We start from the raw sequence: 54,244 nt of genomic DNA on the forward strand, positions 1-54,244 counted from the left end.
CGGGGGAGTCGCACCGGTCGGGCACCCCGCGCCGCTGAGGACGCTGGTGGATGTGGCACTCGCAGACCATCCGGTTGTCTGGGCGGCCGCCGGGCACGCCCACACAGTCTTTCCGACCACCTTCGAGGAGTTGCTGCGGGTCACCGGCGGCGAGGCGACGGCGGTGACCTCCCCTGACGGTCCCCGCTAAACCTTGCTGTCCAGTACGTGCGGCGGGTCGACGATGTCGTCGTAGTCGCGGTGCTTGATGACGAAGGCGGAGAACATCGGGCACAGGGCGACCGCCCGCAGGCCGCTTGCCCGAACGTCCTCGAGGGCGAATCGCACCATCTTGGTGGCGAGCCCCTCTCCGGTGTGGGCCTCATCGACCTTCGTGTGCAGGAAGACCCGTCGATCCCCGTCGTCCCGGTAGTTGACGTGCCCGATGAGTTCGCCGCCGCTCCGCAACTCGTAGTGGTGGATGTCCGGAACGTGTTCGATGACGGGTTCGCTCATGATTCCATTCTTACCGCTTCCGGCTGAGCGCCAACAGGTGGGCGTCACCTTGGTAGATGGTCACAAGGCCACTCGCCTAGGCTCGTTTCGATCTCCATAGAGTGCGAGGGGTATGCCTACCTAGGCTCAGGCGTGCTGCACCCATTCACGTACTTCAACGACGAACCAGTGATCGCTGGCGACGGCTGGAGTCCGACCGACAAACATTGACGAAGGATGACAAATGCGCGCTCGATACACGCTTCCGGCACTCGTTGCCGTGGCAGCCCTCATGCTGACCGGCTGCGTGGACAACTCGGATCCGGATGCCGCAGGGCCGAGGGACGACTCCACCGCCGGCGAACTTGCTGTGGACGAGGCTGCGGCAGCCCTGTTGCCTGCCGAGGTCGCGGAGTCCGGCATCCTGCGCATCGGCACCAGCCCGAACTATGCGCCGAACGAGTACAAGGACGACGCCGGGGAGCCGATCGGCTGGGGCATCGAAATGGTGGATGCGATCGCAGCCAAGCTCGGCCTCAACGCGGAGATCTCGATTGCGAAATTCGACAACATCATCCCCCGGATCGTCGGCGGCCAGCTCGACTTGGGCGAATCGTCATTCACTGACAACGCCGAGCGTGAGAAGCAGGTCGACTTCGTCAATTACTACACCGCGGGAATCCAATGGGCATCTGCCCTCGGCAACGATGTCGATCCGAACAACGCCTGCGGGCTGAAGGTTGCGGTGCAGGCAACTACGTACCAGCACACGGTCGAGCTGCCGGCGAAGAGCGCCGCGTGCGTCGCGGCAGGCAACGAGGCGATCATCCTGATGCCGTATGACACGCAGGACACCGCAGCCAACGCGGTGGCCGTCGGCCAGGCGGATGCGTTCAGCGCCGACTCACCCGTCACCCTCTATGCGATCTCCCGGCTGAAGGACAAGCTTCAGGTCGCCGGTGAGACCTTCGAGGTGTCCCCATACGGCTTCGCCGTTCAAAAGGACTCCGGAATGGCAGAAGCGGTTCAGGCAGCCTTGCAGTCGATGGTCGATGACGGCTCGTATCTCGAGCTGCTGAAAGCCTGGGGCGTCGAGTCTGGCGGACTGGAATCCATCACGATCAACGCGGCCACGAAGGGCTAGCGAGCAACCAATCGGGGCGGCGTGGCGCATGGATATCTCCTGAGCCACGCCGTTCTGCTGTTCGTGCGGGCTCCACCAGCCGCCGTCACACGTGACGAGCAGACAGCTGGAGCCACACCAATAGACGGGTCTCCGGGTCTTCCAATCGAACCCCGAACAGCGGCTCGACCCTGGAGAGTCGATACCGCACCGTGTTGGCATGCAGTCCCAGTCGTGCCGCGGTTTCGATGGCATTGGAGTTGCAGTCGAGGTAGGTGCGAACGGTGAGCTCGAACGCCGTCTTACGCCGGGAATCATGTGCAGCGATCCTGGTGGCGAAGTCGCCGGGGAGCTGGCCGGCTTCGGTTAATACTCCAACAAGCTGGCGGAGCTGCAGCCGGGGGCCCAGGGACTCACGATCTGCCACGATCTCATCGGAATCGCCGCGCACGCGTCCGTCCTCGACGTCGCGCAGGAGCATCGCGAGCACAGATTCTGACGCGAGGCGCGACTTCGCGGCCGAGACGACAGGAACCACATCGCCAAAGCCCGCCACAATCGGCCTGGAGGTGAGGCGCCTGGTGTGGTGTGCGATTCGGAGAACTGCTTCACGCTGGAACGCCGACGACGATGCCGCACTCTGGGGAAGCACGATGTAGACCACGTTGTCGGCGATGCCGCAGATGGCTGTCGGCAGCCACACCGCGCAGGCGGTGCGCACCGTGTCGAAGAGCATCATGCTGGAGCGCAGCATTTCCGGAGCGTTGGCCGCCTGTCCGCCAGCGGCCAGGGCGACGACCTGGAGGACATCCGCGGAGATCCCCAGCTGCACCCCCGCGAGCTCTGCGCGGTCGGGCTCGAAGAGCAGCGGCTTGACCAATTCGATCTGTCGCATTCGCCCGGCATCGTGATTGTTCCGCCGATGCAGCAGGTGGAGAGCAGCAACGTTGGCCGCCTCGATCAATATCCGATTGGTGTCGTCACCGCGCACGGCATCGGCGTCGATCAGCCAGAGGGACCCCAGCACGACACTTCCCGCGCGGATGGCAACGGCTGAGCGGGTGAGGGAGTCCTTGACCGGCGCGACGCTGACAACGCTGTGCGACGCGTGCACGCGCCGATAGTCCTGGTCATTCTGGTCGGTGTGCGGCACGTGCAGCTGCAGGATGGACCGTCGGCGCGTTTCATCGATCGGCTGATCCGCCAGCGTTGAATACGCCAGCACGGTCTGGTCAGGGTCGGCAATGGCGACAGCGCCACCGGCCAGTGAAGCAACAGCGTTGGCCAGTTCGAACAGATCGCCAGGTCGGATGTCCACGAGCGAGGGGGCATCGCCCTGGGGCAGGACGCCAGCCTGGAAGACCTCCATGAGCTGATCCCAGGGCACGGCGTCGGAGGCCCTGAACAGGGCGAGACCGGCCGTGCGAGCTCCGCTGCGAAGCTGATCGTCCGGCTCGCCATGGGGCTTGTACACGAGTGCGGCATATCCGGCCGACTTGAGCGCTGCCAGCTGAGCTTCCACCTGACCGCCGCTGGTGGCCAGGCCGATGCCGAGGGCAATTGCTCCGGGAAACGGCGATGGTGGTGCAGAGGGGTCGTAGATCGCAGATCCGGAGACGACGTGTTCGTCACCGGATGGCGTTTCCACCAGGCTGGCGATTTCAGCTCCGATCGAGCGTGCTACCTCGGCAAGAGTCGGCAACCGACCGCTTCCGCCGGCCGCTTCGACATCCGCCGGGTCAATGTCGCCGGAAACAGCTTGGTAGCTCATAACAGTCGTTCCGCCGCCATTTCGTCAGGTTCTCCATAGTGTGTGCCTGATGGTGATTCTAGGCTGACGAGCAGCGCGCCACGTCAAGCGCATCAGAACCGCGAAGGGGCCCACGTGAAGCTGAGCGATGTCAGGCAACTTGTCCAGGTGAGGATGCCTGTGGTGTCGAGACGGCGTCGGGTGCTGCGAGATTCGTACAACGTGGCCGAATTTCGTCATGCAGCCTCGCGAGTTCTTCCGCGGGGTATCTTCGACTACCTGGAAGGCGGCTCGGAAGACGAAGCGACCCTGCGCCACAACCGCACGGTGTTCGACCGGTGGGGGCTCATGCCCTCCTGGGGGCCGGTGGACGGTCCGGACACCACGGCGAGCCTGCTCGGTCGACACGCAGCCCTGCCCATCACGCTTACGCCGACCGGAGCCACTCGTCTGTTCCACCCGGACGGCGAGTTGGCGGTAGCGCAGGCTGCCGACGCCGCTGGACTGCCGTACGCATTGGCCGGGCTCAGCACGGTGTCGATGGAGCGGATTGCCGAAGGCTTCCCGCGGCTCGACCGATGGTTCAACGTCAGCCTGTCGCCGGACAAGGGGGCGCTGCGCGCCAAGCTGGAGCGGTGCAGTGCGGCCGGCTATCGCGCGATCATTGTCACGGTCGACACGCGTGCGCTGGGATCCAGGGAGCGCGACCGGCGCAACGGCTTCACCGCACCTCCCGCTTTGACGCTCTCCTCGTTGATGGGCATTGCCGTGCGCCCAGGCTGGTGGCTGAACTTCCTGCGGGCCGAAGGCATCCGCTTTCCCAACCTCGAGCCGGCCGATGCCACCGGGGTGATGGTGACGCCGTCCATGTGGGAGCAGATTCTCGGCCACTCCGAGTCCACTCAGGGCTGGGACGACATTGAGCAACTGCGCGCGGACTGGCCAGGCAAGATCATCCTGAAGGGCACTGTCAACCCCGACGACGTTGCCAGGGCAGCCAGTCTCGGCATCGACGCCGTGCAGCTGAGCAATCATGGTGGCCGTCAGCTTGACCACATGCTGAGCCCCATGGATGTCATTCAGGAGTCGCGGCAGCTGGTCGGTGACCAGCTCGAGCTCTACGCAGACTCCGGATTCCGGCGGGGGAGTGACATTCTCAAGGCAATCGCGCTCGGAGCCGATGCGGTTTCGATTGGGCGGCCGTACCTCTACGGGCTGGCAGCGGCAGGGACGGCCGGCGTCAGTCAGGTGATCGACATCCTCGCCGACGAGTTGAGGCGTGCGATGACGCTGGTCGGGGTGTCATCCGTTGCCGAATTGAAGGCGCGCGGGCCCGCTCTCGTCCGCGAATTGACTGAGGCGAATGGTTTGAGATAGAGACGCTTGCGCAGAATTCGAAACTATGTTCGAATAGAGCATGCGATGGAGTGCCCAGCAACTGGACGGCGAACAGGCGGATGCCCTGCCAGGGTTGGCGAGGCTGAACAACCTGGTGCGCACGGTGCGAACACCTGAGTTCGACGGGGTCACCTTCTACGAGGTGCTGGCCAAGAGCGCGCTCAACAAGGTGCCGACCGCCAGCCATATGCCGTTCGGCTGGACGATCAACCCGATGCGCGGCTGCCTGCACCAGTGCACGTATTGCTTCGCCCGTCCGACGCACAATTATCTGGACCTCGACGCGGGTCGCGACTTCGATACCCAGATCATCGTCAAGGTGAACGTGGGTGACGTGCTGGCCAAAGAACTCAGCAAGCCGAGCTGGGGGCATGACCCGGTCGCGCTCGGAACCAATACCGACCCGTACCAGCGTGCCGAGGGCCGTTACCGGTTGATGCCCGGCATCATCGCGGCGCTGGCCGGCTCAGGAACCCCGCTGTCCATCCTTACCAAGGGCACCCTGCTTCGCCGCGACATCCCGCTCCTGGCCGAGGCGAGTGAGCACGTTCCGGTCGACCTCGCGATGTCGATCGCCATCTACGACGACGACCTGCAGCAGTCAGTCGAGCCGGGAACGCCGACCGCGAAGGCGCGGCTGGCCACCGTGACGGCTGTGCGCGAAGCCGGCCTCGACTGCTCGGTGTTCCTCATGCCGATCCTGCCGTTCCTCACCGACTCGCGAGACCACCTCGACCGGGCGATGAAGCAGGTGAAGGATGCCGGCGGCACCTCAGTCGTGTACTCCGCGCTCCACCTGCGGCCGGGAACCAAGGAGTGGTTCATGGAGTGGCTGGGGCGCGAGCATCCGGAACTGGTCCAGAAGTACCGGCAACTGTACTCGCGAGGTGCCTACGCGCCGAAGGAATACCGCAGCTGGCTGGCCGCGAAGGTGAAGCCGCTCATCCGGCGCTACGGGTTGGAGCGAGGGCGCGAAGACCCGGCAACGGGCGGCGTCCGCTCCAGTGCCCTCGGTCGCACTGGGGCATGGGACGGGATGCGCGGCCCGAACGGTGAGCGCTCCATCATTGCCGAAGAGCTGCCTCCGGCGCTTGCCGCCCGGGCCATGCCCCAGCCCACGCTGTTCTAGCCGCGGTGTTCCAAGCCTGCACGTAGCCGCTCAGCGATTATTCGCGGGGGACCTCACCGCGCCAGGCGCCCGTTTCTCCACCGGAACTTTCGATGAATTCCTTGAAGTTCTTCAGGTCGGCCTTGATCGCCCTGTCGTCAACGCCGAGCGCGGCGCCGACCTTCTCGGGCAGCCCCTCCGGTTCCCAGTCGAGCTGAACGGTCACGCGCGTCGTCGAGTCGTTCAGCTTGTGAAAGGTGACCACCCCGGCATGGTTCTCCTCGCCGGCGATACTGTTCCAGGCGACACGCTCATCCGGCAACTGCTCGGTGATCTCGGCATCGAACTCCCGCTCGACGCCGCCGATCTTCACCTTCCAGTGGGTGAGGGTGTCACCGATCTGGTCGATCTTCTCCACGTAGCTGAGGAAGTGCGGGAAGGACTCGAACTGCGTCCACTGGTTGTACGCGGTGGTGACTGGTACGTCCACGTCGATAGATTCCATCACCTGGGCCATAGTCATTCTCCTTCGGTCGGATGCACCCGTCCGTTGCACACAGTCGAGTGCGCTCACGGGTCGTGCACTGGGCCTGCCACGGTAACCGCGTTGCCGGAAAAGTCCATCCGAATCTGCTGGGTATTGCCGAACTTGCCGGCCCAGCGTGTTTGCGCGGGTCGCGCTCATCGAAGCGGTTAGCCTTCACGGGTGATGGAAGACCGCTACGGAACGGATGTGCTCGCCGGCTTCTCCAGGCAGCGTGGTCCCAGCGAACTGCCTCGCGCGGAGGCGGTGAAGGGTCTCGTGATCGAGGAGTCGGAGTCAGGCTTCTGCGGGGCTGTCGTGCGGCTGGAGGGGCGGCTCGTCGAGCTGGAGGACTATTTCGGGAAGGTGCGCACGTTTCCCCTCGGTCGGGGGTTCCTGCTGGAGGGTAAGCCGGTCGAGCTGGTTGTGCCGGAGTCGACGCCGACCGGCGCGGGGCGTTCCGCATCCGGTTCCTTTGCCGTGACGAATCACCAGGCACGTGTCGCACGCGCGAGCCGCATCTTCGTCGAGGGGCGGCACGACGCTGAGCTGGTCGAGAAGGTGTGGGGTCACGATCTCAGGGTCGAGGGCGTCGTGGTCGAGTACCTGGAGGGTGTCGACGACCTGGCGGCCATCATCGCCGAGTTCGCCCCACGACCTGGGCGACGCGTTGGGGTGCTGGTCGACCACCTGGTCGCCGGTTCGAAGGAGAGCCGTATTGCCGACGCTGTGGCGAAAAGCCCGTTCGGACGCCAGGTGCTGGTGGTCGGGCATCCGTTCATCGACGTGTGGCAGGCGGTCAAGCCGTCGCGGCTCGGGCTCGATGTCTGGCCGACCATTCCTCGTGGGATCGACTGGAAGCACGGTATTTGCGAGGCGCTCGGCTGGCCGCACAGTGATCAGGCGGATGTCGCCAGGGCCTGGCAGCGCATCCTCGGCACGGTACGCACCTACGCCGACCTCGAGCCGGTGTTGCTCGGTCGGGTGGAGGAGCTCATCGATTTCGTGACACAGGAAGAGCTGACCGAATTCGGTGAGGAAACCGGCTAAAGTCGAAGCATGCAGATCGTCGTGTGGTTCTTCTCGTTCGTCATCTTCGTCGTCGGACTGCTGATGATGGGCTACTCGTTCGAGATGCAGGGGCTCGAGCTGGTCATGTTCCTCGGTGGCATCCTGGTGATCTCGCTCGCGGTGGCCATCCCCGCTCACGTTCTGAAGTGGATCGAGCGCTAGCGCACGTCCTCATCGACCCAGTCGAGGGTCTTCGTCACGGCCTTGTCCCAGCTCCGGTTGAGTCGACCTCGTTCGGCTTCCTCCATCTGCGGCTCCCAGCGGTGGTCTTCCTTCCAGTTCGCGCGCAACTCGTCGAGGCTCTTCCAGAAGCCGACGGCCAGCCCGGCTGCGTAGGCCGCGCCGAGCGCCGTCGTCTCGCCAACCACCGGCCGCACCACTGGCAGACCTAAGATGTCGGCCTGGAACTGCAGCATGGTGTCGTTCGCGGTGGCGCCGCCGTCCACCCGCAGCTCGGTCAGCGGAACCTCGGCATCCGCGTTGACGGCGTCGAGCACCTCACGGGTTTGGAACGCGATCGCCTCCAGGGCGGCACGGGCGATGTGCCCCTTGTTCACGAAACGGGTCAGGCCGACCAGCGCACCGCGAGCATCCGGTCGCCAATGCGGGGCGTAGAGGCCGGAGAATGCCGGCACCAGGTAGGCGCCGCCATTGTCGTCGACGGTGTTCGCCAATGCCTCGATCTCGTCGGCTGAACCGATGAGTCCGAGGTTGTCGCGGAGCCACTGCACGAGCGACCCGGTGACCGCAATCGATCCTTCGAGCGCGTAATGCGTCTCGCCGTCACCCAGTTTGTAGGCGACCGTGCTGAGCAGGCCATTCCTGCTGGAGACGATCTCGGTGCCCGTGTTGACGATCAGGAAGTTGCCGGTTCCGTAGGTGTTCTTCGCGTCGCCCTTGTCGAAGGCCGCCTGACCGAAAGTGGCAGCCTGCTGGTCGCCGAGGATGCCGGCCACCGGAACCTCCCGCAGCAGGCTGGATCCGTGGGCCGTGCCGTACACCTCGGAGGATGACCGCACCTCCGGCAGCATCGAAACCGGCACCCCGAACGTGCCGAGAATCTGCTCGTCCCATTCGAGGGTGCGCAGGTCGAGGAAGAGCGTGCGGCTGGCATTCGTGACGTCGGTGGCGTGCACGCCGCCATCCGTCCCCCCGGTCAGGTTCCAGAGCACCCAGGTGTCGGTCGTTCCGAAGAGCAGCTCTCCGGCTTCCGCCCGTTCGCGGGCACCGTCGACGTTCTCCAGGATCCAGACGATCTTGGTGCCGGCGAAGTAGGTGCTGAGCGGCAGCCCGGTCGTCTCCTTGAACCGCTCGGTGCCCCCATCCGCCGCCAGCCGGTCGACAATCGGCTGCGTGCGGGTGTCCTGCCAGACGATGGCGTTGTAGACCGGCTTGCCGGTGTTCTTGTCCCAGACGACGGTCGTCTCGCGCTGGTTGGTGATGCCGATCGCCGCTATGTCATGCCTTGTCAGGCTCGCCTTGGACAGCGCCTGCCCGATCACCTCGCGAACGTTGCCCCAGATCTCCATCGGGTCGTGCTCGACCCAACCGGCGCGGGGAAGCAGCTGCGCGTGTTCCTTCTGCCCGACGCTGACCACCGTGCCCGCCGCGTCGAAGATGATGGCCCGAGAGCTGGTGGTGCCCTGGTCGATCGCGATGATGTAGCGCATGGCGCCTATTGTGTCAGCAGGTTGTCGCGCACCACCCGGCGCAGGGTCTTCCCGATCAGTGACTTGGGCAGTTCGTCGACAGCGACGACGCGCCGCGGCACCTTGTAGGCGGTGAGCGATTCGCGAAGGTACGAGCGGATGCCTTCAGCGTCCAGCTCCGCTCCCGGCCGCAGCACCACGGCGGCCACGACGTCCTCACCGCTGTGCTCGCTGGGCAGTCCAACGACGGCGGCATCGTCGACGTCCGGATGGGTGCGCAGGGCTTCCTCCACCTCACTCGGCGACACGTTGAAGCCGCCGGTGATGATCAGTTCCTTGATGCGGTCGACGATGCGCACGAAACCGTCCGGGTCGATCGTGACAATGTCGCCGGTGCGGAACCACGGTGCACCCCCGGCGGGGTCGGCGACGAAGACTGCCGCCGTCTCATCCGGTTTCATCCAGTACCCGCTCATCACCTGCGGGCCGCGGACTATCAACTCACCCTCGTCGCCATCCGGGCGGTCAACCATCGGGTTCTCCGGGTCGACGACACGCGCCTCGGTGTTCGGCAACGGCAGTCCGACGGTGCCGGCGCGCCGGGTGGTCGCCACCGGGTTCGCCATCAGCACCGGAGCGGTTTCAGACAGGCCGTAGCCCTCCACCAGGTAGCCACCGGTCTCGGCTTCCCACGGCTCGACGAGCGCGGCGGTGAGCGGCATCGCACCGGAGATGGCGATCTGGATACCGGCCAGCGACACGCCCTTCGCCTTGGCGGCGGCCATCAGCTTCTCGTAGATCGGCGGAACGGCTGGCAGGAAGGTGGGCGGATGCTTGCGCACGGCTTTCAGCACCAGGTCCGGGTCGAACTTGGGGAACAGCACCAGGCGCGCCCCCATGCTCATCGCGAACGTGAGGCAGAGGGTCAGGCCGTAGGCGTGGAACATCGGCAGCACGGCGTAGACGACGGCCGTGCCGCGCTCGATGGCAGGCACCCACGCCCTGGCCTGCGCCGCGTTGACGCCCAGGTTCAGGTGGCTGAGCATGGCACCCTTCGGGTGGCCGGTGGTGCCGCTGGTGTACTGGATGACCGCAACATCCTCGGCCGACGGTCTCGGAGCATCCGCCGCAATCGCTTCGGCCTTCGTGAGGGTGTTCCACTTCACCGTGCCGCTCACCCGCGTGGTCAGGTTGCCGCGCGCCTCGCGCGCCTTCGCGACCGGCAGGCGCAGCATCGCCCGGGTCACGGCCGGCATGGCGTGGGTGACGTCGACCGACACAATGGTGCGCACCGCGACATCCGCTGGAAAGTCCTGGAGCGTTGCGACGACCTTGTTCCAGGCGATGGCAACCTTCGCGCCATGGTCTTCGAACTGGTGACGCAACTCGCGCGGGGTATAGAGCGGGTTGTGCTCGACGACGATCGCGCCGAGACGCAGCACCGCGTAGAACGCGACGATGTGCTGCGGGCAGTTCGGCAGGATGATGGCGACCGGGTCGCCCTTCTTCACCCCGAGCGCCCTCAGGCCCTCAGCAGCCCGGGCAACCTGGTCGCCGAGTTCCGCGTACGTCATTGTCTTGCCGAAGAACTCGAGGGCAACGTTCTTCGGGTAGTCCGCAACCGACCCCTCGACGATGTCCAGGAGCGAGCCGCTGGGCAATTCGATGTCGTGCGGAACTGACGGCGCGTAGCTCTTCAGCCAGGGGCGGGGGGTCTCGATGCTCACCGAACAACCCTAGCCGCCGAGAATTCTCAGGCGCTGCGCTTGCGCGGCTTCTGCTTCTCCGCACCCACCATCCAGGAGTACTGCTCGATCTTCTCGATGACGACGTGCAGGATGTCGGCCGTCGTCGGGTCGGCCTCGTCGACCGGGTCGTGCACTCGGCGGCAGGTTTCCGCCACGGCGTCTAGACGTTCGACAATCAGGTCGGTGACGTGGCTGGTGTCCACCTGGTCGGCGGGGAACTTCGGCAGCGAACTCGTCTTTGTCACCGTCTCCGACCGTCCATCGGGCAGTACCTCGAGCGCGCGCATCCGCTCGGCCACCTGGTCGGAGAGGGTTCGTGCGACCTCGATGATCTCATCGAGTTGCAGGTGCATGTCGCGGAAGTTCGTTCCGACCACGTTCCAGTGCGCCTGCTTGCCCTGGATGCCCAGCTCTATCAGGTCGACCAGCACGGCCTGCATGTTGTTTGCGAGTTCCTTGTTCGCCTTCATGGGTGATACTCCTTTTCGGTCACCGCGGAGTGTAGGCACGCGTGCTCAGGGTTGCGTGTGAATCGCTTCCGAGCCTTGCAGCATGGCAAGGCGGCTGGCGGTGCGGTCGCTGTCGAGCGGCAGCCGGGTACCACCGAAAACGGCGTCTAGTGAGTGCTCGCTCAGCACGTGGAGTATTGCACCCTGATCGCACAACACGTCGATGAGGTTCCCGAACCGCTTCGCCGCCTGCGGGCTGGCGTCGGCCAGGCGCGGCACGCCTTCGAGCACCCAGGTGTCGTAGTCGGCTGCCCATCCCAGGTAGTCGGCGACGGCCGAGTCACGCTCACAGAGTTCGGCGAAGGTGAACCACAGTTGTCGGCCGCTCGCCCGGCGAGCGGCGAACCGGTGACCGCCGCCGGTCAACCGCTGACGTTCGGATGCCACAGGCAGGGTCAGGCCCACGGCGCCCAGCTGGTCGACGCTGCCGGGATGAAGCCAGCTTCCTGCGGCGAACCCGGTCTTCGCCGCGCCCGCACCGTGGCGGCGGTAGTCGTGGGAGCCACCGAATTGCACCACCTGGAGGTTCTCCTCGATGAGGCGGATCCCCCGCTCGAACACGTGATGGAACGGGCCGGGCAGCAAGGCATGTGGGCGGTAGTTGGAGGTTGCGAGCAGCGTCACATTGCTCGCCAGCACGTCGTCCAGCACTCGCAGCACGAGGGCCGCGTCGCCGGAGTCGTGCACGTGGAACTCGTCGAAGTAGAGCAGGTCGATGCCTTCCAGCAGCGCGGCGACAGCGCGATCGACTGCGTTCCCGGCCGCCGAAGGATCCTGCAGGCGCTGGTTCCACACGTCTCGTTGGAGGCGATGCATGAAGCCGTGGAAGTGAACCCGACGCTTCCCGCTCACCGGGAGCTGCTCGAAGAACTGGTCGCAGAGCCAGGTCTTGCCGCGCCCCACTGCGCCATGCAGGTAGACCCCGGGAGGAGCGTCGCCGCCGAGGATCGCTTCACCGAGCCGATCCAGGTGGTCGACGACGCGCTGCTGGTCAGCATCGAGCGGGCAGGACGGGTGGAGCGGCACCCCGCCCAGTCTAGGGAACCACCACGGGGCCTCCAACCGTTGGTGGAGCGCCCCCTTCGCGTACTCTCGCCGTCGCCTCGTAGTGGAACTCCCCGGTCGAAAGCAGCGAGTATGACTCGGTGAGGATCGTCATGAAGGCGTCGACCTCATAGCGGCCGCCGCTCACCTGAATGCCATCCTCGATGAAGTTGGACTCCGGCATGCACCCGGTCATCCCCAGGTCGTCCGGCTGCACGACGACGAGGCACACGGATTCAGGATCTTCGCTCCGGGTGAGGTAGAGCTTTACCTGCGCGACCAGGTCAGGAAGTGCCCGAAAGTTCTCCAGCGGCATGCTGGTCGGGAAGGTGGCGGGCGGGCGGTCGGCTTCGCCCTGGGGCCGTTCCAGGATCGCCAGCGGATCCGTTATGTTCCCCGTCGTACCCAAGGTCACGATCTCCGTCTTGATCCTGGGCGCCGAGGTCTGCGCGGGCGATGCTTCGCCATCCGCCCCCGCATTCAATTCAGAAAGCGTCGGCAGGAGCAGGATGATGCTGAGGATGCCCATGCCGGCCAGGGCGGGAAGCAGGATCCTCTGACGCGGAACTGTCCCGGCCGGGGTAGGAGCTTCGGGCGGAACCAGGTCCACCCGCTCGCCAACGCTGTGGTCGATCGTCGTCCTGACTGCGGTGGTTCGCGCCGGTACTGCTGCGGACGGCGGCTCGCGCGTCGCGATGGCGACCGGGGCGGCAGCCATCCCGACGGTGCGCAACGCATCTCTGAGGTGCTGGGCATCTTCGGAAAGCAGCCGCTGCTCCTGGCGCAGCCGGTGCTCGCTTTCCCGAAGTCTTGCGTTCTCCCCGGTTTCCGGGTCGACGACTTCGATCAGCGGGGAGTCGGTCGCAGCGCGGGAGAACACCGCCCGCTGCAGTTCCGGAAGGCCGGTCGCCGGGTCGGCTACCCCTCGCGGAGAGCTGGTGAGCGGATGCGCCGCCCACCACAACGCGTCCAGCAGGTCGTGACGGCCGATGTAAGCAGCCTGCAGGGCAGCCTCGAACTCCGGGTCGCTCTCCGCGCGTTCGAGCGCGCGCGCGGCCTCGGTATCGGGTGGCCTGGTCATCAGCAGGCCCGCCCAGTAGTAACAAGGAATGGAGTAGCGGAGTACTCGGCGTGGCCCACCTGTCGAGCGTGCCGTGCCCCCATGCGACTGTCAAGCGGGGCGCACCGCCAGTTCCGGTGGCTGCTCTCAGCTGTTGCGCAGTGCCTTGATGAGCTCATGCTTCCGCTTCCTGGAGTAGCCGGTGAGGCCGATCTCCTTCGCCTTGCCCTTGAGCTCCGGGACGGTCCAGTCATCGTAGTCACCGGCCTTGCCGCCCTTCCTCCCGACAGCCGACCGGCCTCTCGCCGCGGCCGCGTTGGAGATGCGCGCTGCCTTCTGCTTGCTCGCGCCGTCATCCCGCAACTCCTCATACAGTTCCGGGTCCTTCAGCGGCGAGTTCTTGCCCTTCGGCGACATGATCAGAGTCCCTTCCCTCCAGTGACCGGAAGTGCGATGTGCCGTTGTGGGGTCTTCACTACGGTCGTTCATGCCGCAGAGGCTACGCCGGAGGGGCGAAAAATACTCTCAGTTACCTCCCACTTGTAAGCCCCCCTGTTTGGGGGTAGCTTTCGGGTAACGTCCGGATCGGGCCGGGCGAGCAATAACCTTCGGTCCAGGCCAGGGTGGTGGAGGAGGCAGGCATGACCGACATCGCGAATGCGATTCCGGCAACGGAAACTCGCAGGTCAGATTTGGTCTGGACCGAGGTTGGGCCCGGCTTGTGGGTCGCCAAGTGCGGCTCCGATTTCGCCGGGCTGATCGAGAAGCTGTGGGGCGCGGGCTATCGGGCAACTGACTGCGCGGGTCGGGTGGTCGGCGAGTTCGCCAGCCTGTCCAGCGCGCAGCGTCACGTGCTTGCGTAGGTACAGCCTCGCGTAGCTTCAGCCTTGCGTAGCTTCAGCCTCGCGTAGCTGCGGCCTCGCCTGGCTTCGATCGCCTCTAGCCGGCGACCGGCGCTTCGAGCACGATGTCTTCCGGTGCCTTGTCCGGCCGCAGGCCGCGCCAGCTCGGTTGGCGCAGGCGGTCGGTGTGAGTCCACTCGGCGAACTCCACTTCGCCGACCAGGCTGGGCGTGACCCAGTTCACCCCGCGCGCATCCGCTGCCGGGACGTTGTGGAGCGGCGTGGTCTTCCGCTCGAGCCGAGTGAGCTTGGCCAGCAGGTCGTCGAGCTCCTTGTCGCCGAACCCGGTGCCGACTCTGCCGACGTAGCGCAATCCGGCGTCATCCGGGATGCCGAGCACCAGCGAGCCGATGGTGCCCGACCGCCGACCGTTCCCCGGCTTCCATCCGGCGATGACCACCTCCTGGGTGCTGTGGTGCTTGATCTTCACCCAGCCTTGCGAGCGGACGCCTGGACGGTACCGTCCATCCCGTTTCTTGGCCATGACGCCTTCGAGCCCGAGCCCCAGGCTGCTGGCCATGGCGGCGCCGCTGTCGCCATCGAATGCCGGTGGCACGCGAATGCGGTCCGTTTCGTTGACGGCATCCTCCAGCGCCGCACGCCGGTCGTCGTAACTGCGTGACAGCAGCGGTTCTCCATCCAGCTCCAGCAGGTCGAACACCATGAAGTGCACCGGTGTGGCCTGCCTGGCCCTGTCGACGTCCGGCTTCCTGGTCAGCTTCATCCGGCTTTGCAGGAGTCCGAAGCTGGGCCGGCCGCCTTTGTCCAGTGCGACGATCTCACCATCGACCACGGCATCCGACTGGATCGCGTCCGCCAGCTCCGCCAACTCGGGGTAACTCACCGTCAGGTCGATGCCGTTGCGGCTGATGTAGCGCACTTGGCCGTCTTCGACGACGGCGATGGCACGGATGCCGTCCCATTTCATCTCGAAGGCCCAGCCGTCTTCGTCGCCCAGGCTCGCCTCCGTGCCGAGCGTTGCCAGCATGGGAGAGATCGCCTTGGGGCCGCGCCGTGCCGCGCCGATCACCTTCCGGCGCGGCTTGCTCGCCGGGGCGTCGTCCTTCATGAGATGCAGCAGCCAATTGTTGTCGTCGCCGTCGCGGCCGCCGGTGTGGATGAGGGCGTAGCGATGGCTGCCGTGCTTCTCGCCGTGCAGCGTGACGATCACCTCCTTGCCCTCGCGCCACTTCTCCAATTCGTAGGTTCCGGCGTCCCAGATGGTCACCTCGCCGCCACCATATTCTCCGGCGGGAATACTTCCTTCGAAGGTGCCGTACGCCAGCGGGTGGTCCTCTGTCTGCACGGCCAGGTGATTCTTTGCGGGGTCGGTGGGCATCCCCTTCGGCACCGCCCAGCTCACCAGCACGCCGTCGTGTTCCAGCCTGAAGTCGTAGTGCAGCCGCCGCGCATGGTGCTCCTGGATCACGAAGGTGGGTGCCGACTCTGCTCCCGCCGGCAATGCTTGTCCAGAGAATGAAGGAGAATCGTCCCCTGAACGCTGTTTCTGCACAGAACCGGGCTTCGCGCCCATCGGTTCCTTCGTTTTGGTCGGGTCGCGTTTGGCGCGGTAGACGGCCAAGCGGTCGCGGCTGGCTTCCGTCGCCTCGAAGCTAGCCAGGTGCTCCTCGGTGGGCTCCAGCGACTGGAGGTGGCCGCTGGTCAGCCCGGCCAGCGGGTCGCCACGCCGCTTCACCCTGGCCAGAACCTCGGTGTAGTCGAGTTGTTTCAGGTTGGCGGATGCGAGTTCGCGCCAGGTGCGCGGTGCGGCAACCATGGGATGCAGTTTTCCGCGTAGGGAGTACGGCGCAACCGTAGTCTTGGCTGCGTTGTTCTGGCTCCAGTCGACGAGGACTTTGCCGCCCCGCAGCGCCTTCTTCATGTCGCTGACGATGAGCTCCGGGTGGTCGGCCTCCAGCGCGCGTGCCAATTCGTGGGCAATCGCCGAGACGGTCTCAGAGTTCTGCTTGCCGTCGAGGGCGGCGTACAGGTGGATTCCCTTGCTTCCGCTGGTCACCGGGAGCGGGTCGAGCCCCATGTCGGTGAGGATGGCGCGGGCGAGCTGCGCCACTTCGGCGCACTCGGCGAGTCCAGCCCCTTCCCCCGGGTCGAGGTCGAGCACGAGCCGGTCCGGATTCTTCTGAACACCCGTGCGGCCGAACTGCCATTGCGGAACGTGGACCTCCAGGGCGGCGATCTGCCCCAGCCAGGCCAGCGTGGCCCTGTCGTTGGCCAGCGGGTACTCGTTGACATGGTCCTTGTGCTGGATCGTTCGCGTGGCCACCCAGTCCGGTGCCCCATCGCCCAGGTTCTTCTGAAAGAACACCTGCCCGGGCTTCTGGGCCGTGCCGACACCGTTCACCCAGCGCTTGCGGGTGACCGGACGGTTGGCAATGTGCGGGATCATCACGTCGGCTATCCGCGCGTAGTAGTCGAGCACATCGGCCTTGGTGGTGCCGGTTTCCGGGTAGAGCACCTTGTCGAGGCTGGTCAGCTTGAGCCGGTTCCCGTCAATGTCGACGAACTGCTGGTTCGATGGCATGGCTCCATGTTGCCCCCGAACCCGGGACAAACGGCCGTTTTGGGGGAATGATTGACGGATGAGATCCATCTGGAAGGGCGCCATCACCTTCGGACTGGTCAACGTGCCGGTGAAGGTCTACAGCGCGACGGAAGACCACGACATCTCGCTGCACCAGGTGCACGACAAGGACGGTGGGCGCATCCGCTACCAGCGTCGCTGTGAGGTGTGCGGAAAGATCGTCGACTACGAGAACATCGACAAGGCCTACGACGATGGTGACCGCACGGTCATCCTCACCGACGAGGAGTTGAAGTCGCTTCCGGAGGAGCGCAGTCGCGAGATCAATGTTCTCGAGTTCGTGCCCACCGAGCAGGTCGACCCGATCATGTTCAACCGCAGCTATTACCTGGAGCCGGATTCGAAGTCGTCGAAGGCGTATGTCCTCCTCCGGAGGACGCTGGAGGAGACCGACCGCACGGCGATCGTCCATTTCGCCCTGCGCCAGAAGACCCGGCTTGCCGCGCTGCGGGTCCGCGGTGACGTGCTCATGATCCAGACCCTGCTCTGGGACGACGAGGTGCGGGAGGCGGCATTCCCCTCGCTCGATGAGAAGGTGCGCATCCAACCGCAGGAGCTGAAGATGTCGGCATCCCTGGTGGAGTCCTTCGAGGCCGACTTCGAGCCGGACAAGTACACCGACGATTACCAGGTGCAGCTTCGCGAACTGATCGACGCGAAGCTGAAGGAAGGCGACGCCCTCGACACCGACGCGACCTTCGGCAATGCGGATGAAGACGAGGGCGGCGGTGAGGTGCTCGACCTCATGGAGGCGTTGCGCCGGAGCGTCGAGAAGAGCCGCAAGGGTTCAGCCTCCGCCGGCACGGCGGAGAAGTCGTCCACCAAGACGCCGGCAAAGAAGACCGCGGTGAAGAAAGACGCGGCGAAGGATGCGACGAAGCCCGCAGCCAAGAAGGCACCGGCTAAGAAAGCGTCGACGAAAAAGGAACCGGCAAAGTCCAGGAAGTCGGCCTAAAAACCACCCACCGCGGCCGGTCATCCCGCCGTTTCCAGCCTTTATAACGTTCTCACTACATTCGGAGGATCAGAAAAAGCCCTGATCAGAGACGGGTAAGGGAGCGTCTTCACAGGGAGTGCGGAGCTTTCCCCCGTTCACTGGTAGCAGAGCGACGCGCGTTGGACTACCTGCCGGTGGAACCTGTCACCGACACCACAGCGTCGCTCACGTCATGCGCTGACCATGTGTGTCGCTAGAGCGCCTCCCCGAACCAGTCCATAGACCCGGTCCACACTCCTGCCGTGTGGCGCCGCGTCTCAGACCAGGAAGCTTCAATTTGACTCCCAAACACTCCGGCGGCATCGCCATGCCGTCGAACGCCGCGGCGACATCCGCCCCCCTTCTCCCGCCAGCCCTCCAGCGCCGGGTCCACCACGCCGCAATGGTGAAGCGCTTCGGTCGGCGGATCACGGCCGGGGCAGCCTCGCTGCTCGTGATCGCAGGGGCAGGTGTCGGCCTGCCCTCCTACGCGTCCACGATTGAAGCCGAACAGTTAGCCGAACCACAGCCGCGGGCGCAATCGCTCACCGTGGTGAGCGCCAGCCCGGTCACGGAGATCGTGCGGGACAGCTACACCGTGGTGATCCCCCCGAAGCTCCAGTACCCGCTGCTCACCGGCACCGGGATCACCAGCGCATTCGGACCGCGTGGCGGCCGCATGCACGAGGGTGACGACCTCTTCCCGGGCTATGGAACCCCTATCTACTCCATCGCCGCGGGAACCGTGGTCACGGCTACCGGCGCTGGCGCCTACGGCAACCACGTCGTCGTGGAGCATGTGATCGATGGTCAAATGGTCACCAGCCTCTACGCGCATATGGCGCCTGGAACGATGGCCGTGTCGGCCGGGCAGCACGTGGGCATCGGGCAGCAGCTCGGTGCGGTCGGCGAAACCGGTCGCGCATACGGCGCCCACCTGCATTTCGAGATTCGCCCGGGCGGAGGCGCCGCTGTTCCCCCGTACGCCTGGCTCGCCGCCCGCATCTAACCGCCTCCGCGCACTGCCGCTTTAGTCAGCGGCGCAGGTTAACCTGAACGGGTGAGCAAACAGGACGGCAGCACTCGCCAGGTGAGTGCCAGCTCCGTCGACAGTTCGACGGCGCCGATCCTGCACGTCGACCTGGACGCCTTCTTCGCTTCGGTCGAGCTCCTGGACCATCCTGAGCTGGTCGACCTGCCGGTCGTGGTTGCCGGAAAGTCGCTGCGTTCGGTGGTCACCGCCGCCAATTATCCGGCGCGGAAGTACGGGGTGCGCTCGGCCATGCCCCTGGGCCAGGCCATGCGGTTGTGCCCCAAGGCGATCGTGCTGGAGCCCCACTTCGAGAAGTACCGCCATTACTCCCAGCGAGTGATGACCATCTTCGACGAGATGACGCCGCTGGTGGAGCGACTGGGCATCGACGAAGCGTTCCTGGATGTCTCTGGCGCCCGCTCCCTGATCGGGTCGCCTGCCGAGGTAGCCACGATCATCCGCCGCCGCGTGGAGGAGGAGACGCGCCTGACCTGCTCGATCGGGGCAGCGGCAACCAAATTCGTCGCCAAGCTGGCATCCGGCCGGGCAAAGCCTGACGGGCTCCTGGTCATCCCCGAGCGCGAAACGCTGGCCTTCCTGCATCCGCTGCCGGTCGGTGCCCTGTGGGGTGTCGGAGGGGTGACGGAGGAGGCGCTGACCAAGCGCGGACTTCGCACCATCGGCGACATCGCGGCCACCCCGCTGGTGACCCTTCAGCGCGCCGTGGGGGAGGCGGCCGGCCGCAAACTTCACGACCTTGCAAACGGAGTTGACCCACGCAGCGTGACCACGCGGGCAGAAGAGAAAAGCGTCGGCCACGAAATGACCTTCGAGACGGATGTGACGGATTCCGACCTCCTGCGCCGGGAGCTGCTGAGGCTGTCGACCCAGGTCGCCGCCAGACTGCGCGACGCCGGAGTCACCGGGCACACGGTGGTTCTGAAACTGCGTTACGGCGACTTCACCACCATCACCCGATCGCGCAAGCTCGCTGAGCCGACCGACCTCGCCCGCCGCATCTACGAAGAGGTCCGTGGCAGCTACGAGGCGCTGGGTGCCCACCGCGGTGTGCGGCTGATCGGCGTCCGGGTCGAGCAGCTCGCTGACGGAACGCCCGGCCAGGTCGGGCTGTGGGACACCGACGAAGGCTGGCGTGAAGCCGAACGCGCCATCGATGGGGTAAGCGAGAAGTTCGGCAGGGGTGCCGTGGGACCGGCCGCACTCCTGCGCAAGCGTGAGTAGAATGGATGTCGAACACGGGAGTCCGGTGAGCCGGGCTGAGAGGAAGCTGATCCAAGCTTCGACCGTCGAACCTGATCTGGATAATGCCAGCGCAGGGAGGCAGACAATTCTCTAACCCGTGCCTATTTCACTGACTGAAAGGGCACGACAAGTGACCAATACTAAAAAGCTCGATTCACGCGGCACAGGGTCTGCGCCGGCCTCCTATCGGTGGCGCGTCGTCGACATCGTGGTGGCCAGCGTCATCGGCGTCGCATCCGGTGTCATCTTCATCGTCTGGAACGTCGCATCCGAGCCGATCACCGGCCCGCTCAAGGCCTTGCTCCCCGGACTGCAGGCACTCGGCGGCGGGTTCTGGCTCTTCGCCGGCCCGCTCACTGCGCTGATCATCCGAAAGCCGGGAGCTGCCCTCTTCGGCGAACTGGTCGCGGCCTGCGTTTCGGTGCTGTTCGGCGGCGGCTCGTGGGGCGTGACCGTCCTGGTGAGCGGACTCATCCAGGGGTTGGGTGCTGAGGTCGTGTTCCTGGCTTTCCGGTACCGCGTCTGGAAGGTCGGCGTTGCCGTGCTTGCCGGCATCGGTGCAGGTGTCGCCATGGCCGTCAACGACCTGATCGCCTGGTACGCCGGCGCGGACACCCTCTTCACCGTGGTCTACATCGTCGCGGCGATGATCAGCGGTGCCATCATCGCGGGGTTGCTGTCGTGGATCGCCGTTCGCGGGCTTGCCGAGACCGGGGTGCTCAGCCGCTTCGCAGCGGGACGAGAGCGCGCCGGGAGAGTCTGACCTGAACGTCTCAGAGCCGGCTCCAGCCGTGTGCATCACCGCGCGCGGCTGGGGCTGGCGTCACGCCGGTCGACACGCCTGGGCGGTCTCCAACCTCGACCTGGTGATCGAGCCGGGAGAACGGGTGCTCCTCCTGGGTGCCTCCGGTGCCGGCAAGTCGACGCTGCTGCACGCGCTGGCCGGCGTGCTCGGCGGGGATGACGAGGGCGACCAGCGCGGTGAGTTGCTGCTTGATGGAAAGGCCCCGGCCGGCGAACGTGGCCGGGCCGGACTGTTGCTGCAAGACCCGGACAGCCAGGTCATCCTGCCCCGGGTCGGCGACGATGTCGCGTTCGGGTGCGAGAATCTGGGCATTCCGCGGGAGGAGATCTGGCGTCGGGTGCCCCGGGCGCTGGAAGCCGTCGGGCTCCACCTGCCGCTGGATCACTCGACCTCTGCGCTGTCCGGTGGGCAGAAGCAACGCCTGGCGCTGGCCGGGGTGCTCGCCATGCGGCCGGGGCTGCTGTTGCTGGACGAGCCGACCGCGAACCTCGACGCAGCCGGCGTCACGGAGGTGCGGGACGCGGTCGCCGGGCTGCTTCAGCATTCGTCCGCAACGTTCGTGGTGGTCGAGCACCGGGTTGAGGTTTGGCGGTCCCTGGTGAACCGGGTGATCGTGCTGTCGGCCTCCGGGGGAGTGCTGGCCGACGGGCATCCGGATGCTGTCCTCACGGAACAGGGCGCAACTCTTGCCGAGAGCGGCGTGTGGGTTCCCGAGCATCCGCCGCAGCATCCGGAGCGGCTGTGGACGCCGGGTGAAACCCTGCTGACGGCCCACGGGCTCGCGGTCGGCCGCACAAAGACGACGCCGGTGCGCTCGGAGCTTCACCTCGAACTGCCGGAAGGCAGCGCAACCGCCATCACCGGGCCCAACGGCGCCGGCAAGTCGACCCTCGGGCTCACCCTGGCCGGACTGCTCCCGCCCCTGGCCGGGGAGGTCAGGGCCAGCGAGCTCCTGCGCCGGGGAGCGGCACCGCATCCGATCCGGTGGAAGTCGCGTGAGCTGCTAACCCGCATCGGCACGGTCTTCCAGCACCCAGAGCACCAGTTCCTGACGGCGAGCGTCAGCGCGGAGCTCGCGATCGGCCCGCAGGCGCTGAAGCTCCCGGAACAGGACGTTGCCAAACGCGTTGACGAGTTGCTGCACCGCCTGGGCCTCCACCACCTGGCGGCGGCGAATCCGTTCACCCTCTCCGGCGGCGAGAAACGACGCCTGAGCGTCGCGACCGTGCTGGCAACCAGGCCGCGGATGCTGGTGCTCGATGAACCGACATTCGGCCAGGACTCCCGAACCTGGCAGGAGCTGGTGGCGCTGCTCGCCGACCTCATGGCTGACGGAACCTCGGTGGTGGCGATCACGCACGACCGCCAGCTGGTGCAGGCCATTGCCGATCGCGAGGTGCAACTGTGACCGCGACGTTCGAGGGCATCAACCCGGTGGCGAAACTGGCGGCGGTGATGTTGCTCAGCGTGTGCCTCATCCTGTCGCTCGATTGGGTTTCCGGCACGGTGGCGCTGGCCTTCGAGGCCGTGTTGCTGCCGTTCGCGGGTGTCCCGCCACGGAAATTCTGGCTGCGCACGCTCCCGGTGTGGATCGCTGCCCCGCTCACCGGCTTGACCATCGCCCTCTACGGTGAGCCATCCGGCGCCGTCTACTTCGAGTTCTGGGCGATGCGGGTCAGCGACGGTTCGCTCGAACTGGCTGTCGCGACGGTGCTGAGGGTGCTCGCCATCGGCCTGCCCGCGGTGGTCCTCTTCCTCACGGTTGACCCGACGGCCCTGGCCGACGGACTGGCCCAGGTCTGGAAGCTTCCCAGCCGGTTCGTGCTCGGGGCCCTGGCCGCGCTGCGACTGGTCGGCCTGTTCCTCGACGACTGGCGGTCACTGGAGGTGGCGCGCCGTGCCCGCGGGGTGGGGGACCGAGGCAGGATCAGACGGCTCCCCGGGCAGGCCTTCGCGCTGCTTGTGCTGTCGATCAGGCGCGGAAGCAAGCTCGCCACAGCAATGGAAGCCCGCGGTTTCGGCTCCAGCATCGAACGCACCTGGGCGAGGCCCTCCCGATTCGGTGCCCGGGAATGGGCACTCTCCGCGATCGGACTGGTCGCCGGCCTCTCAGCTCTGGCGATAGCCATCGCCACCGGGGAATGGAACTTCGTCCTTGGCTGACCTCAGTGCGGGTCGCATCCTGATCGACGGCCGGAGCGGGTCAGGCAAGACCGAGCTGGCCAAGCGGATGGCGCTCGAAATCCCGGGCGCCCAGCTGGTGCGCCTGGACGACATCTATCCGGGCTGGGACGGGCTGGAAGCCGGAAGCCGCCACGTGCACGACCACGTGCTGGCGGCATCCGCTCCCCGGTGGCAACGCTGGGACTGGACCGAGAACTCATGGGCGGAATGGCATCCGCTCGACCCTTCCCGGCCGATCATCATCGAAGGCTGCGGAGCGCTCAGCCGCGCCAACCGCGCGCTCGCCGACTACGGCATCTGGGTCGAACTGGACGAGCCGACCCGCAAGGCGCGCGCGCTGGCACGCGACGGCGACGCCTACGTTCCCCACTGGGAGCGCTGGGCAGCCCAGGAGCAGGCGTTCATCGATCGCGAGCGGCCGCAGCAGTTGGCTGACGAGCTCATCGAAGGCTAAGCCCGCTCAGCCTTCAGTCCAGAACTGGGTGAACGGGTTGCCTTCCGCATTCGTGGTGAGGGTTTCGCCGACGCAGGTCACCGTCATGTCCGAACCGCCGGCAGCGGATGTCGGCAACTCGATCGGCGACTCGATGGTCACGCCGGCGCTCGTCATCGTCATCTGGATGTCGTACTCACCCACCCAGTCCTCGAACACCACGAGGTTGTCGACACCGGCATCCCAGAACCAGGAACCGTAGCCGCTGCCCTTCTGCGTCTGGGTGACGGTCAAGGTCGGGGCATCTTCCACCGGCACCACGACGACGAAGGTCAGGTCGACCGCCGTGGTGACGAGCGACTCCTCCGCGAACATGATCGTCATCGTGCCCGTTCCGGTCACCGACGAGACGGGGGAGCCCAGCGACTCCATCTGGTGCTTCAGCTGTCCGGCGAGGTCGTCGACGTCGACCATCCAATTGCGGTCGATCAGGCAATCGGTCGGAGAGCCGGAACCGTCCTCAGTCTCGGCTGCCGGAACGCCTTCGGCCGGACTGGGCGGTTCGTCGGGGGTGCCGCCCGAGCATCCGCTCAGCAGCAGAATGGTCACGGCACAACCGGCCAGAGCCGTCGTCAACTTGCCCATGGGAGCCTCCTCGCGCGAGTTGGCCGCAGTCAGCGGTCACGCCATCTCGACGCGCAGCCAGTGGGGCCCGGTTGACGTCAGGCCCAGCCCAGCTCGTGCAACTGGCGATCGTCGATGCCATAGAAGTGGGCGATTTCGTGCACAAGGGTCACGTGGATCTGGTCTTTCAGCTCGTCGAGGTCCGCGCACATCGCGACCAGTGGTTCGCGATACAGGATGATGCGATCGGGCAGCTCGCCGAAACCGTACTGTCCGCGGTCCGTGATGGCGACACCGTCGTAGAGGCCGAGCAGGTCGAGGCTGCCGTCCTCGGGTCGGGCTTCCGTCACGAAGACGACGTTGTCGAGGCCGTCGACCATGTCGTCGGGGAGCAGGTCGAGTTCGTCGATGACGAGCCGCTCGAACTCCTCCTCGGACAGGTCATCCATGCGATACCCGGTCGTCGAGCGCCTCGATGAGCGAGTTCTGCACGAACCCGAGCCAGTCGTAGATCTCGCGCATCAGCGGGTCGATGGTGCGACCGGCGTCGTCGTCTTCGGACTCGATGCCCAGCCTGCTCGCTATGGTCAGGCGGATGTCGGTCAGGCACCTCAGCCAGCTGAGCGCCTCCGACTCGTCGAGGATGACGCGCCCGGTGACCCCCGTTCCGTCCAGTGAACGTATGAGAGTTTCGGCGTTCCCGACCTTCCGTTCGGCCAGGCCGCCGGCGGTGAAGCGGCGGAATTCAGCGGATGCTTCCGGGTCGTCTGGGTAGGCATCCGGCAGCAATCGCGCCAATGCGACGTCTGATTCGGCGCCCTCCGCCACCAACTCCGCGACCTGCCCAGCCAGCGACTGCAGCAGCACGGCTTCCTCCGCGTCGAGCAGCGCCTCCAGGGTTCCATCCGGTTTACGTTCGAAGCGTCTCATGCGTCGGCCTTGCTCAGTGTTGCCCAGAGCCCGTAGTCGTGCATGGCCTCGACGTGCCGCTCCATCTCCTCGCGAGAGCCTGTCGCGACGACCGACTTGCCCTCCAGGTGCACCTGGAGCATCAGCCGTTCCGCCTCGACTGCCGAGTATCCGAAGTAGGTGCGGAAGACGTAGGACACGTACGACATCAGGTTGACGGGGTCATTCCAGACCAGCGTGACCCAGGCGGAGTCGAGCGCAGCGGTAGTGCGCGCATACGTTCGATCCATGGTCTGGGGCATGCTTCCAGCCTAGGAGGTCTGGGGAGGGCACCGTTCCGGGTGCTGGCGGGTTAAACGAAGATCGGCCCGAGAGTCTCGGGCCGATCCTGTGTTCCCACGAACGCGGGTTACCGCGATCTACGTGTTTTCGATCACTATTGGGGTGAACGACGGGGCTCGAACCCGCGACATCCGGCTCCACAAGCCAGCGCTCTACCAACTGAGCTACGCCCACCATGTTGTCGACTTCGCAACCGGGGCTGCGAAATCACATCGCATAGATCCTATTACAGGTGCGGAGCAAATTCTTCCACCACGGCTGCGGAGATGACCTGCACCTCTTCAGTGGTGGGGCCGGGGTCGGAAACGAAGGCCGCTTTCCGGTAGTAATCGAGTTCGCGGATCGATTCGAGGATGTCGGGGAGCGCGCGATGGCCGCCGCCCTTGATCGGGGCGTTGAAGTAGATGCGCGGGAACCAGCGGCGGGAGAGTTCCTTCACCGAGGACACGTCGACGTTGCGGTAGTGCAGGTGGCCGTCGACGCGCGGCATGTAGCGGGCCAGGAACGCGCGGTCCATGCCGATAGTGTTGCCGGCCAGGGGGGCCTGCCCCGCGGTGGGGACGAACTTCAGGATGTACTCGTTGACGGCGAATTCTGCATCCGCCAGGCTCACGCCGTTCGGGATCTCCGTGATCAGGCCCGACTCGACGTGCATCGCGCGCACGAAGTCACTCATGCCGTCGAGCGCCGCCTGGTCCGGCTTGATGACGATCGACAGGCCAGGATCGAGGATGTTCAGGTCGAAGTCGGTGATGACGACCGCAACCTCGACGAGTTCGTCGACCTCGACGTCGAGTCCGGTCATTTCACAGTCGATCCAGACGAGACGATCTGAGGTGCTAGACATGGGGCAATTCTACGGGCGTGCACCGACCGTCCGATTACGGCCTCCACCCGATCTTCGATGAGGAGCTTCCATCGCATCCGCAGGTGTTGCGTGGTAGTAAGAGAACATGACTGATGCGAAGCCGACCCTGGAACACGGATCCGAGTACATTGTGCTGTTCTCGGGTGGCCCATTCGACGGGCAGACCGACAAGCGCATCAGCACTGATGGCGGCTGGGATGAGTCGATCACGGTGCTGGCCGAAGCCCACGGTCACGAGACGATGATGAACTACGACGCAACGAGTTGGCGATCGGTCGGTGATGCTGTGCACGTCACTTACGCTTTCGATGCCGGTGACAGCGAAGAGGTCGAAGATCCTGCCGACCGGGAAGACTAGTCCGCGCGAACCACCACCGGCAGGAGAATCGTGAAGTTGCTCTTCTTCGCTTCGGCGTTCTGTGACCCGTGCATCCACACCCGTTTCGTGCTGGACAAGGTCTCGAAGTTGGTGCCCGCGGCGACCATCGTGGAACTCGATATCGCCCGGGATGAGGACGTCGCGAAGCAGGCCGGCGTGATGTCGACGCCGACGATCGTCGTGGTGGGGGAGGACAACGTCGAAGTGTTCCGCGCGGAGGGTGTGCCCACCGTCAACCAGGTGCTGACCGCGCTCGCCCAAGCCGTCTGAGCCCACGCTTCGCGCCGAGGCAGCTGCGGTATCGTTGACACGCTGTCCCGCCCTCGTAGCTCAGGGGATAGAGCAGGAGCCTTCTAATCTCTTGGTCGCAGGTTCGAATCCTGCCGAGGGCACTTGTCACTTGTCACGCTAGATCGGAAAACTGCCACCTAGTTCGGAACAAACAGCCTTCATCGGCTGAGTAGTTCTTGTCGGCCGGGGCACCTGTCGGTGTGATGCATTTGACCTCCGCTCAGCGGGCATTTCAACGGGCGGGTTCTACGGGCGCAGCTCCGCTCGCAACTTCCCCGAGCGTCGTCACTGAACGCGAGATCGCGGTGGAGGTCCCTCTAGCGACACTCCTTTCAGGCAAGAGCACAAGGAAGTTAGCATTGCGCTCTCCGAGTGGCCGTCTGCGTCGACTGACGTGTGCGGGATGGCGTAGGCACAGTTTGAAGCAGATGCGTGCGCGATAGTCGTGCGCTACGAGAGCCACTCAGTCGAGACCCAGGGCGTCCAGCAGTGCGATCAGGTTTGCGACCAAGGCGTCGACGTCGTAGCCCTTTTGCACCCGCAGGGAATCGGCAGGTGTCGTACTTTTCTGGGCTGGTTACAGGTGGCGTATGTCTGGAAGGATTGTGAATGCGCTCTTGTAGATGAAGCCAGAGCCTATCGATACCCGCGATGGTTTTGAGAGGCGGTCGGTGGGCGGTGTCAGTCGCCCGGCTGAAGGGTCGACTGGTTCGCCGGTTGAGCGAGCTGCTCGAGCAGTTCGGCTGCTCGAGCAGCTCCGCCGAGCGACCGCAGTTGTGCGCCGACGCGGGATGCGGCATCCCGGTATGACGTGTCTGTCGCGACTCTGTCGAGTCCGGCTGCGACCTGAGCCGCCGTTGGCGTGCCCGTCTTGAGATTGACGGCCCCTCCGGTCCATGCGACGCGGGAGGCGATCTCCGGCTTGTCGAGGTCCCCTCCAGCGATCACGAGGGGGATGTCGTGGGCGAGCATGGCGAGCGTCCCGCCCCATCCTCCGTTCGTCACGGCGACATCCACCCGCGGAAGGAGCTCGGCGTAAGGCAGAAATCCTGCGACCCGCGTGTTTGAGGGGACGGGGAAGGGCAGCTCATCGTCTCCGGTGACGCCCGTCGCCACGACCACGAGCAGGTCGGCGCGGTCGGCCAGGGCCTCGAGCGTGGGCACGATAAGGTCGGCGGGATCGATGTTCTGGGTCCCCTGCGTGACATGTATGACTCGTCGGCCTTCGAGTTCGCTCCACCACGCCGGCAGCGTATGCGACGCCTGCGGAGGCATCCGGAGCTCGCCGACGAAGTGCAGGAAGTCGGGCCGGTCGGTGCGCTTAAAGTCCAGCAACGAGGATCCGCTCGCAACGATGAGCTGTCGTGAGAAGGTGACCTCCTCCATGGTCAACCCTCGTGGGCGGAGTCCGATCGTTTCCTCAGATCTCGCGATGGCCTTCACGAGCGATCGGGCGATGAGCGGCGCCGCCCCGCGAAGGGCGGCATCCCGCGCCTTGGTGAACGCGTTCGTACCGGGCCACAGACCCAGTCCGGCAGGAGGGCCCTGCGTTCCGGCGAGATTGAGCGGGGTGATCGAGATCGTCGCCCATGGGCCGCCGTTCTGCTCGGCGTACAGGGCCGCGCCGATCGAGACGTCGTCGCCGGCGATCGCATCCCACGGTTCCCTGACCCACTCGTCCCGCAGATCCTGCACCTGCGCGGCAGAGGTGTTGATGAAGACATCTTCGACGTTGATGAGGAGCTGGCTCAGGCCCTTCCTGCCGCGGAGCCGCGGGAACGTCGTGGCGAGGTCACTCTCATCGAAGTCAGGAGCGTGATGCCAGGGCACGAGCCGGGCGCCCGTCGACTCGACGGCCGTGCGGAACGCCTCGCCCGAGTAGACGCGCACGTCGTGCCCGCGAGCGACGAGCGCACTCGCCAGGGCGCGAATGGGGTTGATGTGCCCCGTGAAGGGCATTGCCGAGAGCAGAAAGCGGGCCATGGAACCCATGATGCCGTGCGGAACCAGACCCCCGCGACCGGGAGGTCGACGCAGCGCCGGCGTTCACTCCGGAGACGTCAAACCCTATGGAGTCCGAGGAATCAGTCGAACCCGCACCCGCACCCGAACCTGAACAGCCCGTTATCCCAGAATCGGCCTGGGCACCGCGGCCGCGGAGAAAGGGTTCCGGGTCCGCTACACGCTCGCGACGCGGCTCGTGAACGAACTCGTCGAAGCCGCCGACGAGAAGACCCTCGCTCGCACCATCGCCCGCTACGGCCGCGTCGATCTGCTCATGATCGACGAGCTCGGCTACATGGAACTTGACCGCCGCGGCGCCGAGCTTCTTTTCCAAGTCCTCACCGAACGCGAGGAGAAGAACTCCGTCGCCATCGCCTCGAACGAATCCTTCTCCGGCTGGACCCACACCTTCACCGACCCCAGGCTCTGCGCCGCGATCGTCGACCGGCTCACCTTCAACGGCACCATCATCGAAACCGGCACCGACTCCTACCGCCTCGCGCACACCAAGCAGCAGCACGCCGCCAGCACCCTTTGATCCTCCTTTGAGGAACGCGCAACAGTTGCAACCGCCCCAAAGGATCGCCCTCGAGCCCGCCAGGTGGTCCCGGAACAAGCCGTCACGGTGGTCCTAGATCAAGTTGACATTCTCAACTATAGGAAGAGCAAACACGACTTAGGTATCCTCCGATTCGACGGAGGGGCTGTTGGTCCCGCTGAGGGTCCCGCTTGCGTGCACCCATAGTGGTCATCGTTCAGCTGGCTGATCCAGTCGTTTGCGCCCGCACGGCGGCCGGCTTGCAGGACGCGTTCGTACGTGGCGCGTGACTCCGCGATCGCCCAGATTCATTGCGAAAGACTTAGGTCGGATAGCGTGCAGAGATGGACTTTGGTGCGATTTTGGCGTGGGCAGATGAATCGCCGACGCTGGCAGGAATTGTAGCCACCGTGGTGGGAGGCGCGATTCTCGCGGTGATAACGACTGGTGTCCTGACGGTGAAGGGCCGCAAGCCATCCTTCAGATGGATCGGACACGTTGCTGGGCAGATATGGGCACGCCGTCCGACGAGGGTAACTCGACAGAAGACTATCGTGGGGGCCGCTAAGCAAAAAGGCTGGAGAGATGTGAGCGGAGGGGCCAAACAGCCTCTCGACCGACTTGCCACGCCGCCGAACGGTTCACGCGAAAGACCGATGGCCACGGACGCGCGCGGTGCGACGGCCAGAGAGCCGTTCGCGCCCGGCCATGGACTGGAAGACCTCGAAGTCCAGGTACGGGCGTCGGATCAACGACTCGTCGTGAAGTACAAAAACGGCCTGCAGATTGGGGTTATCACTCCGACCCGTGGACGATTCGTAGCAATGCACATTCGTAATGGCGAGGCAGGACCATTCGATTCCATCCAAGATGCGATGAAGGCGCTTTGGGACTTGGACTGAGATTCAGTGCAGGCAGGTATTGAACTGAGTAAGTTCCGTTGGTCGTTGGTCCTACGGGGACGACCGGATCTGACGACCGGGCTCGGAACACTTCAGGGAAGGATCGGGCCGAGGTCCCACGTGCGCGCTTCTTGCAGCGGCAACGTGAGGATGACACCGGCGCCACGCGCGGCTGTGAACTGCTTGCCCCCTTCTTCCCCGAGGTAGCGGGATGCGATGGCCAGGCGGGCATGCTCGACGCCGTCGCGTCGCAGCGTCGGATCGCCTTCGACGCGGATACCGCGAAACGGCGGAACCGCTTCGAACACGAGCAGAGAGCAACGAGGATGTCGTCCCAGATGGCGCAGCTTGACGTCGTCCTCGGCGATGACCACCTCGAGGTTGCCGCCTGCTGCCCGAAACCACACCGGTGACGACACGGCGGTTCCGTCCTTGCGGTAGGTCGTCAGCACGGCGGGCGAGGGCCGTTCCAAGAGTGTGACATGGGAGGCGGGGACTTCGGTGCTCACGGCGACAGCCTAGGCTGTCGCCGCTGGGCACTCGGGCGCAGGAAGTCAGCAGGGCCTGACCATGGGGAGAGGCTGCCTCATCGCGGCGCCCCGGGCTCTCCGGACGCGGTGATCCACCGCGGGCGCGTACCTGACCACTCAGGGATCCCTATCCGGGCATCGAGCCAAGGATTACCGCCAATCGTCGGCCGAGTGCCTTGAGCGTGTCGGAGGTCGGCGCGAACACTTATCTGAGAGATTAACTACGACTGGGGGGAAGGACCGTCCGTGACTGTTGTTTCGATGCCGCCCTCTGACGCGCGCCGACGTGGCGGATCGACGAGCCAGACCGCGACTCGGGTGCTGGTGCTGCTCGACGTTCTCGGGACGCCTGTCCCAGCATCCTGCGATGTAGATGGTGCGGCTGCCGTCGTCTCGTCGCTCATCCGCCTGCAGAAGCTCGATTTCTGGCTGCGGAATCCTGACTACCTCGCGGACGAGCTGCTGAGTGAGTACGAGACCGGACTCGTGACGTTCGGCGAGATTCAGCCGCACGTCATCCGGATGCTTGATGGTGATGCGCCGCAATTGCACACGTATCCCATGGAGCGCTATATATATGGGGCGTATGAGTTCATCGACGACGCTCTCGCTGTGCTCAAGCTCTACGAGCAGATCGAGCATCGGCGCGCCGCTGACTCGGGCGCCCTCTCACGTCGGGACTACTTCCTGTTGCAGAAGGGACGGGACACCGTCGCTGCGATGCGCGCGGAGATTCCGGAACTCGAGTGGTACGTGCAGCAGGCGAGCGCCATCGGTCTCATCGCCGATGCGGCGGTGGGAGCAACAGCGAAGCGCCGGCAATATCTCCAGGCCGAGTACGCGGATACGGCGCACGGGGATGTTATCCCCTCGATTCTCGAGCGTGTACGTGAGCGCGCTGTGGCGCTGAAAATGATGGAGGGCTGATGGAGGCGACCGTCGTGGACTGGGTGGACAACGTCGCGGAGCGCGCAAAGGCAGATCGCGATGCCGTGGTGGAGGTGTTCACCCGGTACGGGATCGTCGGACCCAAGGCAGTTCCGACTAGGCGTCAGCTGCGAGTGGACGCGATTCAGTTCGCCGGCGTCAAGAATCTCGCCGACGACGAGAGCGCAGGGGTTCGCCGCTTCGTGCCGTTCTCCTTCCACCGCGCTTTCACCACCCCCGTGACCGCGTTCGTCAGCGACGGGAAGAACGATGCCGGGAAAAGCTCGACCCTCGACATCATCAAGTGGGGCCTGCGCGGCTCGTCGAAGGTCGCCGGCGACGTGCAGAAATGGCTCCGACAGGTCTGCCTGCTGTTGACTCTCGGCGGCGAGCGGATTCTCATCGCATGGCGGGTGGACGACGGCGTTCCCAAGGGACAGATCGTCGTCCTCCCCGCGGGAGTCGAACTTGGCCTCGATGACTTCAATTACGCAACCACCGACGTGATGATCAAGCACAGCCACCAGGCTGCCACGGCAGGTGAGCCTGCGTTCGGGATGCCCGTCCCGGTCGACGGTCTTGTCGAGCGTCTCCTCACAGACGGCGCACTCGCCATCGAGAGTTTCGACGGGGACGACGAGATGGAAGCGGCGGTCAGTGAGTTCATGCTGCAGCGCCTTGGACTCGACGCCCTCACACAATGGACCCGCATCGCGGGCGCAACCGACGCTGATGACGGCAACTTGGTCGATCACGGTTGGCACCTATGGTCTCAGGCGCTTGCCATCACCAAACCAAGTGTGTCCTCGGTCATCGGAGAGACACCGTTTCACGCGAGGAATGTGCTCAATACCTTCCTCGCAACGGAGTGGGGCGCGACGACGCTGAGCGCTCGTGCGCAGAAAAAGGCCGTGGACGGGCGGCTCGCCGGCATCCATCGGCGTCGCAACCGTGACTCCGAGTCGCGAGAGGCCAGCGCGCAGGTGCTCCGCTCGGAGAAGGCTGAAGCTGAGGCGGAATTGAACACCATCCCTGTGTCCGGCATGACGGCCGAGGAGGTCGAGGCGGCGATGGCGGCAGTCACCGCAGCGACGGCCGACATCACCCGCACGCAGCGCGCTGTGTCGGATGCCGCTCTCGGCTACGGGTCGGCGGAGCGAGAGCTGCATGCGGCCGAGCAGGATCTCGCGGCATTCAAAGAGGCGGCTGTCACCAAACGCTTCTGGCACGCGCTCAAGCCGTCATGCTGCCCGCGATGCGACGCGAAGGTTCGGCCTGATCAGTGGCAGAGGGAGCAGGAAGGCTCCTGTTCGCTATGCAACAACCCCATGGATGAAACTGACACGGCGCCCGACACGAACCACGACGATGACGAAGCCGCCGATGACGAGATCGATCCCGTGACGATGGCAGAGCAGCGGGTCGCGCAGCACACCGCGGACGCAGAACGCCTTTCGACGCTCCACGACGACGCGATTAGGCAGGCGAACGCTGCCGAGACCGAGTTCGAGCGCGCGTCAGAGGGTATCAGTAACGTCCATGGAGACCCCATCGAGCGCCGCGCACTCGAACGCCGGATCGCAGTGCTCGACGGCCGCATTCAGGAGCGTTCCGAATCATTCGATGAAGACCCGGAGGAGGAAGCGTTGACCACCGACGCACGCATCCTTGACGCCGCAGAGGTCTTCGCCGGGGGCTCCGCGAAGAGCGTCTTCTCGGAGGCGTTGTCCTCGGTGAGTGCACAGATCACTTCGCTCGGAAAGACCCTGGGCATCAGCAACCTCGAGAACGCGACCCTCCAGGCGAACGCGCAGCTCCCAGTCGTCAAGGGTGGGGAGAAGACACCGTTCGGGAAGCTCACCGATGGTGAGAAGCTCCGCCTGAAGATCGCGCTCGTCGTGTCACTCCTAGACGTCGGAACGACATCAGGACTTGGCCGACACCCCGGTCTGCTCATAGTCGACTCTCTGGCCGCCGAGGAACTCAACCGCGAAAACGGCGAACTGCTGCTACGAGAGCTGAATCGGGTGGCGCAGACTCACGGTCTTCAGGTCATCACAAGCACGGCACACAGTGAGTTAGTTGCTGCCGTCCTCCCGGACGAGGCGATGCAGAGGCCGACCGCGGAAGACCTGATGTGGTGAGAAGGAGTTCCCTGTGACACAGACCGTGTTCGACTTCCTCGACACCCTCGAGGGAACCCCATCCGTCACCCGTCTCGGCGGCGAGCACACGATTTACGCCTCGTCTTCTGAACTGGTTCGCGATACCCGAGTAGTCGAGGTCGCCGTCGCGCTGTGCGCCGAGTGGACGAACCTCCAAGACCAGACTTCTGCGGGCGCGCTCCTCATCGACGCCGCCGACACCATTCCTGCGCTCGGGGCACGCGCCCTCTACGACGTGTTATTGGCTGCGGAAGCTGCTCTCCCCCAGATCGCACCTGGCCTCGAAGGCGCGTTCAAAGCGCGCGCCGGTGGGCGTGGATTCGAGAGGGACATCGCGCTGGAGGGGTGGACTCGCCTGGCGCTTGGACACTGGACGAACAACACGCTCCAGCTCCGCGGGCTGCTACATGAGGGGAGCGAAGCCGAGGACGCGACCCCTCCGCTGGTTCGGGCGCTCGGCGCCGCTTGCTCGATGTGGGACGATGCCGAGCTCCGAAACGCGCTAACCGTGCTCTCCACACACGACTCGCTTGACGCGGACGCGGCAATGGAACTCGGCTTCCACAAGATCGCAGCCGCGGCTGCGTCCGTCCATCTCGATGCCGTACGCGCGGATCTCGACGACGCGGTGCACTGGTTCGACGCCGCATGCCTCGATGATGCTCGTCCTGACGCTACCGCGTTTCGGGCCGTCATCACCGGAGTCGCCGAGCAGGTATCCGGCCACCCCATCCCCGATGAACGGTTCGACGCCATCGCCGACGCAGTGTACGAGTACCTCGATGGTTATCGAGGAGTGGAGCGGAGCTGGCGGGGAGCCCGCGCCGGCACGACCAGTGCCTGGCTGGACCTCCTGACGCAACTCCGAATAGCTGAGGCCGACCGCTGGTTCGACACCGGGACCACGTTGCGCGCGCTCGCGCATGCGTTTGCTGCCGAGCAGACCATGGTGCTCGTCGTCAACCCGGGCATGACCGAGTCGGCGCCTCAGGTCGGCGTGCGCGAGCTGGTATGGCCGCGCATCGAAGAGATCACACACGGAAACGCCTCGGTCATCATGCACCTGCAACGATGGTTGACGGCGAATGCTGACCCCGTCGACTCAGCGACCCGCGCCGCGGTGGAAGGACTCCTTGACCGGCTGGAAGAGGTGCCGCCAAAAAAAGCAGGTAGCGAGTCGCTCCGTCTTCCGGATGCGATTCGCGAGAACCTCCATCTGACGGACGCCGCCTTCTCCGAGCTCAAACGCGCGGCGGCATCCGAACCGTCCCTAGTCCCGGTCTTCGAGGAGATCGCGATCCAGACTCGGTCGTTGAATATCGCCGAGGACGACCTCCTGTCCAGCCTCCTGGCTCAGTGCGAGGAACACGCCGAAGGAGGAATCGGCGCCTACCGGACTGAGCTGAAGGTGCTCCTCACCGACGTCATCCGGTACACCACTTACCACCTCAACATCAGCCAGTCACCGAGCAGGTTGCCGCCGTGGATGGTGCCGGGCCAGCCATGGCCCGCGGAGCACGTGCTCGCGGATCACCTGAACGACTTCCTGAGGGGGGCGGGCCGAGAGGCATTCGTCGAGTTGCCCAACATCGCGGGCGGACGGGTGGACATCGCAGTGACGTTCCACAGCCGCTGCTCCATCTACATCGAAGTGAAGACGGTCGACAAGGACCGCTCCGACGACGAGCTCGTCGACGACTTCGGCACGCAGGCGGTCCAGTACGCCGTGACCGACATCCCCGTCGCCATTCTGGTAGTGGCCGACTACGTTCCGCGGATGATCCGGCGCGACCTCACTGGGGCATTCCACGTCACCCCAATGAAGCTCGATGCAGCATCGCGACAGCATGCCCTCATCGCAGTCCGCCTCCAGGCGAACGTCGATCCGCCGTCCGCCACCTCGGCGAAGCGGATCACTCGCAAGAAGAAGGTGCCGCCCACTTCGGACTGAGGCTGTTCGTTTGCATCGGCTCACCAGGACAGGGCAAGGTCGAGTTCCGAGCATCAAAAGCGGTCGTCTCACGGGCGGGCTGAGTGTTGATCTGGCGAACTCGCGCGACGTTCTAAGTCGCGGTATGCGCGTACCCGCAAGCCGGTCGATGACTGCGACGCTTCAGACCGCGGCCTCGCTCACTGCCCATTCGTGCAGATCGTCCCGTAGCAGGATCCGCGAACGCGGCAGCCCGGTGGCAACGAACGGGCCGGGTTAGCCTGATAGCTATGACGCGCGTGTGGCTGACGGAATGGGAGTGGGCGTGCTGCGGTGATCCGTTCGGCCTCGGAGACGAGGTCGACTTCGGTATCGAGTCGCGGACGGCGCATCCAGCCCTCGCCGAGGTCCTCGGTCCGGAGCTCGTCAGAACGGTGGACGCAATGGAGTCGCACCACGTGGAGGAGTTTGCCGATCGGGTGAGCGGTCGGGTCGTCGCGGTTTACACGGTTACGCGCGAGGTCATAGAGCGTCGGTCACTGCGCCGACCTGGCCACGGCGCACCACCTGACGCGATCATGCCGACCGACGGCGACGATTGGCCGATGGTCGGCCGCGAGCTCGGAAACGGCGCGTTCGTTGGGACGCGACCGTCGCGGTACCTGATCGAGATTGTGCCGGTACCCGAGACTGCCATGCTGACGCCGGCTCAAGGCGTCCGACAACCCATCGTCGATCAAACCGAGCGGCTTCCGTCCGCCGCGGCGCTCGCTGCTGATCCACCACCCGAGCGGCGTCGACGCACACTAGCCGGCTGGCTGGTCGACGTTTCAGAGCACGCGGAAGAAGTCCGCTGACGGAACTCTATGTGACGCCTGATGCCCGCTGGTCGTTCGGTCTGCGGGCGAAGCGCGGACAAGTTTCAGGCGCCCGGACTGCCCGGATGGGGTAACCGTGGCAGGCCTACAGTTTGGCGTTGCCCGGGCGTCCAGCCGGCACCGAAGGCGAGCAATGCCAACCCGATAACGAGTAACACGATCCCGACCTGATTCTGTGGCGTCAGCGGTACGCCTGTCGGAATGGCGGCAGGTGCGCCGACCATCGCGTCTCCGTGTGAACCATCCGATATCGAGACAGCCTCGAGTGCGCAGTCTTCGATCGGCTGCAAACTGCAGCGCACGCTTGGTCGCGATTAACGTCAACGGGGGTTAACCGCGGGTTTATGGCCGTTTTCCGGACTAGGGTGTCAAAACGTCTACCGAACACAACAGCGACTTCCCCGTAGTTCCGGCTTTCCGCGTGTGTCAATTTTTCCGAACTGGCGTGACAAGTGACAGCACTTGTCACTTGCCAGTCTTGTTCGGAAAATTGCCAGCTAACTGAGCAAGACCGGATGGTGCACCACGTCCGTCGGTGCGAAAGCGGCCTTGCACTTGCGATGCCCTTCTTACCCAGCAGAGGCGTTGGTTACATTTCTGGGTGAAGCAAGCCCAGCGAGGCGGATCATCCGGCGGGGCGTCAAAGGGCCAGTTTGAGCACGTCGTGCAGTCGCTCATCGTGGGTAGACAGAAGAGGGGGAAGCAGGAGCGTTCGGATCCCGTGCGTCACTGCTCCTCCGTCGGGTCCGGCACGATCGCCGACCATCAAGGCGAGATCCGGCCCGGTTCCCAGCGCCTCGAGCGCGTGTGCGTAGATCGCTTTCGAGGGCTTCTGCACTCCCACTTCGTACGACAGGGAGTAGGAATCGATCGCGTCGGCTAGCCCAACTGCCGCGAAGGCCGGACGAAGGTCGAAGTGGATGTCGCTAACGATTCCTACCTGCAGTCCGGCGCTCTTCAGAGCGAAAATAGTGTGCGCAGCGTCGATCGCAAACGGATTGACCGCGTGGTCAAGCTCCGACTCGTAGAGGGCCTCCGCGAGTTCGTCGTCAACACCGGCGTCCGCGAAAACCCCCATGAACGCGACCCGATGAAGATCTCTATCGGAATCGAGACCCGGCGCGTCCATCCGGTCGTGTGGCCCGTTACTCTCGCTGATCCGCGCCACGAGGTCATCGACAGGATGCCGACTTGCGTCTCGATGGGCACGTTCAAGGGCATCGGCGGCCCACAGCTCGAGGGTCGGCGCGACAACTAGCGTCCCGCGCCAATCGAATAGCACCGCGTTAACGTGCACGCCATCAGGTTACCGAGCCATCGAGGACGATCGAGCATCGAACTTACCCGTCGGGGGTAAACAACGTCCTGCCGGGATGTCCTCCGCTCCGGCAGGGTATGGGTCGCGCGCACCCGCTTCAGCGACGGCTGGAAGGGCTCGGGCGCTGCCGCGATGTGGGCGTCGTGGTCGGCTATCGCCGTCTTGGTTGGATCGCCCTTTCTGATTGTCCCAAGGTTTTTGTACCATCCTGCCTAGAGTCGGAGTTGAGGCGAACGCCCCCGATCAGTTGTCGGCGGCGGCAGCAGCGGCTGTGTCGAGGAAGGACGGCTCGGCAACTTCCCCGGCCGCTGCATGGTGGTCAACGTCTGGAAGTTCGAACAGCTCGCCGGGTCGGAGGATCCTGAGGTGGACTCCTTCGACGGCGGCGACGCCCGAGCCCGTGGTCGCGTTCGTTGTCCGAAGGTAGCGGTCTGCAGTCCCCTTCGCGGTGACTTTTGTGCATAAAAATTGCTGTGGTGATGGCAAACGTGCGTTAAAAACGTCTCAGTGCACCGACTTCCGCTCGTAGATCGTCATCGACCAGGCGTAGCCGATGGTGATGATCACCACACCCCACGCGACGGCGAGTACGGGGTTCCAGCCGAGCGGTGTGCCGAGCAGCAGCCCGCGCACGGTCTCGATAAACGTAGTGAACGGCTGGTATTCCGCGAACCACTGCAGGCCCGCCGGCATCGACTCGGTGGGCACGAAGCCACTGCCGAGCATCGGGAGGATGGTCAGCAGGAGAGGCCAGTTGCTTGCCGTCTCCACCGACTTCGCCTGCATCCCCATGGCAACACCGAGCCAGTTGATCGCGAACGCGACGAGCACGAACAGGCCGGCAGCCGCGAGCCATTCCATCGGTCCGGCGGTCGGGCGGAATCCGACCAGCAGGCCGACACCGAGCACGAGCGCTACGGCGATCAGTGCCTGGATGGTGTTTCCGAGCACGTGGCCGGCCAGCACCGAGGCCCGGGAGATCGCCATCGTGCGGAACCGCGCGGTGATCCCTTCGGTCATGTCCATGGAGACGGTGGTCGCGGTACCCCCGGCTGTGCCGGCGATGGTGATCAACAGGATGCCCGGCACGACGTAAGCCAGGTACGCTTCCCGTCCGCCGGCCGGGTCCACACCGGGAAGGCCGGCCCCCAGCGTGCCTCCGAAGACAAAAACGAACAGCAGCAGGATCACCACCGGGCCGAGGATGGTGAACACCGACAGGCCGGGGTAGCGGATCATGTGCAACAGGTTGCGACGCAGCATGGTGATCGCGTCGGCGACGACGTGCGATTGAATTGCGCTGCTCGTGGTGGGGCGGTGGGCAGTGACGGCGGTCATGATGCGATTCCTTTCGTGTCGACCGGGTCCGCCTGATCCGCCTTGCCGGTGAGGGCGAAGAACACGTCGTCGAGATCCGGGGTGTGGATGCTGAGGTCGTCGACCTCGAGGCCTGCCGCATCGAGGCGGTCCAGGACGGTGCGCAGGGCAGTGACACCGCCGTCGCTCGGAACGGTAAGCGCAAGCCCGGCGTCGTCTCGAGTCGCCTCGTCAAGCAGGTGAGAGGCACCGTCGAGTGACGCAGCATCGGCGAACTTCAGCCTGATATGCCCGCCGGGAACCAGCCGTTTGAGCTCGTCCGGCGTTCCGTCGGCGACGATCCGGCCACCGTCGAGCACCGCGATCCGATCGGCCAGCTCATCCGCCTCGTCCAGGTACTGGGTGGTGAGCAGCACGGTGGTGCCCTCCGAGACCAGACCGCGCACCACGTCCCACATGGTGTGGCGGCTGCGCGGGTCGAGGCCGGTGGTCGGCTCGTCCAGGAAGATCACGCTGGGCGTCGAAACCAGGGTCATCGCCAGGTCGAGCCGCCTGCGCATGCCACCGGAGTAAGTGGACAGCGGCTTGCGAGCGGACTCGACCAGGTCGAATTGCTCGAGCAACTCAGCCACCCGCGTCTTCGAACGCTTCGGCCCCAGGTGACGCAAGCGAGCCATCAGCAGCAGGTTCTCCTCGCCGCTCAGCAACCCGTCGACGGCGGAGAACTGACCGGTGAGGCCGATCGCGGCACGAACGCCGTCCGGATCGCGCGCCACGTCGTATCCGTTCACGAACGCTGTGCCACCGTCGGGTCGCACCAACGTGGAGAGAATGTGCACGGTCGTCGTCTTGCCGGCTCCGTTCGGGCCGAGCAGGGCAGTGACGGTGCCCGCCCTCACGGTGAGGTCGACGTCGTCGAGAACCACTTTGGTGCCGTAGGACTTCCGCAGTCCGCGGATCTCAATCGCTGTGGTCGACATGGTGCTTTCCTTATCTCTGGTCGGTTGAATTCACTGGGCGCGCTGGATGCTGATGTCGCCATATTGGGTGCGGGCACGCACCGAGACGGTCTGCTCAGACGGGTCGGGGGCGTGGTCGCCGTCCAGCTGGTTGCGCACATGCCCCTGCTTCGACGACAGGTCGAGCCAGGCGGGTACGCCCGGCAGCACGCCGACGGTGACCGCGCCGAAACCGCTCTCAATCTGGATCGAGCCGCTGGAAACCTCGCGCAACTGGATGCTGCCGTACGCGGTCTTCGCCGTCACGGATGCGAGCGCCCGGGCGACCTCGAGGTCGCCATAGGAGAGCTTCGCCTCGAGGTCGCCCCCGGACTCCCCAACCAGGACACTGCCGTGCGAAGCATTGAGGATCGCGTCGCCGGTGACCGTGCCGACCCGAAGCTGGCCGTGGTCTGCAGTCATCTCAACGCCACCGTCCGCGCTGCCCAGGGTGGCGTTGCCGTGCGAGGCCCGCAGCCACAGGTTGCCCGTGCTGTCGAGTTCCACCGGGCCCATCGAGCTCTTGATGCGGGTCGCACCGAGCCGGCCGACGCCGCGCAGGCCGCCGACCGCGATCTCGGCGGTCAACCTCGACCCGGTCGGCAACTCGACCTTCAGGTCAACCGACTCTGTGGGCCCGATCCAGCTGATGCGGGGCCGCGGGCCGGTGATGGTGAGCCGCTGGCCGTCGAAGTCGACCTTGGTCTCCTCCGCACCCCGGCGGTCGACGGCCTTCGCCGGATTGGTCGGCGACACGGTCACGACCGTGTCTGTCCGGTCGCTGGCGAAAACCTCGACCGCGCCGACCTGCAGGTTGATCGCGAGGTCGATGGGGTCAGGGGTGTCGTATGTGGGCATGCTGAAGCTGCCTTTCTCTGGGGCGTGGTTGTTCGGCCTCGCGGGTCTGCGCGGCTGGTGAGTGTGTTGGGCTGGGAGGCGGGTTAGCGCGCCCACCCCGCGAAATTGTCGCCGGTGCGCAGCGTGCGCTGTGCAGTTCGTCGTTGTTTGGGTTGGAGAGCGGATGCGACGGCGCGCACCAGCCAGGAATTGACGGACAGGCCATCAGCCGCCGCGGCTTCGTCCACCCGCACTTTGAGTGCGTCCGGTAGGCGCAACGTCGTGCGCGAGGTGCTCGCATCGTCGAGGTCGGCGGATGCCGCTGGCCGGTCGTCGGTGTCCGGCTCGTTGTTCGGCTGGATGACCACGAACTCGACCTCACGTCCACGCAACCGCAGGTCCACCGAGCCGGGGGCGAGGTCACGGGTGATCTCGCCCACCGCAGCTGACAGGGCGTCGAGCAGGACGAGCCGCGTCGCCGCATCCAATCCGGTGGCAAGTCGTTCGGCGATAAGGCGAGTGTCTTCCGCGCCGTTCGCCGCGGTGTCCACCAATTGGCGCTGCAGGTCGGTGACGTACACTCCAAGTTCCATGTCACCATACTGACACCACGATGGTGTCACGTCAAGTGCCGGTGGTGTCAAATCGATCGCTGGACAACGTGAGCCCGAGGTGGCAGGATCGCGCAGGTGGTGACCACAACCCTTCCCGAGCAACGGCTGAGCGACCTTGCCCTGTTGCGTCGGGTGCGTGATCGAATCGACCGTGAATACGCCCAGCCGCTCGACGTCGAGGCACTCGCCTGCGGCGTGAACCTGTCTGCCGGTCACCTCAGCCGTCAATTCCGCCTCGCCTACGGTGAGTCGCCGTACAGCTACCTGATGACGCGTCGGATCGAGCGTGCCATGGCGATGCTGCGCCGCGGAGACCTGAGCGTCACCGAGGTCTGTTTCGCCGTCGGCTGTTCATCGCTCGGCACCTTCAGCACCCGCTTTTCCGAACTGGTCGGCGTGGCGCCCAGCGTCTACCAGCGCCAGAACGCACATCCGGTCGAGCATCCGACCGCCGGAATGCCGTCGTGCGTGACGAAACAGGTGACCAGACCGGTCAGGAATCGAGAAGCAAAGGCGCCCACACCACAGCTAGCGTGAATGCCATGGACATCACAATTCACTCAAGCTTCCTTCCGCACACCGATCCGGATTCCTCCCTTGCGTTCTACCGGGACGTCCTCGGATTCGAGGTGCGGGGCGACGTGGGATACCAGGGGATGCGCTGGATCACCGTTGGGCCAGTAGGTCAGCCGGACACATCCGTTGTGTTGCACCCGCCGGCGGCTACTCCCGGAATCACCGACGATGAGCGACGCACCATCCTCGAGCTGATTGCCAAGGGCAGCTATTTCGGGTTCAACCTCGCCACACCCGACCTCGACGACACGTTCGCGAAACTGGAGGCGAGCGGAGCCGAAGTCGTCCAGGAGCCGACCGACCAGCCCTACGGCGTCCGCGACTGCGCCTTCCGCGATCCTGCAGGAAACATGGTGCGAATCCAGGAGTTGCGCTGACCCCTCGACCCGCGATGGGTAAAACTAGTCGAGCGACAACCGCGCCAGGCGGCCCGCCACACGACGGAGAACGATGAGCACAGTAACGACGACGGATGCCCAGCCGACCGCGCTTCACCAGGCAGACACCCACGACGTGATCAGCGTCCAGGGCGCGCGCGAGAACAACCTCAAAGACGTGAGCGTCGAGATTCCGAAGCGCCGGCTCACGGTGTTCACCGGGATCTCCGGCTCCGGCAAGAGCTCGCTGGTCTTCGCCACCATCGCCGCAGAATCGCGGCGGATGATCAACGAGACCTACAGCGCGTTTCTGCAGGGCTTCATGCCGAGCCAGGCTCGACCGGACGTTGACGTGCTCGAGGGACTGACGACGTCGATCATCGTGGACCAGGAGCGGATGGGTGCGAACCCCCGGTCCACGGTTGGCACCGCAACAGACGCGAACGCTCTGCTGCGCATCCTGTTCAGCAAGCTCGGCCAGCCGCACATCGGCTCGCCGAACGCGTTCTCGTTCAACGTCGCCTCGATCAGCGGAGCGGGCGCGGTCACCTTCGAGCAGGGCGGCAAGACAGTCAAGGAGCGCCGCGACTTCAGCATCACCGGAGGCATGTGTCCACGCTGCGAGGGGCGCGGAACCACCAGCGACATCGACCTCCAGCAGCTCTTCGACGACTCCAAGTCGCTGAATGATGGCGCCATCACGGTGCCCGGCTACAAGTCCGGAGGCTGGGCGGTCAAGCAGTACGCCGACTCCGGGCTATTCGATCCGGACAAGCCGATCAGCCAGTTCACCAAGACCGAACTCGACGATTTCCTGTACAAGGAGCCGACCAAGATCAAGTGGCAGGGATTCAACGCCACCTACGAGGGCCTGATTCCGCGCATCCAGAAGTCGTTCCTGTCCAAGGATCGCGCGGCCCTCCAGCCGCACATCCGGGAATTCGTGGACCGCATTGCCACGTTCACGAACTGTCCGGAGTGCGACGGAACCCGGTTGAATGCGGGTGCCCGGTCGTCGAAGATCGCCGACTTGAGCATCGCCGATGCCTGCGCCATGCAGATCACCGATCTGGCCGAGTGGCTGGGCAACCTCGACGAACCATCCGCCGAGCCACTGCTCAAGGGCATCCGGCACATCCTCGACGCCTTCGTGAAGATCGGGCTCGGCTACCTTTCGTTGGATCGGCCGACCGGAACGCTGTCCGGCGGAGAGTCCCAGCGAACCAAGATGATCCGGCACCTGGGGTCGTCGCTCACCGATGTCACCTACGTCTTTGACGAGCCCACCATTGGCCTGCACCCGCACGACATCCAGCGGATGAACGACCTGCTGCTGCAACTTCGTGACAAGGGCAACACGGTTCTGGTCGTCGAACACAAGCCGGAGGCGATTGCGATCGCCGATCACGTCGTCGACCTCGGTCCAGGCGCAGGCACCGCCGGCGGAACGATCTGCTTCGAGGGAAGCGTCGACGAACTCCGCCGGAGCGACACTCTCACCGGCCGGCACTTCGACGACCGGGTCACGCTGAAACCGCAGATGAGGAAGTCCACCGGGGCGCTGGAGGTGCGCGGCGCCGACCTTCACAACCTGAAGAACGTGGATGTCGATATCCCGCTCGGCCAGTTGGTCGTGTTCACCGGGGTGGCCGGATCCGGGAAGAGCTCCCTGATCACCGGCTCCGTGGCCGGCCGAGAGGGTGTCGTATCGATCGACCAGGGTGCCATCCGCGGTTCACGGCGCAGCAACCCGGCAACCTACACCGGCATGCTCGAGCCGATCCGCAAGGCGTTCGCGAAGGCGAACGGAGTGAAACCTGCGCTGTTCAGCGCCAACTCCGAGGGCGCTTGCCCGGTGTGCAACGGCGCTGGCGTCATCTACACCGAGCTGGGCTTCATGGACACCGTCTCCAGCCCCTGCGAGGAGTGCGAGGGCAAGGGTTTCGCCGCTTCGGTGCTGGAGTACCGTCTCGCCGGAAAGGATATCAGCGAGGTCATGGCCCTGCCGGTGGCCGAGGCGTTGGAGTTCTTCGCGACCGGCGAGGCCCGCATCCCGGCCGCCCACAAGATCCTGGAGCGAATGGCGGATGTCGGCCTCGGCTACCTGAGTCTCGGCCAGCCACTGACCACGCTGTCAGGCGGGGAACGGCAGCGGCTGAAGCTGGCGTCGCAGATGGGGGAGGACGGCGACACCTACGTTCTTGACGAGCCGACCACCGGCCTTCATCTGGCTGACGTCGAGCAGTTGCTCGCCCTTCTCGACCGGCTCGTCGATTCCGGCAAGACTGTCATCGTGATCGAGCATCACCAGGCCGTCATGGCTCACGCCGACTGGATCATCGACCTGGGACCGGGTGCCGGCCACGACGGCGGACGCATTGTTTTCGAGGGCACGCCGGCCGAATTGATCGCGGCCCGGTCGACAATCACCGGAGAGCACCTGGCCGCGTACGTCGGAACCTGAGCCGGCCAGGCCGGCCGAGGAGGCCGGTCGAAAAGCTCAAAGCTAGCGCGGGTCGTCTTCCTGGTAGTTCTCCGGCAGGACGCGTTGGCGCACCGTCTGGGCGGAGACCGGGCTGGGGATCTCCACCTGCCCCTGTTCACCCGTATTCGTGGGTGAACCGGGCTGAGTTGCAGGGGGCACGCTGGCCGCAGCCGGCAAACCGTAGGTGGGGCGTTCGACTGGTCGCTGGGCTGCGGGTGTGTGCAACGGTTCCGGCTCCGGTGTTTCCGTGCGAGTCAATTCCGGCTGTCCTGTGTTGATCGGCCCTGTGTTGATCGGCCCGGTCTCTGTTGCCACCTGCTGCTTGGCCCACTCCTGTTGCTTCTCGACGAGGCCCTTGTCCTCCTGAGCTGACTCGTATGCCCACAGGTCCAGGTCTGCCTTGAAGAGCTTCTTGGCGCGTGACGGCCTCGACTGCCACTCGACCAGGCGGTCCCGAAAGTCCATCAGCGACTGTTCGGCCTGAAAGCTGAACGAGACGGAGTTCTTCTTCATCTCGGCGATCTCGTGCGCGGCCCAGTCGGCCGTCATCGATGCGCCGGCGAGCGGCAGGAGGCGCACGCTGACGTCTGCATCGTGGGCAAGGTGTTCAGCGTGCTGCTGCTCAGGTGCGGAAAGCGTGTTCCACCTGGATGCCCGGCGGGCGGCACCGATGAGGGCCGAGACAGTCGACACCCGCTGTTCACGGTCATGCAGCAGGATCAAGCGCCGGGTGGCTGCCCGACCGATCATGGCGGCGATGAATCCGGCCACCACGATCGCCAGGAACGGGAAGACGACGGCGGAGAGGACGCGCCACCCGTCTTCGGAAGTCAACCAGTCGACGAAGTTATTCCACCATTGCATGAGGGAACATTACCCCGCGGATGGGGTACAGGTGGTCCCGCAGGCGCGTGTCGCACCAGCAGGCCTGTCACCTGGTGCGACGGCCGCCCTGCCGGAACTGAGACTCAGGCGAAGCAGTCGATTGCGTCATCAATGCCCCAGAACTCGCCAATGACGATGAAACGGCGCTGTCGCACGAGCAGGCGCTTGGCGCGGAAACGGTCACCTTGCGCCTCAGTGAACCTCTCGATGTATCCGAGCACTTCACCGGTTGACCGGGTGACACGCCACAATTCGTTGTGCAGCTGGACCAGGGTGACGCCTGGACGGACGGCTGGGCTGGTTCCCACGAAATCGAGGGTGATCATCTTATACTCCCGTGACTGAGCCGGCCCGCTTGTTGGTGATTCAACGCTAAGCGTGGCCACTGACATCCGGAGCATTGCCGTTCAGCGGCGCCAGGTGCCAGCCAACGGAGGAAGCCGGCCGGTGAGCGGAGGAAGCCGACCGGTCAGCGTAGGCCGGTGCCGTGAACGGCGAGTGGCTCGATGGTTGCCAGTTCCTCCGTCGACAGTGGCCGGGCATCCGCTGCCGCAATATTGCTCTCCAGCTGGGCAACGCTGCTGGCACCGATCAGTGCGGAGGTGACCTGCGGGTGGCGCAGCACCCAGCTCAGGGCGAGCTGCGCGAGCGTCTGCCCGCGATCGGTCGCGAGCGACTGAAGGGCACGGGCACGGTCCAGGTAGGTGTCGCTGATGTTCTCGGCCGAGATCCAGCGGCCCTCCGAGGCGCGGGACCCGGCCGGGATGCCGGCCAGGTAGCGGTCAGTGAGCAGCCCCTGAGCCAAAGGCGAGAAGACGATGCTGCCCATTCCCAGCTCGTCGAGAACGGGGAACAGACCATCCTCGATGTGGCGATCGAACATGTTGTACCTGGGCTGGTGGATCACCAGGGGGATGTTGTGCACGGCCAGCGCCTCATAGGCCGCCCGGGTCTGCTGCGGGTCGTAGTTGGAGATTCCGGCGTACAGGGCCTTGCCGGAGTTCACCGCGGTCGCCAATGCGCCCATCGTCTCCGCGATCGGCGTGTTCGGGTCAGGGCGGTGCGAATAGAACACGTCGACGTAGTCGAGGCCCAGGCGCGACAGGCTCGCGTCGAGGGACGCCAACAGGTACTTGCGCGAACCGAATTCGCCGTAGGGGCCGGGCCACATGTCGAAACCGGCCTTGCTCGAGATGATCAGCTCGTCCCGGTACGGGCGCAGGTCCTCCGCCAGGATCCGCCCGAAATTGGTCTCCGCCGAACCGGCCGGGGGGCCGTAGTTATTGGCCAGGTCGAAATGGGTCACGCCGAGGTCGAACGCGCGGCGGATGATCGCACGCTGGGTATCGAGTGGGCGGTCGTGGCCGAAGTTGTTCCAGAGTCCAAGGGAGATTCTCGGCAGCGTCAATCCGCTGCGGCCGACGCGATGGTATTCGACCGAGTCGTAGCGGTCGGATGCTGGAAGGTAGGTCATGGGGAAAGCCTACGACCGCGGACGCAGCCAGCCGAGCAACCGCTGCCCATCGACACGTGACTCGCTCAGTCGTATGGTCGAAGTCAAGAGGAAAGGAGCTCAACGATGAGCCCATCCACAGTGACGGAGAAGACCTGGGTGGCCTTCGGACCGGTCGGCGCTATCGGAACGATCCGCCGCAGCGAAGAAGGCTACGCCGTGCGGATGCTGGACGACTCGACGCACCGCGGCGTCTACGAAAGCCTCGACGTGGCGAAGAGTGCGCTCTACGCGGCGATGCTTCCGGGGTCGGACTGGCCGGAGTTCCGAGAGCATTAGTCCGCCCTCCCCAGGGCGCGCGAGAGACGTTTTTCCACGGTTCGTGGGTAGTCCGGCCACTGGCTTTTCCGGTCGCCGAGACTGGCGGAATGACTGACACCATCACACTCACGGGACTGGTTGCGACCGAGCCCAAGCACCTGACCACGGGCGAAGGCTTGCCCATCACCAGCTTCCGGCTGGCATCCTCCCTGCGCCGCTTCGATCGCAAGACCAACCAGTGGGTCGATGCGGGAACGAATTGGTACACCGTCTCGGCGTTCCGCCGCCTGGCAATGGGTGCTGCGGCATCCATCTCCAAGGGCGACCGGGTGATCGTCACCGGTCGGCTCCGCCTCCGCGACTGGACGAGCGCAGAAAAGACCGGCAAGTCAGTTGAGGTGGATGCCGACGCGCTCGGCCACGACCTCAACTGGGGTACTGCCAAGTACATGCGGACGATGTCGGCAAGTGACGGTGCCGCGCCTGCGCCGGAGGACCCTGCTGCTTCCGCTGAGGGCGAGCCGGTACCTGACTCGCTGGGGGATTCGCCAGAGGCTCCCCAGGAATCGGAATTCCCGGCCGCGGTGGAGGACGAACGCGAAACCGCTGCAACACCGTTCTAGCCCAACCGCACTCGGCTGACCGCGCCCGCGCCTGTCGCCTCTAGACTCGACCTCGGCGGGCGCAGGCGCGTCTGCCGGGGATAGAGGTGACATGGGAGCGATTCGCTGGAGCGCGGTCGGAGCTCTCATCCTGCTTGCCTCCACAACGCTGGTGGCCTGCACCCAGGCCCCTGCCGAACCGCCAGAGCCCACCTCCGTGGTCGAGACGCCGTCCACGACGCCAGGCCCAGAGCCGGAGCCCGAAGCTGATCCGGAACTGCTTCCCGGCGGGACTGCCGAAGACAACCTTTCGTACTTCGACTTCGTGAACGCCGCATTCCTGGCAGGCGGCAACGCGGGAGCTCGTCCGATCATCGACAACCTGGTGGCGGCAGGCTTCGACAAGGCGGCGATGCAGGTGACCGCCGACCGCACCCCGCGCGGGAGTGCTGTGGACTCTGTGCAGTTCTCGGTGCAGATCGGTGAAGAGTGCCTCATCGGGCAGGCGGATGGCGGCGGTTACGTCAGCACGGTGGCGCCGGCACTCCAATCCGGTGGCTGCCTGGTGGGGAACGCTCGGGCGATCGACTGGTGATGGCACCCGGCTAAACTGGGGTGCATGGCCGAATACATTTACTCGATGGTCCGCGCCCGCAAAGCGGTCGGCGACAAGCTCATTCTCGATGACGTCACGATGGCTTTCCTGCCGGGAGCGAAGATCGGTGTGGTCGGCCCGAACGGTGCCGGAAAGTCCACGATCCTCAAGATCATGGCGGGGCTCGACACCCCCAGCAATGGTGAAGCCAAGCTGACCCCGGGCTACACCGTCGGCATCCTCATGCAGGAACCCGTTCTCGACGAGTCGAAGACGGTGCTGGAGAACGTGCAGGAGGGCCTCGGCGAGATCAAGGAGAAGGTCGACCGTTTCAACGAGATCTCCGCAGCCATGGCCGAGCCCGACGCGGACTTCGACACGTTGCTTGCCGAGATGGGCACCCTGCAGGAAGCCATCGACGCGGCGGATGCCTGGGACCTCGACTCCCAGCTGGAGCAGGCGATGGATGCCCTCCGCTGCCCGCCGCCGGACTCACCCGTCGCCCACCTCTCCGGTGGTGAGAAGCGTCGCGTCGCACTCTGCAAGCTCCTCCTGCAAAAGCCCGACCTGCTGCTGCTCGACGAGCCAACCAACCACCTCGACGCCGAGAGCGTGCTCTGGCTCGAGCAGCACCTGGCCCAGTACCACGGTGCCGTTCTCGCCGTCACTCACGACCGGTACTTCCTCGATCACGTCGCGGAGTGGATCGCCGAAGTCGACCGCGGACGCCTCTACCCGTATGAGGGCAACTACTCGACCTACCTGGAGAAGAAGGCCGAGCGGCTGAACATCCAGGGCAAGAAAGACCAGAAGCTCGCCAGGCGGCTGTCTGAAGAGCTCGACTGGGTGCGCAGCAACGCGAAGGGCCGCCAGACCAAGTCGAAGGCGCGTCTTGCGCGCTACGAGGAGATGGCTGCGGAAGCGGAGAAGACCAGGAAACTCGACTTCGAGGAAATCGTGATCCCGGTGGGGCCGCGGCTCGGGTCCCAGGTGCTCGACGCGAAGGACCTCAAGAAGGGCTTCGAAGATCGCATCCTGATCGACGGGCTCTCCTTCACCCTCCCGCGTAACGGCATCGTCGGAATCATCGGGCCGAACGGCGTCGGAAAGACGACCCTCTTCAAGACGATCGTCGGCCTGGAACCGCTGGACGGCGGCGAGCTGAAGATCGGCGAGACCGTCCAGATCTCCTACGTCGACCAGAGCCGCGGAGGCATTGACCCGAACAAGACGCTGTGGGAGGTCGTCTCGGAAGGGCACGACTATATCCAGGTCGGCAAGACCGAGATCCCGTCACGCGCCTACGTCTCGCAGTTCGGCTTCAAGGGGCCCGACCAGCAGAAGAAGGCCGGAGTGCTCTCCGGTGGTGAGCGGAACAGGCTCAACCTGGCGCTCACGCTGAAGCAGGGCGGCAACCTGCTGCTGCTCGACGAACCGACCAACGACCTCGACATCGAGACCCTCTCCAGCCTGGAGAACGCTCTGCTCGAATACCCAGGCTGCGCAGTGGTCATCACTCACGACCGGTGGTTCCTCGACCGCATCGCCACGCACATCCTGTCGTGGGAGGGCACCGAGTCGAACCCGTCGTATTGGCACTGGTTCGAGGGCAACTTCGAATCCTACGAAGAGAACAAGATCGAGCGGCTGGGGCCGGATGCCGCCAAGCCGAGCCGGGCGGCGTACCGCAAGCTCACCAGGGACTGACCGTGCGCCTGCACGTCGCCATCTCGCTGCGCTGGTCCGACTTCGACGCGTACGCGCACGTCAACAACGCGGAGATGTTCCGCCTGCTGGAGGAGGCGCGCATCCAGGCGTTCTGGCCGCCGGACGCAGGCGCGGTCACGGATGCCGGGCCGGTGCCGGCCACCGCAGTTCTCGACGGCCGTCCCGGTGCCGAGACCATGACCCTGATTGCCCGGCAGGAGATCGAGTACCTGCTGCCGATTCCCTACATGCGGGCGCCGATCGACATCGAGCTGTGGATCGGCCGGATCGGCGGGGCGAGCCTGGAGATCTGCTACGAGCTCTATTCGCCGGTCGGGGTGGTTCCGAGGCAGTTGTTCACCCGGGCCGCCACCACGCTGGTGATGGTGACCGCGGCGACCGGGCGGCCGAAGCGCATTCCGGACGAGTTGCGCGCGGCCTGGTCACCCTACGTCGAAGAACCGCTGACGTTTGCCAAGCGAGCCTGAGCACGAGTAGGCGCGAGCGGGTCAGGATGCCGGGACCGGCTCGTCACTGAAGTTCCCTGTCCACACGGCGCGGGCACCGGAGTCGCCGATCTGCACAATGATCACCACCGATCCGGCGGCGACGGCGACCGCAGCTGCCGCCAGGATCACCGACACCACCAATCGAGCCCGTCCGGTCGTCTTAGCGAACTGGTGCCAGGCCCAGATTGCGAGCGCGACAACGAACAACGCGATCACCCAGGGGAGGATCGAGTTGCCGAGCGCCTCGTGCCGGTCGACCAGGGGCGTGCGTCCCACCCGCTCGGCCAGCCAGGTTCCGGCCGTGGTGGTGATGGGAACCATGACCAATGCGGCCAACGCGAGGAGCGGAGGCAGCAGGCCGAGGCGCCGGCGGGCGGCCGGCCAGACTGCGGCGAGTACCACGGCAAGCGCGGCGACCGGAATCAGGACAACGGTGAGGTGCACCAGCAATGGGTGCAGTGGCAGGTCCCCGAACACCCAGTCCATCAGGCGACTACCACCCGCCCGTCGGCAACCGTGACCTCGATTTCGATGAGGGGGCGGGTCGACGGTCCGTTCAACACGTCGCCGGTCGCCGCGTCGTAGCGGGACCCGTGGCATGGGCAGTCGAAGGATGCTCCCGCTGCTGCCACGACACAACCCTGATGGCGGCAGATCGCACTGAACGCCATCGCCTTGCCCTCCTCCGGCTGGGACAGGAGCACGGCAGAACCATCCACCTGAACGCCCAGCGAGCCGCCGACGGGAATATCGGCGAGCACGGCCAACTCGGTGCCCGGCTGCAGGCCGGTCGGTTCGGAGGCGCCGGGCTCAGGGCTTTCAGCCGCGGGGGAGCAGGCCGCCAATGCCAGCACGGATGCCCCGGCCACGGTGGCGCTGCCGGCCACGATCAGTCCACGCCGGGTCAGGATCGGAAGTTCAGTCACGAATCTCTACTTTCTCGTCAATCGCAAGTGCTGTGCCTACTCTATGAACGAGACCCGCTCGCATCCGGTTCATTGTGAGTGAACTTTCGGTGCCGCCGTGACGTATCTCAGGTGGGAGGTGTGATGGCCGACAGGCAGGCGGAAGCGCTGCGCGCGCTGCACGACGAACACGCACCCGCCCTGTGGCGTTACGTCGTGTGGCTGTGCGGCGATCGCGAACTGGCGGAGGACGTGGTGCAGGAGACACTGTTGCGCGCGTGGAAGCGTCCGGTGCAGCTCGAGGCCTCCGGAACATCCGCTCGTGCGTGGCTGTTCACTGTCGCCCGCAACCTGGTCATCGATGAGTACCGGAGCGCGCACTCCCGGCACGAATTGCCTGCCGCCGTGATGCCGGAACGGGTGAGCGCAGACCACACCGACAGCGTCCTGGACGCCTGGCTGGTATCGGATGCTCTCGCCCAGCTTTCGCCCGAGCATCGCGTTGTCGTCGTGCACGCCTACTACCGGGGGCTCTCGGTGGCGGCGATCGCCCGCATCCTCGGAATTCCGGAGGGGACCGTCAAGTCCAGGCTCCACTATGCGCTGAGGTCGATGCGGCTCGCGCTGCAGGAGAGGGGGCTGACCGAATGAGCGAACACGATGAGCTTCGCGACTGGGATGCCGCCTATCTGCTCGGCTCGCTGTCGACGGATGACCGGCGACGGTACGAGCGGCACCTCGCCGACTGCGAGGAGTGTGCGTCGTCCATGGCTGAACTGGCCGGGATGCCGGGCCTGCTCGGAAAGGTGCCGGCCGCCGACGCGGACGACCTGCTGGAACGCGTTCCTCCGCAGGCTCCCGACCTCATGCCGCAGCTGGCCGGCCACGTTGCACGCGGTCGTAGCCAGAAGCGCCGCAGGGTGCGGCGGTGGGCGGTCGCGCTCGCAGTCGCCGCCGCCGTGGCTGCGGGGGCGATCGGTGCCGTCGTCGTCCCGGGGCTCCTGGCGACCATGGAACCCGAGCCGGCGAGCGTTGCCCTGGAGCTGGAACGGGTGACGCCGTCGCCACTGGTGGCGAGCATCCGCCTGATCGAAGAGCAATGGGGAACGCTCGTCGAGATGGAGTGCCGCTACGATGCCGGCGATCCGTACTCGGAGCCGGTCGAGTACGCGATGTACGTGACGGATGATGCCGGTGACGAGGTGAGGGTCGCCACCTGGTCGGCGGCACCGGGGCAGACCGCGACGCCGTCCGGAACGGCGTCGGTCGGGCTGGCCGAGATCCGCTCTGTCGAGGTTCGCTCCGTCGCCGACGGAACGGTACTGCTGCGCGGGACCCCGTGAGGCGTCAATACAGTCAGTCGGCGCGGGGCACCCGCACCATGCCCTCCTGGGCGACACTGGCCAGCAACACGCCGTCACGGCTGTAGATGCGGCCGAGGGAGAGCCCGCGCCCTCCGGTGGCGGTCGGGGATTCCTGAACGTAGAGCATCCACTCGTCCACCCGCCCGAAGCGATGCCACCACATGGCGTGGTCCAAGCTCGCCACCTTGATGCCGGGGGTGGACCAGGCGACGCCATGCCGCCGGAAGATCGGTTCGAGCAGCGAATAGTCGCTCACGTAGGCGAGTGCCGCGCGGTGCAGGTTCTCATCGTCGGGCAAGCGGTCGGTCGACCTCATCCAGACCGCCTGGTGCGCCACATGCTCGCCCTCCACCGAGAAGTAGATGGGGGAGGGAACGTGGCGGATGTCGAAAGGCCGGTCGCTCGCCCAGCTGCGGGCCACCACATCCGTGTTGTCACC

59 protein-coding genes, 2 tRNA genes, 1 pseudogene and 1 riboswitch (2 of these 63 only partly in view) are annotated in these 54,244 nt (G+C 65.4%); of the genes and pseudogenes, 33 read left to right on the top strand and 29 right to left on the bottom strand.

The features are described from left to right. Positions 1–190, top strand: partial view of a YbaK/EbsC family protein gene (locus ACX3O0_RS02470; RefSeq protein WP_459106684.1) — the 3' end only. The gene continues 302 nt to the left of window position 1, outside the view; only the last 190 of its 492 coding nucleotides appear in the window; the start codon falls outside the window, past its left edge; its stop codon occupies positions 188–190. Here ACX3O0_RS02470 and ACX3O0_RS02475 read toward each other — a convergent pair. Next, on the bottom strand, positions 187–495 hold the full coding sequence (locus tag ACX3O0_RS02475; RefSeq protein ID WP_459090696.1) for a GNAT family N-acetyltransferase: 309 nt from the start codon (positions 493–495) through the stop codon (positions 187–189). The two genes, ACX3O0_RS02470 and ACX3O0_RS02475, sit on opposite strands and share 4 nt — an antisense overlap. A gap of 223 nt (positions 496–718) precedes the next feature. Between ACX3O0_RS02475 and ACX3O0_RS02480 the strand changes: the two genes are divergently transcribed. Beyond that, complete coding sequence (locus ACX3O0_RS02480) at positions 719–1,618, top strand: ABC transporter substrate-binding protein (protein WP_459106685.1); 900 nt, start codon at positions 719–721, stop codon at positions 1,616–1,618. Between the two features lie 85 nt (positions 1,619–1,703). On the opposite strand, the gene ACX3O0_RS02485 is transcribed toward ACX3O0_RS02480, so the two are convergent. After that, a complete protein-coding gene (locus ACX3O0_RS02485; protein ID WP_459106686.1) occupies positions 1,704–3,368 on the bottom strand; it encodes a PucR family transcriptional regulator in 1,665 nt (554 codons plus the stop codon). A 153-nt stretch (positions 3,369–3,521) separates the two neighbouring features. Between ACX3O0_RS02485 and ACX3O0_RS02490 the strand changes: the two genes are divergently transcribed. Further along, positions 3,522–4,724, top strand: a complete 1,203-nt coding sequence (locus tag ACX3O0_RS02490) for an alpha-hydroxy acid oxidase (protein WP_459108436.1) — start codon at positions 3,522–3,524, stop codon at positions 4,722–4,724. 40 nt (positions 4,725–4,764) lie between these two features. After that, on the top strand, positions 4,765–5,874 hold the full coding sequence (locus tag ACX3O0_RS02495) for an Rv2578c family radical SAM protein (protein ID WP_459106687.1): 1,110 nt from the start codon (positions 4,765–4,767) through the stop codon (positions 5,872–5,874). A gap of 37 nt (positions 5,875–5,911) precedes the next feature. On the opposite strand, the gene ACX3O0_RS02500 is transcribed toward ACX3O0_RS02495, so the two are convergent. After that, positions 5,912–6,370 (bottom strand): SRPBCC family protein, encoded by a 459-nt coding sequence (locus ACX3O0_RS02500; RefSeq protein WP_459090704.1) that lies wholly within the window; start codon positions 6,368–6,370, stop codon positions 5,912–5,914. Between the two features lie 192 nt (positions 6,371–6,562). On the opposite strand from ACX3O0_RS02500, the gene ACX3O0_RS02505 reads away from it, so the two are divergent. After that, a complete protein-coding gene (locus ACX3O0_RS02505; RefSeq protein WP_459108437.1) occupies positions 6,563–7,426 on the top strand; it encodes a DUF3097 domain-containing protein in 864 nt (287 codons plus the stop codon). Between the two features lie 9 nt (positions 7,427–7,435). Beyond that, complete coding sequence (locus ACX3O0_RS02510) at positions 7,436–7,609, top strand: hypothetical protein (protein ID WP_459090706.1); 174 nt, start codon at positions 7,436–7,438, stop codon at positions 7,607–7,609. On the opposite strand, the gene glpK is transcribed toward ACX3O0_RS02510, so the two are convergent. The 6 genes from glpK to ACX3O0_RS02540 form a co-directional block, all read right to left on the bottom strand. Beyond that, positions 7,606–9,117, bottom strand: a complete 1,512-nt coding sequence (glpK, locus tag ACX3O0_RS02515) for a glycerol kinase GlpK (protein WP_459090708.1) — start codon at positions 9,115–9,117, stop codon at positions 7,606–7,608. The two genes, ACX3O0_RS02510 and glpK, sit on opposite strands and share 4 nt — an antisense overlap. 5 nt (positions 9,118–9,122) lie before the next feature. Then, positions 9,123–10,823, bottom strand: a complete 1,701-nt coding sequence (locus ACX3O0_RS02520; protein WP_459106688.1) for a long-chain-fatty-acid--CoA ligase — start codon at positions 10,821–10,823, stop codon at positions 9,123–9,125. A 26-nt stretch (positions 10,824–10,849) separates the two neighbouring features. Next, complete coding sequence (locus ACX3O0_RS02525) at positions 10,850–11,314, bottom strand: Dps family protein (protein ID WP_459090712.1); 465 nt, start codon at positions 11,312–11,314, stop codon at positions 10,850–10,852. 45 nt (positions 11,315–11,359) lie between these two features. Continuing rightward, entirely contained in the window at positions 11,360–12,379 is a 1,020-nt protein-coding gene (zapE, locus tag ACX3O0_RS02530) for a cell division protein ZapE (protein WP_459106689.1), read from the bottom strand. A gap of 10 nt (positions 12,380–12,389) precedes the next feature. Then, entirely contained in the window at positions 12,390–13,478 is a 1,089-nt protein-coding gene (locus ACX3O0_RS02535) for a serine/threonine-protein kinase (protein ID WP_459106690.1), read from the bottom strand. 126 nt (positions 13,479–13,604) lie between these two features. After that, on the bottom strand, positions 13,605–13,874 hold the full coding sequence (locus ACX3O0_RS02540) for a DUF7218 family protein (protein ID WP_459091450.1): 270 nt from the start codon (positions 13,872–13,874) through the stop codon (positions 13,605–13,607). 224 nt (positions 13,875–14,098) lie between these two features. On the opposite strand from ACX3O0_RS02540, the gene ACX3O0_RS02545 reads away from it, so the two are divergent. After that, the gene (locus ACX3O0_RS02545; RefSeq protein WP_459090718.1) at positions 14,099–14,320 is read left to right on the top strand and encodes a hypothetical protein; all 222 of its coding nucleotides are present in this window, start codon (positions 14,099–14,101) and stop codon (positions 14,318–14,320) included. 76 nt (positions 14,321–14,396) lie between these two features. Here the strand turns inward: ACX3O0_RS02545 and ACX3O0_RS02550 are convergent, their stop codons facing one another. Further along, positions 14,397–16,901, bottom strand: coding sequence for an ATP-dependent DNA ligase (locus ACX3O0_RS02550; RefSeq protein ID WP_459106691.1), 2,505 nt, complete (start codon positions 16,899–16,901; stop codon positions 14,397–14,399). 58 nt (positions 16,902–16,959) lie between these two features. On the opposite strand from ACX3O0_RS02550, the gene ku reads away from it, so the two are divergent. The 7 genes from ku to ACX3O0_RS02585 all read left to right on the top strand — a co-directional run bounded on the left by ku (position 16,960) and on the right by ACX3O0_RS02585 (position 23,676). Then, a complete protein-coding gene (ku, locus tag ACX3O0_RS02555; protein WP_459106692.1) occupies positions 16,960–17,916 on the top strand; it encodes a non-homologous end joining protein Ku in 957 nt (318 codons plus the stop codon). A gap of 319 nt (positions 17,917–18,235) precedes the next feature. Further along, complete coding sequence (locus tag ACX3O0_RS02560; RefSeq protein ID WP_459106693.1) at positions 18,236–18,946, top strand: M23 family metallopeptidase; 711 nt, start codon at positions 18,236–18,238, stop codon at positions 18,944–18,946. A 51-nt stretch (positions 18,947–18,997) separates the two neighbouring features. Further along, entirely contained in the window at positions 18,998–20,212 is a 1,215-nt protein-coding gene (gene dinB / locus ACX3O0_RS02565) for a DNA polymerase IV (protein WP_459090726.1), read from the top strand. Between the two features lie 4 nt (positions 20,213–20,216). Further along, positions 20,217–20,327: riboswitch (TPP riboswitch) on the top strand. 36 nt (positions 20,328–20,363) lie between these two features. Further along, positions 20,364–20,996 (top strand): ECF transporter S component, encoded by a 633-nt coding sequence (locus ACX3O0_RS02570; RefSeq protein WP_459106694.1) that lies wholly within the window; start codon positions 20,364–20,366, stop codon positions 20,994–20,996. Positions 20,997–21,030: 34 nt separating this feature from the next. Beyond that, positions 21,031–22,446, top strand: a complete 1,416-nt coding sequence (locus ACX3O0_RS02575) for an ABC transporter ATP-binding protein (protein WP_459108438.1) — start codon at positions 21,031–21,033, stop codon at positions 22,444–22,446. Further along, positions 22,443–23,201, top strand: coding sequence for an energy-coupling factor transporter transmembrane component T family protein (locus ACX3O0_RS02580; protein WP_459106695.1), 759 nt, complete (start codon positions 22,443–22,445; stop codon positions 23,199–23,201). Before ACX3O0_RS02575 ends, ACX3O0_RS02580 begins: the two co-directional genes overlap by 4 nt. After that, positions 23,194–23,676: a nucleoside/nucleotide kinase family protein gene (locus ACX3O0_RS02585; RefSeq protein WP_459106696.1), complete on the top strand. Its 483-nt coding sequence runs from the start codon at positions 23,194–23,196 to the stop codon at positions 23,674–23,676. The genes ACX3O0_RS02580 and ACX3O0_RS02585 overlap by 8 nt, the downstream gene beginning before the upstream one ends. A 6-nt stretch (positions 23,677–23,682) precedes the next feature. On the opposite strand, the gene ACX3O0_RS02590 is transcribed toward ACX3O0_RS02585, so the two are convergent. The 6 genes from ACX3O0_RS02590 to orn all read right to left on the bottom strand — a co-directional run bounded on the left by ACX3O0_RS02590 (position 23,683) and on the right by orn (position 26,377). Continuing rightward, complete coding sequence (locus tag ACX3O0_RS02590; protein WP_459106697.1) at positions 23,683–24,300, bottom strand: hypothetical protein; 618 nt, start codon at positions 24,298–24,300, stop codon at positions 23,683–23,685. A gap of 77 nt (positions 24,301–24,377) precedes the next feature. Beyond that, positions 24,378–24,728 carry a metallopeptidase family protein gene (locus tag ACX3O0_RS02595; RefSeq protein WP_459090736.1) on the bottom strand — a complete coding sequence of 117 codons (351 nt, stop codon included), beginning with the start codon at positions 24,726–24,728 and terminating at the stop codon, positions 24,378–24,380. Further along, on the bottom strand, positions 24,721–25,209 hold the full coding sequence (locus ACX3O0_RS02600; RefSeq protein ID WP_459106698.1) for a DUF2017 domain-containing protein: 489 nt from the start codon (positions 25,207–25,209) through the stop codon (positions 24,721–24,723). Before ACX3O0_RS02600 ends, ACX3O0_RS02595 begins: the two co-directional genes overlap by 8 nt. Further along, positions 25,206–25,490, bottom strand: coding sequence for an ATP-dependent Clp protease adapter ClpS (gene clpS, locus ACX3O0_RS02605; protein WP_459106699.1), 285 nt, complete (start codon positions 25,488–25,490; stop codon positions 25,206–25,208). The genes ACX3O0_RS02600 and clpS overlap by 4 nt, the downstream gene beginning before the upstream one ends. A 138-nt stretch (positions 25,491–25,628) precedes the next feature. Beyond that, positions 25,629–25,704 (bottom strand) — tRNA-His (locus ACX3O0_RS02610). A gap of 52 nt (positions 25,705–25,756) precedes the next feature. Then, a complete protein-coding gene (orn, locus tag ACX3O0_RS02615) occupies positions 25,757–26,377 on the bottom strand; it encodes an oligoribonuclease (protein WP_459090742.1) in 621 nt (206 codons plus the stop codon). Positions 26,378–26,483: 106 nt separating this feature from the next. Here orn and ACX3O0_RS02620 point away from each other — a divergent pair, with 106 nt between their 5' ends. From ACX3O0_RS02620 to ACX3O0_RS02630, 3 genes are all read left to right on the top strand, one after another. Continuing rightward, positions 26,484–26,756: an oligoribonuclease gene (locus ACX3O0_RS02620; protein WP_459090744.1), complete on the top strand. Its 273-nt coding sequence runs from the start codon at positions 26,484–26,486 to the stop codon at positions 26,754–26,756. A gap of 30 nt (positions 26,757–26,786) precedes the next feature. Next, positions 26,787–27,047 carry a thioredoxin family protein gene (locus ACX3O0_RS02625; protein WP_459090746.1) on the top strand — a complete coding sequence of 87 codons (261 nt, stop codon included), beginning with the start codon at positions 26,787–26,789 and terminating at the stop codon, positions 27,045–27,047. Between the two features lie 49 nt (positions 27,048–27,096). Beyond that, positions 27,097–27,169: transfer RNA gene (locus ACX3O0_RS02630), tRNA-Arg, on the top strand. A gap of 580 nt (positions 27,170–27,749) precedes the next feature. Here ACX3O0_RS02630 and ACX3O0_RS02635 read toward each other — a convergent pair. Continuing rightward, positions 27,750–29,051, bottom strand: coding sequence for a glycosyltransferase (locus ACX3O0_RS02635; RefSeq protein WP_459106700.1), 1,302 nt, complete (start codon positions 29,049–29,051; stop codon positions 27,750–27,752). A 151-nt stretch (positions 29,052–29,202) separates the two neighbouring features. On the opposite strand from ACX3O0_RS02635, the pseudogene ACX3O0_RS02640 reads away from it, so the two are divergent. Both ACX3O0_RS02640 and ACX3O0_RS02645 read left to right on the top strand, forming a co-directional pair. Next, positions 29,203–29,610, top strand: a pseudogene (locus tag ACX3O0_RS02640) (ATP-binding protein); the annotation flags it as partial. Between the two features lie 344 nt (positions 29,611–29,954). Next, positions 29,955–30,512: a hypothetical protein gene (locus ACX3O0_RS02645; RefSeq protein WP_459106701.1), complete on the top strand. Its 558-nt coding sequence runs from the start codon at positions 29,955–29,957 to the stop codon at positions 30,510–30,512. A 92-nt stretch (positions 30,513–30,604) separates the two neighbouring features. Here the strand turns inward: ACX3O0_RS02645 and ACX3O0_RS02650 are convergent, their stop codons facing one another. Beyond that, entirely contained in the window at positions 30,605–31,021 is a 417-nt protein-coding gene (locus ACX3O0_RS02650; RefSeq protein ID WP_459106702.1) for a pyridoxamine 5'-phosphate oxidase family protein, read from the bottom strand. A gap of 267 nt (positions 31,022–31,288) precedes the next feature. Between ACX3O0_RS02650 and ACX3O0_RS02655 the strand changes: the two genes are divergently transcribed. From ACX3O0_RS02655 to ACX3O0_RS02670, 4 genes are all read left to right on the top strand, one after another. Beyond that, positions 31,289–31,969, top strand: coding sequence for a hypothetical protein (locus ACX3O0_RS02655; protein WP_459106703.1), 681 nt, complete (start codon positions 31,289–31,291; stop codon positions 31,967–31,969). Continuing rightward, positions 31,969–34,113, top strand: coding sequence for a hypothetical protein (locus ACX3O0_RS02660; protein WP_459106704.1), 2,145 nt, complete (start codon positions 31,969–31,971; stop codon positions 34,111–34,113). The genes ACX3O0_RS02655 and ACX3O0_RS02660 overlap by 1 nt, the downstream gene beginning before the upstream one ends. Before the next feature lie 13 nt (positions 34,114–34,126). Next, the gene (locus ACX3O0_RS02665) at positions 34,127–36,085 is read left to right on the top strand and encodes a hypothetical protein (protein WP_459106705.1); all 1,959 of its coding nucleotides are present in this window, start codon (positions 34,127–34,129) and stop codon (positions 36,083–36,085) included. A gap of 269 nt (positions 36,086–36,354) precedes the next feature. Next, entirely contained in the window at positions 36,355–36,921 is a 567-nt protein-coding gene (locus tag ACX3O0_RS02670) for a DUF6578 domain-containing protein (protein ID WP_459106706.1), read from the top strand. Between the two features lie 661 nt (positions 36,922–37,582). Here ACX3O0_RS02670 and ACX3O0_RS02675 read toward each other — a convergent pair. From ACX3O0_RS02675 to ACX3O0_RS02695, 5 genes are all read right to left on the bottom strand, one after another. Beyond that, a complete protein-coding gene (locus ACX3O0_RS02675; protein ID WP_459106707.1) occupies positions 37,583–38,239 on the bottom strand; it encodes an HAD family hydrolase in 657 nt (218 codons plus the stop codon). A gap of 525 nt (positions 38,240–38,764) precedes the next feature. Further along, complete coding sequence (locus tag ACX3O0_RS02680) at positions 38,765–39,598, bottom strand: ABC transporter permease (protein ID WP_459106708.1); 834 nt, start codon at positions 39,596–39,598, stop codon at positions 38,765–38,767. Then, positions 39,595–40,557, bottom strand: a complete 963-nt coding sequence (locus ACX3O0_RS02685; protein WP_459106709.1) for an ATP-binding cassette domain-containing protein — start codon at positions 40,555–40,557, stop codon at positions 39,595–39,597. The genes ACX3O0_RS02680 and ACX3O0_RS02685 overlap by 4 nt, the downstream gene beginning before the upstream one ends. A 30-nt stretch (positions 40,558–40,587) precedes the next feature. Further along, complete coding sequence (locus tag ACX3O0_RS02690; protein ID WP_459106710.1) at positions 40,588–41,433, bottom strand: DUF4097 family beta strand repeat-containing protein; 846 nt, start codon at positions 41,431–41,433, stop codon at positions 40,588–40,590. Between the two features lie 83 nt (positions 41,434–41,516). After that, complete coding sequence (locus tag ACX3O0_RS02695) at positions 41,517–42,005, bottom strand: histidine kinase (RefSeq protein WP_459090756.1); 489 nt, start codon at positions 42,003–42,005, stop codon at positions 41,517–41,519. 99 nt (positions 42,006–42,104) lie between these two features. Between ACX3O0_RS02695 and ACX3O0_RS02700 the strand changes: the two genes are divergently transcribed. The 3 genes from ACX3O0_RS02700 to ACX3O0_RS02710 all read left to right on the top strand — a co-directional run bounded on the left by ACX3O0_RS02700 (position 42,105) and on the right by ACX3O0_RS02710 (position 45,443). Beyond that, positions 42,105–42,563 carry a helix-turn-helix transcriptional regulator gene (locus ACX3O0_RS02700; protein ID WP_459108439.1) on the top strand — a complete coding sequence of 153 codons (459 nt, stop codon included), beginning with the start codon at positions 42,105–42,107 and terminating at the stop codon, positions 42,561–42,563. Between the two features lie 5 nt (positions 42,564–42,568). After that, a complete protein-coding gene (locus ACX3O0_RS02705) occupies positions 42,569–42,979 on the top strand; it encodes a VOC family protein (protein WP_459106711.1) in 411 nt (136 codons plus the stop codon). A 73-nt stretch (positions 42,980–43,052) separates the two neighbouring features. Beyond that, positions 43,053–45,443, top strand: a complete 2,391-nt coding sequence (locus ACX3O0_RS02710) for an ATP-binding cassette domain-containing protein (RefSeq protein ID WP_459106712.1) — start codon at positions 43,053–43,055, stop codon at positions 45,441–45,443. Between the two features lie 42 nt (positions 45,444–45,485). Here the strand turns inward: ACX3O0_RS02710 and ACX3O0_RS02715 are convergent, their stop codons facing one another. From ACX3O0_RS02715 to ACX3O0_RS02725, 3 genes are all read right to left on the bottom strand, one after another. Continuing rightward, positions 45,486–46,328: a hypothetical protein gene (locus ACX3O0_RS02715; protein ID WP_459090765.1), complete on the bottom strand. Its 843-nt coding sequence runs from the start codon at positions 46,326–46,328 to the stop codon at positions 45,486–45,488. Positions 46,329–46,432: 104 nt separating this feature from the next. Next, positions 46,433–46,675 carry a hypothetical protein gene (locus ACX3O0_RS02720; RefSeq protein ID WP_459090767.1) on the bottom strand — a complete coding sequence of 81 codons (243 nt, stop codon included), beginning with the start codon at positions 46,673–46,675 and terminating at the stop codon, positions 46,433–46,435. Between the two features lie 143 nt (positions 46,676–46,818). Then, entirely contained in the window at positions 46,819–47,823 is a 1,005-nt protein-coding gene (locus ACX3O0_RS02725; protein ID WP_459090769.1) for an aldo/keto reductase, read from the bottom strand. Between the two features lie 105 nt (positions 47,824–47,928). On the opposite strand from ACX3O0_RS02725, the gene ACX3O0_RS02730 reads away from it, so the two are divergent. The 5 genes from ACX3O0_RS02730 (at position 47,929) to ACX3O0_RS02750 (ending at position 51,515) form a co-directional block, all read left to right on the top strand. Continuing rightward, positions 47,929–48,141, top strand: coding sequence for a methyltransferase (locus tag ACX3O0_RS02730; RefSeq protein WP_459090771.1), 213 nt, complete (start codon positions 47,929–47,931; stop codon positions 48,139–48,141). Positions 48,142–48,230: 89 nt separating this feature from the next. Further along, positions 48,231–48,746 (top strand): single-stranded DNA-binding protein, encoded by a 516-nt coding sequence (locus ACX3O0_RS02735; protein WP_459106713.1) that lies wholly within the window; start codon positions 48,231–48,233, stop codon positions 48,744–48,746. 91 nt (positions 48,747–48,837) lie between these two features. Beyond that, the gene (locus tag ACX3O0_RS02740; RefSeq protein WP_459106714.1) at positions 48,838–49,320 is read left to right on the top strand and encodes a DUF6993 domain-containing protein; all 483 of its coding nucleotides are present in this window, start codon (positions 48,838–48,840) and stop codon (positions 49,318–49,320) included. 24 nt (positions 49,321–49,344) lie between these two features. Further along, the gene (gene ettA / locus ACX3O0_RS02745; RefSeq protein ID WP_459090777.1) at positions 49,345–51,027 is read left to right on the top strand and encodes an energy-dependent translational throttle protein EttA; all 1,683 of its coding nucleotides are present in this window, start codon (positions 49,345–49,347) and stop codon (positions 51,025–51,027) included. A gap of 2 nt (positions 51,028–51,029) precedes the next feature. Continuing rightward, complete coding sequence (locus tag ACX3O0_RS02750) at positions 51,030–51,515, top strand: acyl-CoA thioesterase (protein WP_459106715.1); 486 nt, start codon at positions 51,030–51,032, stop codon at positions 51,513–51,515. 21 nt (positions 51,516–51,536) lie between these two features. On the opposite strand, the gene ACX3O0_RS02755 is transcribed toward ACX3O0_RS02750, so the two are convergent. Together ACX3O0_RS02755 and ACX3O0_RS02760 are read right to left on the bottom strand one after the other, a co-directional pair. Then, positions 51,537–52,022: a DUF2231 domain-containing protein gene (locus tag ACX3O0_RS02755; protein ID WP_459106716.1), complete on the bottom strand. Its 486-nt coding sequence runs from the start codon at positions 52,020–52,022 to the stop codon at positions 51,537–51,539. Further along, a complete protein-coding gene (locus tag ACX3O0_RS02760; RefSeq protein ID WP_459090783.1) occupies positions 52,022–52,462 on the bottom strand; it encodes a QcrA and Rieske domain-containing protein in 441 nt (146 codons plus the stop codon). Before ACX3O0_RS02760 ends, ACX3O0_RS02755 begins: the two co-directional genes overlap by 1 nt. 123 nt (positions 52,463–52,585) lie before the next feature. On the opposite strand from ACX3O0_RS02760, the gene ACX3O0_RS02765 reads away from it, so the two are divergent. Continuing rightward, positions 52,586–53,092 carry a sigma-70 family RNA polymerase sigma factor gene (locus ACX3O0_RS02765; protein ID WP_459106717.1) on the top strand — a complete coding sequence of 169 codons (507 nt, stop codon included), beginning with the start codon at positions 52,586–52,588 and terminating at the stop codon, positions 53,090–53,092. Continuing rightward, entirely contained in the window at positions 53,089–53,784 is a 696-nt protein-coding gene (locus ACX3O0_RS02770) for an anti-sigma factor family protein (RefSeq protein ID WP_459106718.1), read from the top strand. Before ACX3O0_RS02765 ends, ACX3O0_RS02770 begins: the two co-directional genes overlap by 4 nt. A gap of 13 nt (positions 53,785–53,797) precedes the next feature. Here ACX3O0_RS02770 and ACX3O0_RS02775 read toward each other — a convergent pair whose 3' ends face one another. Continuing rightward, positions 53,798–54,244: the 3' portion of an acyl-CoA thioesterase gene (locus tag ACX3O0_RS02775; RefSeq protein WP_459090789.1), read on the bottom strand. It continues 426 nt past the right edge of the window; only the last 447 of its 873 coding nucleotides appear in the window; its start codon lies off the right edge, out of view; it ends in the stop codon at positions 53,798–53,800.

It is taken from the genome of Homoserinimonas sp. A447 (assembly GCF_054489325.1).

Excerpts from the sequence above, each read along its gene's own strand:
- ACX3O0_RS02705 (WP_459106711.1), top strand. The coding sequence starts at position 42,569 with ATGGACATCACAATTCACTCAAGCTTCCTTCCGCACACCGATCCGGAT.
- ACX3O0_RS02685 (WP_459106709.1), bottom strand. The coding sequence starts at position 40,557 with ATGTCGACCACAGCGATTGAGATCCGCGGACTGCGGAAGTCCTACGGC.
- ACX3O0_RS02535 (WP_459106690.1), bottom strand. The coding sequence starts at position 13,478 with ATGACCAGGCCACCCGATACCGAGGCCGCGCGCGCGCTCGAACGCGCG.
- ACX3O0_RS02740 (WP_459106714.1), top strand. The coding sequence starts at position 48,838 with ATGGGAGCGATTCGCTGGAGCGCGGTCGGAGCTCTCATCCTGCTTGCC.
- ACX3O0_RS02755 (WP_459106716.1), bottom strand. The coding sequence starts at position 52,022 with ATGGACTGGGTGTTCGGGGACCTGCCACTGCACCCATTGCTGGTGCAC.
- ACX3O0_RS02765 (WP_459106717.1), top strand. The coding sequence starts at position 52,586 with ATGGCCGACAGGCAGGCGGAAGCGCTGCGCGCGCTGCACGACGAACAC.
- ACX3O0_RS02710 (WP_459106712.1), top strand. The coding sequence starts at position 43,053 with ATGAGCACAGTAACGACGACGGATGCCCAGCCGACCGCGCTTCACCAG.
- ettA (WP_459090777.1), top strand. The coding sequence starts at position 49,345 with ATGGCCGAATACATTTACTCGATGGTCCGCGCCCGCAAAGCGGTCGGC.
- ACX3O0_RS02680 (WP_459106708.1), bottom strand. The coding sequence starts at position 39,598 with ATGACCGCCGTCACTGCCCACCGCCCCACCACGAGCAGCGCAATTCAA.
- ACX3O0_RS02495 (WP_459106687.1), top strand. The coding sequence starts at position 4,765 with ATGCGATGGAGTGCCCAGCAACTGGACGGCGAACAGGCGGATGCCCTG.
- ACX3O0_RS02645 (WP_459106701.1), top strand. The coding sequence starts at position 29,955 with ATGGACTTTGGTGCGATTTTGGCGTGGGCAGATGAATCGCCGACGCTG.
- ACX3O0_RS02540 (WP_459091450.1), bottom strand. The coding sequence starts at position 13,874 with ATGTCGCCGAAGGGCAAGAACTCGCCGCTGAAGGACCCGGAACTGTAT.
- ACX3O0_RS02525 (WP_459090712.1), bottom strand. The coding sequence starts at position 11,314 with ATGAAGGCGAACAAGGAACTCGCAAACAACATGCAGGCCGTGCTGGTC.
- glpK (WP_459090708.1), bottom strand. The coding sequence starts at position 9,117 with ATGCGCTACATCATCGCGATCGACCAGGGCACCACCAGCTCTCGGGCC.
- ACX3O0_RS02510 (WP_459090706.1), top strand. The coding sequence starts at position 7,436 with ATGCAGATCGTCGTGTGGTTCTTCTCGTTCGTCATCTTCGTCGTCGGA.
- ACX3O0_RS02695 (WP_459090756.1), bottom strand. The coding sequence starts at position 42,005 with ATGGAACTTGGAGTGTACGTCACCGACCTGCAGCGCCAATTGGTGGAC.
- ACX3O0_RS02735 (WP_459106713.1), top strand. The coding sequence starts at position 48,231 with ATGACTGACACCATCACACTCACGGGACTGGTTGCGACCGAGCCCAAG.
- ku (WP_459106692.1), top strand. The coding sequence starts at position 16,960 with ATGAGATCCATCTGGAAGGGCGCCATCACCTTCGGACTGGTCAACGTG.
- ACX3O0_RS02545 (WP_459090718.1), top strand. The coding sequence starts at position 14,099 with ATGACCGACATCGCGAATGCGATTCCGGCAACGGAAACTCGCAGGTCA.
- ACX3O0_RS02730 (WP_459090771.1), top strand. The coding sequence starts at position 47,929 with ATGAGCCCATCCACAGTGACGGAGAAGACCTGGGTGGCCTTCGGACCG.
- ACX3O0_RS02670 (WP_459106706.1), top strand. The coding sequence starts at position 36,355 with ATGACGCGCGTGTGGCTGACGGAATGGGAGTGGGCGTGCTGCGGTGAT.
- ACX3O0_RS02475 (WP_459090696.1), bottom strand. The coding sequence starts at position 495 with ATGAGCGAACCCGTCATCGAACACGTTCCGGACATCCACCACTACGAG.
- clpS (WP_459106699.1), bottom strand. The coding sequence starts at position 25,490 with ATGCCCCAGACCATGGATCGAACGTATGCGCGCACTACCGCTGCGCTC.
- ACX3O0_RS02505 (WP_459108437.1), top strand. The coding sequence starts at position 6,563 with ATGGAAGACCGCTACGGAACGGATGTGCTCGCCGGCTTCTCCAGGCAG.
- ACX3O0_RS02550 (WP_459106691.1), bottom strand. The coding sequence starts at position 16,901 with ATGCCATCGAACCAGCAGTTCGTCGACATTGACGGGAACCGGCTCAAG.
- ACX3O0_RS02725 (WP_459090769.1), bottom strand. The coding sequence starts at position 47,823 with ATGACCTACCTTCCAGCATCCGACCGCTACGACTCGGTCGAATACCAT.
- ACX3O0_RS02595 (WP_459090736.1), bottom strand. The coding sequence starts at position 24,728 with ATGGATGACCTGTCCGAGGAGGAGTTCGAGCGGCTCGTCATCGACGAA.
- ACX3O0_RS02715 (WP_459090765.1), bottom strand. The coding sequence starts at position 46,328 with ATGCAATGGTGGAATAACTTCGTCGACTGGTTGACTTCCGAAGACGGG.
- ACX3O0_RS02490 (WP_459108436.1), top strand. The coding sequence starts at position 3,522 with ATGCCTGTGGTGTCGAGACGGCGTCGGGTGCTGCGAGATTCGTACAAC.
- orn (WP_459090742.1), bottom strand. The coding sequence starts at position 26,377 with ATGTCTAGCACCTCAGATCGTCTCGTCTGGATCGACTGTGAAATGACC.
- ACX3O0_RS02480 (WP_459106685.1), top strand. The coding sequence starts at position 719 with ATGCGCGCTCGATACACGCTTCCGGCACTCGTTGCCGTGGCAGCCCTC.
- ACX3O0_RS02660 (WP_459106704.1), top strand. The coding sequence starts at position 31,969 with ATGGAGGCGACCGTCGTGGACTGGGTGGACAACGTCGCGGAGCGCGCA.
- ACX3O0_RS02590 (WP_459106697.1), bottom strand. The coding sequence starts at position 24,300 with ATGGGCAAGTTGACGACGGCTCTGGCCGGTTGTGCCGTGACCATTCTG.
- ACX3O0_RS02690 (WP_459106710.1), bottom strand. The coding sequence starts at position 41,433 with ATGCCCACATACGACACCCCTGACCCCATCGACCTCGCGATCAACCTG.
- ACX3O0_RS02500 (WP_459090704.1), bottom strand. The coding sequence starts at position 6,370 with ATGGCCCAGGTGATGGAATCTATCGACGTGGACGTACCAGTCACCACC.
- ACX3O0_RS02620 (WP_459090744.1), top strand. The coding sequence starts at position 26,484 with ATGACTGATGCGAAGCCGACCCTGGAACACGGATCCGAGTACATTGTG.
- ACX3O0_RS02635 (WP_459106700.1), bottom strand. The coding sequence starts at position 29,051 with ATGGCCCGCTTTCTGCTCTCGGCAATGCCCTTCACGGGGCACATCAAC.
- ACX3O0_RS02770 (WP_459106718.1), top strand. The coding sequence starts at position 53,089 with ATGAGCGAACACGATGAGCTTCGCGACTGGGATGCCGCCTATCTGCTC.
- ACX3O0_RS02600 (WP_459106698.1), bottom strand. The coding sequence starts at position 25,209 with ATGAGACGCTTCGAACGTAAACCGGATGGAACCCTGGAGGCGCTGCTC.
- ACX3O0_RS02485 (WP_459106686.1), bottom strand. The coding sequence starts at position 3,368 with ATGAGCTACCAAGCTGTTTCCGGCGACATTGACCCGGCGGATGTCGAA.
- ACX3O0_RS02720 (WP_459090767.1), bottom strand. The coding sequence starts at position 46,675 with ATGATCACCCTCGATTTCGTGGGAACCAGCCCAGCCGTCCGTCCAGGC.